This is a genomic window from [Clostridium] scindens ATCC 35704, from assembly GCF_004295125.1.
Taxonomy (GTDB): domain Bacteria; phylum Bacillota; class Clostridia; order Lachnospirales; family Lachnospiraceae; genus Clostridium_AP; species Clostridium_AP scindens.
In genome coordinates, this window is record NZ_CP036170.1 from 1,067,348 (window position 1) to 1,124,101 (window position 56,754).

Annotated in this window: 57 protein-coding genes and 6 pseudogenes (1 of these 63 running past the window's edge); 22 read left to right on the plus strand and 41 right to left on the minus strand. The window is 47.6% G+C overall.

Going from position 1 to position 56,754, the window contains the following annotated elements:
• Positions 1–55: the beginning of an MptD family putative ECF transporter S component gene (locus HDCHBGLK_RS05470; RefSeq protein ID WP_039909819.1), read on the minus strand. It extends 557 nt beyond the left edge of the window; the window shows 55 of its 612 coding nt (coding positions 1–55); it begins with the start codon at positions 53–55; the stop codon falls past the left edge of the window.
• A 187-nt stretch (positions 56–242) separates the two neighbouring features.
• Between HDCHBGLK_RS05470 and HDCHBGLK_RS05475 the strand changes: the two genes are divergently transcribed.
• A complete protein-coding gene (locus HDCHBGLK_RS05475) occupies positions 243–1,208 on the plus strand; it encodes a helix-turn-helix transcriptional regulator (RefSeq protein WP_004607561.1) in 966 nt (321 codons plus the stop codon).
• A gap of 108 nt (positions 1,209–1,316) precedes the next feature.
• Here the strand turns inward: HDCHBGLK_RS05475 and HDCHBGLK_RS05480 are convergent, their stop codons facing one another.
• From HDCHBGLK_RS05480 to HDCHBGLK_RS05500, 5 genes and pseudogenes are all read right to left on the minus strand, one after another.
• Complete coding sequence (locus tag HDCHBGLK_RS05480) at positions 1,317–1,745, minus strand: ECF-type sigma factor (RefSeq protein ID WP_039909818.1); 429 nt, start codon at positions 1,743–1,745, stop codon at positions 1,317–1,319.
• Between the two features lie 420 nt (positions 1,746–2,165).
• Positions 2,166–2,459 (minus strand): annotated as a pseudogene (locus HDCHBGLK_RS05485) (metal-dependent transcriptional regulator); the annotation flags it as partial.
• An 11-nt stretch (positions 2,460–2,470) separates the two neighbouring features.
• Positions 2,471–3,799, minus strand: a complete 1,329-nt coding sequence (locus HDCHBGLK_RS05490; protein WP_004607557.1) for an MATE family efflux transporter — start codon at positions 3,797–3,799, stop codon at positions 2,471–2,473.
• A gap of 149 nt (positions 3,800–3,948) precedes the next feature.
• A complete protein-coding gene (locus HDCHBGLK_RS05495; RefSeq protein WP_004607556.1) occupies positions 3,949–4,509 on the minus strand; it encodes a TetR/AcrR family transcriptional regulator in 561 nt (186 codons plus the stop codon).
• Between the two features lie 63 nt (positions 4,510–4,572).
• Positions 4,573–5,181, minus strand: a complete 609-nt coding sequence (locus HDCHBGLK_RS05500; RefSeq protein ID WP_004607554.1) for a class I SAM-dependent methyltransferase — start codon at positions 5,179–5,181, stop codon at positions 4,573–4,575.
• A gap of 202 nt (positions 5,182–5,383) precedes the next feature.
• Between HDCHBGLK_RS05500 and HDCHBGLK_RS05505 the strand changes: the two genes are divergently transcribed.
• The gene (locus HDCHBGLK_RS05505; protein ID WP_004607553.1) at positions 5,384–5,743 is read left to right on the plus strand and encodes a helix-turn-helix transcriptional regulator; all 360 of its coding nucleotides are present in this window, start codon (positions 5,384–5,386) and stop codon (positions 5,741–5,743) included.
• Positions 5,744–5,770: 27 nt separating this feature from the next.
• Here the strand turns inward: HDCHBGLK_RS05505 and HDCHBGLK_RS05510 are convergent, their stop codons facing one another.
• The 26 genes and pseudogenes from HDCHBGLK_RS05510 to HDCHBGLK_RS05640 all read right to left on the minus strand — a co-directional run.
• Positions 5,771–7,534 carry a lysozyme family protein gene (locus tag HDCHBGLK_RS05510; RefSeq protein WP_004607552.1) on the minus strand — a complete coding sequence of 588 codons (1,764 nt, stop codon included), beginning with the start codon at positions 7,532–7,534 and terminating at the stop codon, positions 5,771–5,773.
• 33 nt (positions 7,535–7,567) lie between these two features.
• On the minus strand, positions 7,568–8,341 hold the full coding sequence (gene srtB, locus HDCHBGLK_RS05515; RefSeq protein ID WP_004607551.1) for a class B sortase: 774 nt from the start codon (positions 8,339–8,341) through the stop codon (positions 7,568–7,570).
• A gap of 14 nt (positions 8,342–8,355) precedes the next feature.
• Positions 8,356–8,760, minus strand: coding sequence for a DUF6075 family protein (locus tag HDCHBGLK_RS05520; protein ID WP_004607550.1), 405 nt, complete (start codon positions 8,758–8,760; stop codon positions 8,356–8,358).
• On the minus strand, positions 8,753–9,553 hold the full coding sequence (locus HDCHBGLK_RS05525; protein WP_130574562.1) for a DNA-methyltransferase: 801 nt from the start codon (positions 9,551–9,553) through the stop codon (positions 8,753–8,755). Before HDCHBGLK_RS05525 ends, HDCHBGLK_RS05520 begins: the two co-directional genes overlap by 8 nt.
• A 5-nt stretch (positions 9,554–9,558) precedes the next feature.
• Positions 9,559–11,892, minus strand: a complete 2,334-nt coding sequence (locus HDCHBGLK_RS05530) for a VirB4-like conjugal transfer ATPase, CD1110 family (RefSeq protein ID WP_004607548.1) — start codon at positions 11,890–11,892, stop codon at positions 9,559–9,561.
• Positions 11,889–12,329, minus strand: a complete 441-nt coding sequence (locus HDCHBGLK_RS05535) for a PrgI family protein (RefSeq protein ID WP_004607547.1) — start codon at positions 12,327–12,329, stop codon at positions 11,889–11,891. Before HDCHBGLK_RS05535 ends, HDCHBGLK_RS05530 begins: the two co-directional genes overlap by 4 nt.
• A 13-nt stretch (positions 12,330–12,342) precedes the next feature.
• A complete protein-coding gene (locus tag HDCHBGLK_RS05540; protein ID WP_004607546.1) occupies positions 12,343–13,179 on the minus strand; it encodes a hypothetical protein in 837 nt (278 codons plus the stop codon).
• Between the two features lie 83 nt (positions 13,180–13,262).
• Positions 13,263–13,616, minus strand: a complete 354-nt coding sequence (locus HDCHBGLK_RS05545; RefSeq protein WP_004607545.1) for a glutamyl-tRNA amidotransferase subunit A — start codon at positions 13,614–13,616, stop codon at positions 13,263–13,265.
• Between the two features lie 14 nt (positions 13,617–13,630).
• A pseudogene (locus tag HDCHBGLK_RS05550) lies at positions 13,631–14,071 on the minus strand (type IV secretory system conjugative DNA transfer family protein); the annotation flags it as partial.
• A 107-nt stretch (positions 14,072–14,178) separates the two neighbouring features.
• Entirely contained in the window at positions 14,179–15,996 is a 1,818-nt protein-coding gene (locus HDCHBGLK_RS05555; protein ID WP_039909816.1) for a reverse transcriptase/maturase family protein, read from the minus strand.
• A gap of 591 nt (positions 15,997–16,587) precedes the next feature.
• Positions 16,588–17,940: pseudogene (locus tag HDCHBGLK_RS05560) on the minus strand (VirD4-like conjugal transfer protein, CD1115 family); the annotation flags it as partial.
• Complete coding sequence (locus tag HDCHBGLK_RS05565; RefSeq protein ID WP_004607541.1) at positions 17,927–18,124, minus strand: hypothetical protein; 198 nt, start codon at positions 18,122–18,124, stop codon at positions 17,927–17,929. The gene HDCHBGLK_RS05565 and the pseudogene HDCHBGLK_RS05560, both read right to left, overlap by 14 nt.
• A 15-nt stretch (positions 18,125–18,139) precedes the next feature.
• A complete protein-coding gene (locus HDCHBGLK_RS05570; protein WP_039909838.1) occupies positions 18,140–19,003 on the minus strand; it encodes a hypothetical protein in 864 nt (287 codons plus the stop codon).
• Positions 19,004–19,009: 6 nt separating this feature from the next.
• Positions 19,010–19,825, minus strand: a complete 816-nt coding sequence (locus HDCHBGLK_RS05575; RefSeq protein WP_039909814.1) for a PcfB family protein — start codon at positions 19,823–19,825, stop codon at positions 19,010–19,012.
• Positions 19,767–21,176: a relaxase/mobilization nuclease domain-containing protein gene (locus tag HDCHBGLK_RS05580; protein ID WP_004607538.1), complete on the minus strand. Its 1,410-nt coding sequence runs from the start codon at positions 21,174–21,176 to the stop codon at positions 19,767–19,769. The genes HDCHBGLK_RS05575 and HDCHBGLK_RS05580 overlap by 59 nt, the downstream gene beginning before the upstream one ends.
• Positions 21,176–21,508 carry a plasmid mobilization protein gene (locus HDCHBGLK_RS05585; protein WP_039909812.1) on the minus strand — a complete coding sequence of 111 codons (333 nt, stop codon included), beginning with the start codon at positions 21,506–21,508 and terminating at the stop codon, positions 21,176–21,178. Before HDCHBGLK_RS05585 ends, HDCHBGLK_RS05580 begins: the two co-directional genes overlap by 1 nt.
• Positions 21,468–21,608 (minus strand): DUF3789 domain-containing protein, encoded by a 141-nt coding sequence (locus tag HDCHBGLK_RS05590; protein WP_082210552.1) that lies wholly within the window; start codon positions 21,606–21,608, stop codon positions 21,468–21,470. The genes HDCHBGLK_RS05585 and HDCHBGLK_RS05590 overlap by 41 nt, the downstream gene beginning before the upstream one ends.
• A gap of 104 nt (positions 21,609–21,712) precedes the next feature.
• Positions 21,713–22,006 (minus strand): hypothetical protein, encoded by a 294-nt coding sequence (locus HDCHBGLK_RS05595; protein ID WP_002607879.1) that lies wholly within the window; start codon positions 22,004–22,006, stop codon positions 21,713–21,715.
• Between the two features lie 73 nt (positions 22,007–22,079).
• Entirely contained in the window at positions 22,080–23,063 is a 984-nt protein-coding gene (locus tag HDCHBGLK_RS05600) for a DUF3991 and TOPRIM domain-containing protein (protein ID WP_004607535.1), read from the minus strand.
• 178 nt (positions 23,064–23,241) lie between these two features.
• Positions 23,242–23,814, minus strand: coding sequence for an Imm26 family immunity protein (locus tag HDCHBGLK_RS05605; RefSeq protein ID WP_039909810.1), 573 nt, complete (start codon positions 23,812–23,814; stop codon positions 23,242–23,244).
• A gap of 361 nt (positions 23,815–24,175) precedes the next feature.
• On the minus strand, positions 24,176–24,562 hold the full coding sequence (locus HDCHBGLK_RS05610) for a hypothetical protein (RefSeq protein ID WP_004607533.1): 387 nt from the start codon (positions 24,560–24,562) through the stop codon (positions 24,176–24,178).
• Between the two features lie 120 nt (positions 24,563–24,682).
• Complete coding sequence (locus tag HDCHBGLK_RS05615) at positions 24,683–25,012, minus strand: DUF6664 family protein (protein ID WP_039909807.1); 330 nt, start codon at positions 25,010–25,012, stop codon at positions 24,683–24,685.
• 310 nt (positions 25,013–25,322) lie between these two features.
• The gene (locus HDCHBGLK_RS05625; protein WP_082210551.1) at positions 25,323–25,712 is read right to left on the minus strand and encodes a DUF2185 domain-containing protein; all 390 of its coding nucleotides are present in this window, start codon (positions 25,710–25,712) and stop codon (positions 25,323–25,325) included.
• 164 nt (positions 25,713–25,876) lie between these two features.
• Complete coding sequence (locus HDCHBGLK_RS05630) at positions 25,877–26,260, minus strand: DUF6664 family protein (RefSeq protein WP_152034763.1); 384 nt, start codon at positions 26,258–26,260, stop codon at positions 25,877–25,879.
• Entirely contained in the window at positions 26,217–27,086 is an 870-nt protein-coding gene (locus HDCHBGLK_RS05635; RefSeq protein ID WP_004607529.1) for a hypothetical protein, read from the minus strand. The genes HDCHBGLK_RS05630 and HDCHBGLK_RS05635 overlap by 44 nt, the downstream gene beginning before the upstream one ends.
• Positions 27,083–28,839 (minus strand): annotated as a pseudogene (locus HDCHBGLK_RS05640) (recombinase family protein); the annotation flags it as partial. The gene HDCHBGLK_RS05635 and the pseudogene HDCHBGLK_RS05640, both read right to left, overlap by 4 nt.
• A 284-nt stretch (positions 28,840–29,123) precedes the next feature.
• Between HDCHBGLK_RS05640 and HDCHBGLK_RS05645 the strand changes: the two are divergent.
• From HDCHBGLK_RS05645 to HDCHBGLK_RS18920, 5 genes are read left to right on the plus strand one after another with little or no spacing between them, the layout of a single operon-like run.
• Entirely contained in the window at positions 29,124–30,107 is a 984-nt protein-coding gene (locus tag HDCHBGLK_RS05645) for a DUF6017 domain-containing protein (protein ID WP_130574565.1), read from the plus strand.
• Between the two features lie 23 nt (positions 30,108–30,130).
• Positions 30,131–30,352 (plus strand): DUF5348 domain-containing protein, encoded by a 222-nt coding sequence (locus HDCHBGLK_RS05650; RefSeq protein ID WP_002569164.1) that lies wholly within the window; start codon positions 30,131–30,133, stop codon positions 30,350–30,352.
• Positions 30,353–30,393: 41 nt separating this feature from the next.
• Positions 30,394–30,870, plus strand: coding sequence for a PcfB family protein (locus HDCHBGLK_RS05655; RefSeq protein ID WP_004607524.1), 477 nt, complete (start codon positions 30,394–30,396; stop codon positions 30,868–30,870).
• The gene (locus tag HDCHBGLK_RS05660; protein WP_004607523.1) at positions 30,867–32,675 is read left to right on the plus strand and encodes a VirD4-like conjugal transfer protein, CD1115 family; all 1,809 of its coding nucleotides are present in this window, start codon (positions 30,867–30,869) and stop codon (positions 32,673–32,675) included. The genes HDCHBGLK_RS05655 and HDCHBGLK_RS05660 overlap by 4 nt, the downstream gene beginning before the upstream one ends.
• Positions 32,662–32,832 (plus strand): hypothetical protein, encoded by a 171-nt coding sequence (locus HDCHBGLK_RS18920; protein ID WP_002569167.1) that lies wholly within the window; start codon positions 32,662–32,664, stop codon positions 32,830–32,832. Before HDCHBGLK_RS05660 ends, HDCHBGLK_RS18920 begins: the two co-directional genes overlap by 14 nt.
• Positions 32,833–33,143: 311 nt before the next feature.
• Here the strand turns inward: HDCHBGLK_RS18920 and HDCHBGLK_RS05665 are convergent, their stop codons facing one another.
• A complete protein-coding gene (locus HDCHBGLK_RS05665) occupies positions 33,144–34,322 on the minus strand; it encodes an IS110 family RNA-guided transposase (RefSeq protein ID WP_039909206.1) in 1,179 nt (392 codons plus the stop codon).
• 280 nt (positions 34,323–34,602) lie between these two features.
• Positions 34,603–34,752 carry a hypothetical protein gene (locus HDCHBGLK_RS18925; RefSeq protein ID WP_004607952.1) on the minus strand — a complete coding sequence of 50 codons (150 nt, stop codon included), beginning with the start codon at positions 34,750–34,752 and terminating at the stop codon, positions 34,603–34,605.
• A 61-nt stretch (positions 34,753–34,813) separates the two neighbouring features.
• Between HDCHBGLK_RS18925 and HDCHBGLK_RS05670 the strand changes: the two genes are divergently transcribed.
• The 9 genes from HDCHBGLK_RS05670 (at position 34,814) to HDCHBGLK_RS05710 (ending at position 43,151) form a co-directional block, all read left to right on the plus strand.
• On the plus strand, positions 34,814–35,029 hold the full coding sequence (locus HDCHBGLK_RS05670; protein ID WP_004607953.1) for a Maff2 family mobile element protein: 216 nt from the start codon (positions 34,814–34,816) through the stop codon (positions 35,027–35,029).
• Positions 35,030–35,048: 19 nt separating this feature from the next.
• Complete coding sequence (locus HDCHBGLK_RS05675) at positions 35,049–35,918, plus strand: VirB6/TrbL-like conjugal transfer protein, CD1112 family (RefSeq protein ID WP_002595174.1); 870 nt, start codon at positions 35,049–35,051, stop codon at positions 35,916–35,918.
• 176 nt (positions 35,919–36,094) lie between these two features.
• Positions 36,095–36,496: a PrgI family protein gene (locus tag HDCHBGLK_RS05680; protein ID WP_004607954.1), complete on the plus strand. Its 402-nt coding sequence runs from the start codon at positions 36,095–36,097 to the stop codon at positions 36,494–36,496.
• On the plus strand, positions 36,447–38,885 hold the full coding sequence (locus HDCHBGLK_RS05685; protein WP_004607955.1) for a VirB4-like conjugal transfer ATPase, CD1110 family: 2,439 nt from the start codon (positions 36,447–36,449) through the stop codon (positions 38,883–38,885). The genes HDCHBGLK_RS05680 and HDCHBGLK_RS05685 overlap by 50 nt, the downstream gene beginning before the upstream one ends.
• Positions 38,882–39,841, plus strand: coding sequence for a DNA-methyltransferase (locus HDCHBGLK_RS05690; RefSeq protein WP_002569173.1), 960 nt, complete (start codon positions 38,882–38,884; stop codon positions 39,839–39,841). Before HDCHBGLK_RS05685 ends, HDCHBGLK_RS05690 begins: the two co-directional genes overlap by 4 nt.
• Positions 39,842–39,876: 35 nt before the next feature.
• Complete coding sequence (locus HDCHBGLK_RS05695) at positions 39,877–41,946, plus strand: C40 family peptidase (protein ID WP_004607956.1); 2,070 nt, start codon at positions 39,877–39,879, stop codon at positions 41,944–41,946.
• A gap of 38 nt (positions 41,947–41,984) precedes the next feature.
• Positions 41,985–42,263 (plus strand): DUF4315 family protein, encoded by a 279-nt coding sequence (locus tag HDCHBGLK_RS05700; protein WP_004607957.1) that lies wholly within the window; start codon positions 41,985–41,987, stop codon positions 42,261–42,263.
• On the plus strand, positions 42,256–42,966 hold the full coding sequence (locus HDCHBGLK_RS05705) for a DUF4366 domain-containing protein (RefSeq protein ID WP_004607958.1): 711 nt from the start codon (positions 42,256–42,258) through the stop codon (positions 42,964–42,966). Before HDCHBGLK_RS05700 ends, HDCHBGLK_RS05705 begins: the two co-directional genes overlap by 8 nt.
• Positions 42,963–43,151 (plus strand): hypothetical protein, encoded by a 189-nt coding sequence (locus HDCHBGLK_RS05710; protein ID WP_004607959.1) that lies wholly within the window; start codon positions 42,963–42,965, stop codon positions 43,149–43,151. The genes HDCHBGLK_RS05705 and HDCHBGLK_RS05710 overlap by 4 nt, the downstream gene beginning before the upstream one ends.
• A 10-nt stretch (positions 43,152–43,161) precedes the next feature.
• Here HDCHBGLK_RS05710 and HDCHBGLK_RS05715 read toward each other — a convergent pair whose 3' ends face one another.
• On the minus strand, positions 43,162–43,914 hold the full coding sequence (locus tag HDCHBGLK_RS05715) for a Shedu anti-phage system protein SduA domain-containing protein (protein ID WP_004607960.1): 753 nt from the start codon (positions 43,912–43,914) through the stop codon (positions 43,162–43,164).
• Positions 43,915–43,992: 78 nt separating this feature from the next.
• Here HDCHBGLK_RS05715 and HDCHBGLK_RS05720 point away from each other — a divergent pair, with 78 nt between their 5' ends.
• From HDCHBGLK_RS05720 to HDCHBGLK_RS05740, 6 genes are all read left to right on the plus strand, one after another.
• A complete protein-coding gene (locus HDCHBGLK_RS05720) occupies positions 43,993–46,077 on the plus strand; it encodes a DNA topoisomerase 3 (protein ID WP_004607961.1) in 2,085 nt (694 codons plus the stop codon).
• Between the two features lie 239 nt (positions 46,078–46,316).
• A complete protein-coding gene (locus tag HDCHBGLK_RS20175) occupies positions 46,317–46,757 on the plus strand; it encodes a hypothetical protein (RefSeq protein ID WP_408646149.1) in 441 nt (146 codons plus the stop codon).
• Positions 46,758–46,813: 56 nt separating this feature from the next.
• Positions 46,814–49,642, plus strand: coding sequence for an antirestriction protein ArdA (locus HDCHBGLK_RS05725; RefSeq protein ID WP_408646150.1), 2,829 nt, complete (start codon positions 46,814–46,816; stop codon positions 49,640–49,642).
• 3 nt (positions 49,643–49,645) lie between these two features.
• Entirely contained in the window at positions 49,646–50,599 is a 954-nt protein-coding gene (locus tag HDCHBGLK_RS05730; RefSeq protein ID WP_004607964.1) for a hypothetical protein, read from the plus strand.
• Complete coding sequence (locus tag HDCHBGLK_RS05735) at positions 50,596–50,808, plus strand: transposon-transfer assisting family protein (protein WP_004607965.1); 213 nt, start codon at positions 50,596–50,598, stop codon at positions 50,806–50,808. Before HDCHBGLK_RS05730 ends, HDCHBGLK_RS05735 begins: the two co-directional genes overlap by 4 nt.
• Positions 50,805–51,170: a cysteine-rich VLP domain-containing protein gene (locus tag HDCHBGLK_RS05740; RefSeq protein WP_002585089.1), complete on the plus strand. Its 366-nt coding sequence runs from the start codon at positions 50,805–50,807 to the stop codon at positions 51,168–51,170. The genes HDCHBGLK_RS05735 and HDCHBGLK_RS05740 overlap by 4 nt, the downstream gene beginning before the upstream one ends.
• 177 nt (positions 51,171–51,347) lie before the next feature.
• Here HDCHBGLK_RS05740 and HDCHBGLK_RS05745 read toward each other — a convergent pair whose 3' ends face one another.
• From HDCHBGLK_RS05745 to HDCHBGLK_RS05770, 6 genes and pseudogenes are all read right to left on the minus strand, one after another.
• A complete protein-coding gene (locus HDCHBGLK_RS05745) occupies positions 51,348–51,599 on the minus strand; it encodes a helix-turn-helix domain-containing protein (protein ID WP_002585088.1) in 252 nt (83 codons plus the stop codon).
• Between the two features lie 63 nt (positions 51,600–51,662).
• A pseudogene (locus HDCHBGLK_RS05750) lies at positions 51,663–52,685 on the minus strand (relaxase/mobilization nuclease domain-containing protein); the annotation flags it as partial.
• A gap of 116 nt (positions 52,686–52,801) precedes the next feature.
• A complete protein-coding gene (locus HDCHBGLK_RS05755; protein ID WP_002594337.1) occupies positions 52,802–54,604 on the minus strand; it encodes a reverse transcriptase domain-containing protein in 1,803 nt (600 codons plus the stop codon).
• Between the two features lie 577 nt (positions 54,605–55,181).
• Positions 55,182–55,508 (minus strand): annotated as a pseudogene (locus HDCHBGLK_RS05760) (relaxase/mobilization nuclease domain-containing protein); the annotation flags it as partial.
• Positions 55,469–55,798, minus strand: coding sequence for a plasmid mobilization protein (locus HDCHBGLK_RS05765; protein ID WP_002585086.1), 330 nt, complete (start codon positions 55,796–55,798; stop codon positions 55,469–55,471). The gene HDCHBGLK_RS05765 and the pseudogene HDCHBGLK_RS05760, both read right to left, overlap by 40 nt.
• Positions 55,799–56,059: 261 nt before the next feature.
• A complete protein-coding gene (locus HDCHBGLK_RS05770) occupies positions 56,060–56,413 on the minus strand; it encodes a helix-turn-helix transcriptional regulator (protein ID WP_004607969.1) in 354 nt (117 codons plus the stop codon).
• Between the last annotated feature and the right edge of the window lie 341 nt (positions 56,414–56,754).

The window sequence follows — 56,754 nt, forward strand, 5'->3', positions numbered from 1 at the left end:
TTACCAGGTCTTTCACGGTCAGACCCTTGTTCATAGAATTTGTTTGATTACTCATTTTGATCCTCCTACCTTTCGTTGTCTTGACTCGACAAGCAGTTTGTGATATTCTTTGGTTAGTTATAACTAACCATCATCTAATACAGTACTCTTGTGCCGAATAACATTCAATAGGGTCCGGCGATATTCGTCTGTTCCTTTCAAAAGTTCGTCCAATCGTTGCAAAAAGGAGGCAGTCTGTTTTTATGTCTGAAATTATAGACCAATTTTATACACCTCTGCTGATTGAACACGGTTTTATCCGTGACCCAAACAACCAACAATACGGGGCATTAGGTGTGTGCTGGAAACTTTCTCCCGAAATCGGAGAAGGCACATACTGGACTTATGGACAAAAAAACCTATTTGATATTAAAATCCATAATTTTTTCTTCCACGAAGATTTCATGTTGGAATGTTCTTTGCCGGAATGTTTGAGTATCACTCGGTATGACTCTATCTCTGGGGAGGAATTATCTCCATACCGCAGACTGTCTGCCGGGTGTATTAAAACATTTATCGGAGACTACGCCCCATACAAGGCTTTAATACATAAAAACATTCCAATTCGTTCCATTGGAATTGAAATCGCACCGGCGTATTATGAGGATTATTTGAAAAAGCTGTACCCGGAGGCACAGATCAATCCAGTTGACGCTTTTCGCAAAATCGATCAAACCTCGGATTTTCCAGAAATGTCACAGTTACTCACGGAGATTAAGGACTATCGCGGGGAAGGGCTTGCTGCAAAACTTTTTTATGAGGGCAAAGTCGCAGAAGCTGTTTCAATGGTAGTTGAATATCAGAAAAGACATCCTGATAAACCTACCAATAAGCTCTCCCGGCAGGATATAGAAAGTATCCAGACGGTTGCCGCATATCTTAGCGACCACTATGCTTCTGATATTCCTCTGGAGCGGCTAACGCAGATTGCCTGCATGGGGACAACGAAGTTGAAAAGTTGTTTTAGGAAATACTACGATTGCACCATCACAGAGTATGTTCAGCAGCGGCGTATGAGTCAGGCAGAATATCTGTTAGCATACACAGAATTGACAATAGGGCAGGTTGCTCAAACCGTCGGGTATTCCACTTCAAGCCGATTTGCAGAATTATTCCGTAAAAGTACAGGGCTGTTACCGGGGGAATATCGTAAAATGGCACAGAAATAATGGCTTAAAAAGTACCTACATTCTTCCTAATACTACGTTTGAAAATTTCTAATAAATGATAAGCAGGGCGGAGTTTGTTCTCACACCCTGCTTTGTGATTATCATGAATTATTCAAAGATCTTCTCCACTTTTTCTTTCAGCCTGTCCATACGCCTGTAAACTGCCTTTTCGGTAATCTTCAGATACCTGGCAATTTCATGGGTGCTGTACCCCTGGATCTTCATCAGAACGATCTGAAGGGTAAGCCTGTCCACTGTAATCAGTACATGATACAATTCCTGATTCTCAATATGATCCAAGAAATCCTGTACTGTTTTCGGTTCCGGCTGATCTGTGGATGCTGCAACAGTATCAAGGTATGTACCTGTTTCCTGAACACGCTCATAATATCGTCTGTCTGAATTAAATGCTTGACGGTCATAGAGACGGATTTCTTCAATCATATCTTCAGAAGCACCGCTGTCTCTTAAAATCTTTTCTTCTTTCTCTTTCCAGAGCTTCCATTTGCGCTCTGCTTTTCCATGGTTATATGCCATTTTCCTTACCTCCAATCTGATTTGTTTGAACATTCAGATTGGAAAGGGCGGAGAACGGCAGCCGATACCGGAAGATGGCTTATCCCTTTTCCCGACAAATATCGACAAACAAAAAACCGCAAAGGCTGTTAAACCTTTGCGGCAATAGGAAAAATAAGAGCTATATTGCAGAAACAAGGCTTCTACATTTGAGGTGTGAGAATACCAATGACAGCAGAAGCTTTTTTTAATAAATTATCCTCATTTATAATCGAAGCTGTGTAGATAGTCGCTGCTTCGGATAAGCAGCGGGGCGGTAGAAGCAGACCAGCACAAGAAAATCCCTCCAAACCCAAAACGGGTTCAGAGGGAAGATGTGTAATAAGGCATGATGAAGTCGCCCACCGAAACACCGTTTTTTTTATTCGGTGGACTTATTCTTTATCGCTTTTGACAGGGCAGAAATCTCATTTTCCTGATTTCTAAAAGCGGCTTTTTCAACCGTTCAAAGCTTTCATTACTGATTACATGTTCTATCCGGCAGGCATCGACCTCTGCAGTTTCAGGATCAACGCCAGCTGCGATAAGCTGTTCCATAAAGAAGCAATGGCGCTCATAAATCTTTTCAGCAACCTCGCAGCCTACATCGGTCAAATGGAGAAAGTGATCTTCATCCATTGTGAGAAATCTACCATCTCGTAGAATAGCCACTGTATGGCGCATGATGGGCTTTGCAAAAAAAGTCGTTACGCTTTAATGTTTCCTTTCTTCCTTACAAAAACTGTCCCTGTTATAGCAGCTGCAAGACTGGCTACTATATGACTAACCAGTACCGCAACCCAAATCCCGTTTAGACCAAATCCCAAATAAGATAGCAAATAGGCCAAAGGTATCCGAACTACAATATAATAGAAAATCATCAAGAACATGCTTTTTGACGGCTTTCCCATGCCGTTAAGCGCACCCAAATAGCAGTTTGTGACTGTGTTAAGAACATAGCCGATGCTGACAATCAGAAAATATGTACCGACAATAACCGCAACATCGCTGCTTCTGACGAACAGGCCGGAAAGCTGTTTTGAAAATCCAACTACCAGAACAGAGAGGATCACAAGCAGTCCACACCCATATCCCAAAGCGCATTTCAAATAGTCTTTTGCTCGATCATATCGCGCTCCACCAGCACATTGGCCGATGATGGTGGTTAAAACCATGTTCAGAGCCATAGCCGGATAGAACAGGATGGTTTCCAGTTTTCCCGTTACCCCATAAGCTGCGATTGCCGTTACACTATATGTACTGACGAGTGCTGTAAGGGAAGTTGTGCTGATTGCTGGAATGCTTTGCTGAATTACAGAGGGAATTGCTTTTTGAATCAGCAGCAGAACATCATTACAATTAAAAGCAGAGATTTTGAATGTAAATAACTTTTTCTTTTTCAGATAGATTAGCATAAACAGCAGGCAAATCATCTGTGAAAGCAATGTTGCAATCGCGGCACCATGAAACCCGATGAAATGAATAAAAATGGGATCGAGAATTGCGTTCAAAATGGTTGATACCAGCATCGCAACAGCCTGAAACATAGAATTACCAAAGCTACGCAAAACCGCAGTGAAATACAGGTAGAGGTAAACTGCCAGATAGCCAAGGATATAAATTGCCAAATAGCTATATGCCATATCATAAGTTTCAGCAGGAGTGTTCAAGGCTTTCAAAATTCCCGGAAGAAAGATTTCAAGCAAAATGGTGACAAGCAGGGAAAATGCCACTGCTACGCAGAACGATGTAGCTATCAAACTTTCGGTCTTTTTCTTATCCTTTGCACCAATGGCTTGTGAGATCAAAATAGACACACCGTTTGTTGCTCCCATGGCAACAGAAGTCAAAATTAAAATGATGGGAGTAGAATTTGTTAAAGCGGCATAAGCCGTTTTACCGAGCAGATTTCCAATCCACAGACTGTCTACAAGGTTATACATCATATTAAGGAACATGGCGGCAATCATCGGGAGCGCCATTGCCATAAGGCAACGCTTTGTGTTACCACCTATAAAATCAATTTTCGTTGGCATAAATCGTTCATCCTTTCCATGTATAATGAATGAATAACATTCATATAGAAATCAAAAATAAATCCCGCTTCTCACGGTATATTATATTGAATGAATGTTATTCATTTTTTGCTTTTTGAAAATCCCCCGTCCCAAAACGGGGGATCATCTCAAAGGTGAAGTGCAAATATGAGAAATTCACGAATCCGTTTGGATTTATCTTCTTGTGTAAGGTCGTCTGTCAGTAGAATACCAAGTTGCCCATATACGCAAAATGTCGCGGCGGCCTGTAAATCATCAAACTGAATTTCGCCTTTTTGTTTGGCACGTTGCAGCAGTTTTTCTACAAGCGGTACCAACTTCTCGCATACCTTAAGGGCAAGCTGATCGTGAAATTTTCTGTTCTCCGTTCCGTGAAAAACAGAATAATATTTTGTATCCTGTTTTTCCATAGTGGCAGGCATTTCTTCAATAATCTGACGTAAGGTTTTGTGATCGTCTTTTTCGGCATCTGTGAATTGCTCTACCAACACATCGGCATATTGTTCAATCGCACTGTCAAATAAAACCTCTTTGGACGGGAAATAGCGATAGCACAAACCTTGTGCCACACCGATTGCTTTTGCTATATCTGTAATCGAGGTTTTTTCATAGCCGTTTTCCCCAAACAATTTGAGGGCAGTATCTAAAATTTCCTGCTTGCGTACTTCCGGCTCTTTTGTAACTCGCATAATTTTAAGCCTCCTTTTTTATCATATCACCCCCATACGAAAAAAACAATGAGTGAATATCAATCATTTTTTGCCCATAGCAATACACGCAGTATTTCCAATCTGCTCCCACGATACATTACGAAAATATTCTGAAAGCATAGAAACAATTTCTGCTTCAGAGTAAATCTTAACATCCCCCTCTTTGCTGTGACGCATATAGAAATTCATAATAATGCGCCCTACAAGCGGCTGCCAACAATCTCCCATCAGGAATGTGCCGCCGGGTTTCAATACCCGGTGTACTTCTCTTAGGACATTCATCGGCTCTGGATAATGGTGAAACGAATCATTGCAATACACGACATCAAAAGTATTGTCCGGGAAAGGGAGTGCCTCACTGTCACCCAACAACAATTTCACTTGCTCCGGTAGCTTTGACTTTGCAACATGAAGCATTTGTTCTGACAAGTCAATTCCGTATAATTCTTTGCCAATATCTTCTTGCAAAATAAGTTTTAACATCTCGCCAGTTCCGCACCCTAAATCAAGGGCAGATTGGAATGGAATGTGCGACAGCTTTTCCAATAGGACAGGATAAAGGGAGCGGGCGTGTCGGCCCTTAATATCGTTGTCATAGGTAGCAGCTTGCTGGTTAAAGGCTGCCTTTGAGTTTTCTTTTATAGTATTCATGGCATTGACCTCCTTTCCATCTATCAGTATAACACCATTTTTTGAAATGTCAATGAATAATATTCATTCAATTATGCGAATTTATATTTCTTCTAATAAGATGTATAATCTCTTATAAGGAGAAATTTCACATCGTTTCATAAGAACTCTGACCTCTGTAAAATAGAAAAGTAACATTATATTGCTACAAGGTGGTGAGCTTATGGACGAAAGAAACAACGATTTTGACTTTGATTTTATGCCCATTGGACAGGCGATCAAAAAAGCCCGTGAAGCCAGAGGAATGACCAGGGAGCAGCTTGCCGGGATCATTGGGTATGCTCCACGACACATTCAGTCCATTGAGAACGAGGGACAGCATCCCAGTATTGAGCTGTTTATTCAGCTAATTACCATGTTCGATGTGTCTGTTGATGAATACATATTTCCTGAAAAAGAAGTTAAGAAAAGTTCTGTCCGCAGACGCTTAGACGCACAGCTCGACAAACTCAATGATAGAGAACTGTCCGTCATAGAAGCAACTGTGAACGGGTTATGTATGGCAAAAGAGCCAGAGGAATAAAATCCTCTGGTTTTCTTTTGCTGATTTTTAGTAGGCTGGAACACCATATCCATAAATAGAGCTGCTTCCAATCGTATATTGTCTCTGTTTTACCGCATCACCGGAATTTCCTTCTACGGTGTAGACAACTCCGTTTTCGCATTTCTCTACAATACCTACATGGTCGGTTAAACCATCGCCTTCCCAATCGAAGAAAATAATGTCCCCCGCAGTAGGCTCATAGTTTCTGTCCTGCCATTGGTTCCGTTCTTTAAACCAGTTTGCACCGCTGACGCATCCTGCAAACTTCGGGATAAAGCCACCTTCGATATAACCGCACTGCTCCGCACACCATGAAACAAAGCAGGCACACCATTCTTCCCGGCTGCTGAAACCATACCATGACCAGTAGGGCTGTCCGCCCTCATTGCCAAGCTGCGTCAGGGCAACTTCTACGATTGCCTGATTACCGCCACTGGTAAATGCCCGCCCGAAAGGATAATAGCGCAGTACATGAGAAACATACTGGGTATCACCATAGCTGTCCCATCCCAATCGCTCTGCCTGAATTGTGGAAAACTCAACCGCATTGGCATAAGTGTAGCCGCCGTAATTGGTCTGCGCCCAGGAAATATAGCCATTTCCAAAGTTATATCCCTGCAGGGCCAGTTTGATCCGATCCATGTCAATGGGGTTTTCCACTTGTGCGGCATTCAGGCAGGCAGCTAAATTCTGGATACCGACATTGATGGAATATTCCGGGTCTGTAATGCCATTGGGGGTATTCGGGTACTGTGTGTTATATCCACATTCCGACGCCTGCATGGGATCGTTTCCCTGTCCTCCAGACTCCTGCATCATGACCGCCTTGATAAGTTCCACATATTCAGGAATCCCATGCTGCTTTGCATATTTTTGGATCAGCGGTTCATAGGCTTCTACCTCGGCACTGACCGGAGTATAGGAAGTGCTTTCACTGCCGCCGCCAAACAGGGAGATCGCACAACCAAGCAATACCACGATCAAAATAATCACTATTGCGATCCAGCCGCCTGCAACAATCGCTGCTATCAATGCTTTTGTTCCTGCAATGATCGCTTTGACAGCCGCTATGGTGGCTTTGACGGTTGTTTTAGCCGCCGCTGCAGATGCCTTTGCGGATGCTCTTGCCGCCTGCGCTGCTTTCTGTGCGGTTTTGGCAGAAGCCTTTGCCGCTGCCTGTGCGGTTTTGGTAGCCTGCTGTGTGGTCTTAATGGCCGCTTTGGAAGTCACCTGTGCTGTTTTTACGCTTCTTTCGGTTGTTTTTACAGAGCCTTTTGCCGCTGCCTTGACGGTTTTTCCTGCGCTTCTGGCAGACTGCTTAATCGTTCTTTTGGTATCTGTTGATGTTTTTATGGTCTGGACAGAAGCATCCGAAACAGGAGAACGGCCTGCAGTTCCACGATGGATCTGCAAGCCGTTCTGTCCAGACACATTCCTTGCTGACCTATGCTCAGCAGCTTTGGCAGCCCGCTTCTGCTTAAAATCAGCCATTTTGTCCTTTGCCTTAACGACAGTTTCTTTGGTAGTCTTAACGCCTTTTTGCCCTTGCTTATTGAACTGGTGGATACCCTCATCTTTTACCCGGTCAGAAGCATGGGAGATCTTATCCGCAGCATATTCCGTAGCAGAGCCTTCGTTGGCATAATACCCTTCTTCCGCTTTCTCCTTTGTCTTTGCATAGGCAGCTTTCATACGCTCTGAAGCAACGGCGGCTTTATCTATGGTCTTAATCGTGCCTTTGACTGCATCCCTGGTTTTAATATCAGCCATAGAAGCCCTCCTTTCTTAGAAGCTGTACTTTCCTCATGCAGTCTTTTTTGCTACCACGACAAGCCTTCCATTTGTGGCCGAATATTCACAGGTAGAAAGGGTAATCAGCCTGTCGCCATAGTCTGCGGTAACATCCGTATCATACAGGGCAAGCTCTTTACACGTTTGGATATAGGCATTAAATTCTTCCTCATTCTTGGCATCTACAAAATCATAATAGCGGTAGCCGCTGGAGCTGTAAGCGACTGTCTTAAATACAGCAACGATCTCATACTCTGCCTGTTCTGTCAGGGTATCAAACTGAATGGTTTTGTGTTCCTCATAAAAGCTTTTGGATTTATAATCCTCCAAAGCTCCAAACATGCGGTTGCCGCTGATGTGGTGTCCGTAAATGATTAGATTATCACTGGTAAGCAGGTCACAGTTTTCCTGAATATACGGAGTACCTAAATCACTGTACTGCTTCTCAAAATTGTGTTTAAGATAATAATTCGGTTCATCCTTTGTCTGCATAACAGGGTAGTTAATGGATGTGCCGGAAATGGAAATCCAGCCCACCATATCTTCATTCTGCAAATACAGCTCCTTATATTTGGACAGGACATCTTCACCCTCGCTGACGGGAACATCATCAGGAACCGGTTCTTCATCGGGAGCCTGTGCCACCACTTCTGCAATCTCATCAAATACTTCGGTCTGCTCGTCCAGCTGTGCGTAATGATCATAGATGTGATAAACAGAAAATGCCGCCATACCTAAAAGGCACACGGCGGCAGCAAGGCAGATCATAGATTGATATTTTTTCATGGGTTTCTCCTTTCTTAGCGTGACAATTCGTTTTGTTTTCTGGGTGCGGGAAGATCCCTGCAATATTCGGGATACCTGACCTTGATGCCCTCCATGAAGTAGGGGGCAAATTCACAACAGAACAGATCTTCCGGTGTAAAAGACTGGGGACTGTCCATGTCGGTGTAACCATTCCAGAGGTTAAAGGCAAGGCGACAAACCCTAACAGTTCCGCTGGTCTGCCATCCGCCGTGCATCCCGTCCGGCTCGATACAGTCATTCTTAAAGTCAAACATCTGGTCGATATTTGCCCTTGTTTCCGAAGCAATCCCCATGACATAGAAAAATGCCCGGTGATAGCAGTCGTTGACTCTGCACTTACTCATGTTTTCCAGAAAGAAATCTCTATGCTCTGCGGAGCGAAATTGAATATTAGACATTTGAAAATACCTCCTTTATCCGTTTTTGCGTAATCTTAAAATATGCCTCATTGATCTCTGCGCCTAAATAATCCCTGCCGTTTGCCAAGGCAGCCAAAGCAGTGCTTCCAGTCCCCATAAAACCGTCAAAGACCAGTTCCTTTCTGGTACTGGAAATCTGGATCAGCCACGACAAAAACTCCACATTTTTTACGGTTGGATGGTAAATGCCATGTTTCTTCTGCCATGTGGCATTGTAGGTTGCCTTGGGATATTCCTCGCCAAACCAGCAGGCAGGGAACCTCGTCTTGTATTTCTTACTTGGTTCTCTGCCTTTATGGAACTGTGTGCCTTCTTTTTTACGGTTCTCCAGTAATTGTGTCTGCTGAAACAATCGCCGTCCTTTCTGACAAAAAATGATCCACTCCGAATTATTGGCATAGCTGCCTTTCAGATCACCGATGCCGCCCAGTGTTCCTTTCTCCACCACCAGACAGTTTTTTACCGTAAATCCTGCTTTTCGCAGACAGTCGTAATGAAAAGAATAGCAGTCAAACCGGGTAAAAAAATAAGCGTGGGAATTGTCCCGCAAAATACGGTAACTTTCCCACGCAAAGCGTTCGTAATCAATCCCTTGATCCCCATCCAATATTTCATGGGGCTGTCTGGCAAAATGGTTCTGGTATGCAATGCCATAGGGCGGATCGGTCAGAATCAGTGACACAAAGTTATCTGGGATATGCGCCATCAGCTCCATACAATCCATACAGTAAATTTGATTGCGCAGATCTAAACACTCTGTCTCCTCTCTCACTTTCCTTATACCTCTCCAAACTTGGTCGTCATCAGTTTATACAGTTCGGTGTTATGTGGGAATTTGTTGACAAACGGTACAAGGGAACTGCCTACCTTTAAAAGTCCCTGGCCTGCGCCTACATTGGTGATATAGCCCATCTGAAGGTCAGAGATGTTCAAAAGTTTGGCAAGCTCGATTCTGTCCGTAGATGCCTGATTGAGCATGATGATAAATTCAGAGTTGGCAAGCATTGTCCTTGCGGTATGGCTCTGGAGCAGATCATCCACATTCTGTGTGATACCGGTACAGTACGCACCATATTTACGCACACGCTTCCAGAGGGTAAAGAGGAAATTTGCTGAGTATTCATGCTGGAACAGCAGATAGATTTCATCAATGAAAATGAACGTGTTCCTGCCTTTGGCTCTGTTCTGCGTAATGCGGTTTAGAATACTGTCCAGGACAACCAGCATACCGATCGGCTGTAACTGTTTGCCCAGATCCAGAATGTCATAGCAGATCAGACGGCTGTGGGTATCCACATTGGTGTTCTTGGCAAAGGTGTTCAGGCTGCCATCGGTAAACAGCTCAATGGCAAGGGCGATTTCCTGCGCCTCCGGCTCATTCTGTTTGAGCAGTTCTTCACGGAAGTCCTGTAAAGTAGGCGGGACACCCTGATAATTGCCCTGCTGATAGTGTCGGTAAACACTGGCCGTACAGCGGTCAATAATGGATTTCTGTTTTGCCCCCAGACTTGCACCGCCAATGAGCTGTTCACAGAGAGACAAAATAAACTCCGATTTCAGAATGACCGGGTTTGCGCCGTCACCGTAATCGGAGTTCATATCCATTGCATTGATGTGGTTTTCACTGGTCGCAGAAATATGGATGACTTCGCCCTGCATGGCCTTGACCAGCGGGGAATATTCCCGTTCAGGATCGATAATAATGACATCCGCATTGGGGTCTGTGAGGATGATATTTGTCATTTCTTCTTTTGCCGTAAAGGATTTACCTGCACCAGACACACCGAGAATAAAGGAGTTGCCGTTGAGCAGGTGGCGGCGGTTGGCAATAATCATGTTCTTGCTGATCACATTCTGCCCATAATATACACCGTCTTTGTGGTAGATCTCCTGCACCCGGAACGGTATAAATACGGCAAGGCTCTCCGTTGTCAGTGTGCGCAGGGCATCGATCTTACGCACACCAAACGGCAGCGCCGTGTTCAGTCCGTCCATCTGCTGATATTTCAGCACCGCAAACTGACACAAATGCTTTCTGGCAGTGGTCAGCAGGGCTTCCGTGTCGCTGTCCAGCTGCTCTTTGGTTTCAGCAGTATGCACCAGTGTCAGCACCGCAAACATCATTCTCTGGTCACGGGTTGTCAGGTCGTCCAGAAATTCCTTGCTTTCCTTGCGCTGCTGCTCAAGGTCATAAGGGACAACTGCGGAGAAGTTATTATTCTGATTCTGTTTTCTCTGCCAGTTCGTGATATTGGTTTCGACACCGAGCAGTCTGTTTTCCACTTCCCGCACCGCTTCATCCGTGGGAACCGGGACAACATCAATGGACAGCATCATGTTACGGTTCAACTCACAAAGCTCCGCTACCATGCTGTCTTTGATATAGGCAGCGTATTCTCTAAGGAAGATCACACGCCCGTATCGGTCGCCCATACGGAAACAGTCCTTTTCAAACTCAAAGGTGTCCGGGCAGATGAAGTCCTTAAAATCGTGACCTTTGCGCATACTCTGTACCATATCGAAGGTAAAGGCGGTTTCTTCGCCGGTACGGTAGAAGTCATGGAAGATACGGAGTTTTTCTTCCGCTTCCAGTTCCACGCATCGTGCGCCCAGGCGGGAAAAATGAGTGACAAGGTCGGCACCCACACGGGCAAAATAGTTCCGTGCTTCTTCGATATTCTTTTTGCATACAGAAATGGTCACATATTTGTCCTGCACAATAGAGTTTGCTCCTGTTGCCTTATCCAGCAGCATCTTGTTGTATTCCTTACGGTACTTATCCAGACCGTCCTCCGCCATGGGGATCAGGATGGTCTGCTCAAAATCCACCCGGTTCAGACGTCGGTTATTGATGGTGAGCTTTGTGGTAGCGCCGCTGTCAAATGCATTGAGCAGTTCAGAGTATTCCAAAAACATGGCTTCCTTGTCCTCACGGCTGGCCACGGCATAATTGATGTCCTCAAATTTAAAGGTCTTTGCGTATTTATTCCTGCCCACAAGAAAAATGCCATCTTCCCAGATGGTATAAATGGGAATGACATTCTGTACCGACTTTGGCACCACAAATTTTTCCTTATCCTGCTTGAACAGGGTTCTCAGTGTTTTAATCATGCTGCGCCTCCTTTATTCTTTTTCGTTTTCTTCTTATCCTGTTTTTTCTCCTTTCGCTCTTTTCGTCTCTGTTTCCTGGGAACGACAGGAAGTCCTTTTTCTCTGGCTTCGATGCTGGACTTCATGGCTTCGTAATAAAGATTGTCTGGCCGGAACATCAGTTTCTTGGGCATCAGAAATTCGGATTTAAACCATGCCCAGACAAACTGTTCTGCGGTCATGCCGTTATATTTGATAAAGCCCATTGCCGCAAAGGGGAAGGCTCCTAAAATACATACCCAGCTAAGGGTTTCCATGCCAAAGTATGGGCGGAGAAGAAAATACAAGCCTACCGCAACACCGCAGGCAAGGACAGAAAAAATGAACTGCCTTAATGACAGTCCAAAAAACATGCTTTCCGTATAGTTACGGATTTCTTTATTGATCTTTACTTCCAAATGGATACCTCCTTTATAAGCCCATCATTTCCCGTACAACACGGTCAGCCATTTTGATCGCACCGACTAAGACGAGCATATTAAATACCAGTTCCCCGATGTAGCTCCATACCATAGATACCGCTGCCGCATCCGGGTTGACTGCCGGTGGAGCCGCTGCAAACAGGGAAAAGATGATACAGGCAAGCACAATGATCGCACCTTCCAGGCAGACAGCAGCATAGCTTTTGATAAAGCTCTTGCCAACACTCTGACTTGGTTCCCCTGCAAAAGTGGAAAGAGGGATGGGAGCAATCGCCGTATAGAGATACAGTTTAAAAAATCTGCCATAGACAGACATAATCATAATGAACGACAGTATCGTAATGAACAGACCGCCGATCAATGTGACTGCCCAGAGGGGGATACTCTCAAAAAAGCCACAGTCCTCAACGGCTGTGACGATTTCCTGCGGCAGTACCGTTTGTGTGGCAGAGCCAAATCCAGCGGCATTCATGATCGTGGAAACCACACCCTGAACGATATTAAAGAGAGCCATCATCAGCTCTAAGCCATATGTGACGACTCCTTTTGCAAGGGCAAAACGAATAAACAGCTTCAAAGCGTGTTCCGGCTTTTTGACTTCTGCAAAATTGCCGCAGGTGCGCATGACACCAACGACAAAAAACAGCACCAGCAGGGCAAGTCCGATTGCCTGCAGTGCGCCGTGAATATCCAGGATAACAGACCATATCGTACCGCCTTTGAACTGCTCCGGTGACTGGGTAATGAGCTGCCATATCTCGGCTAACTTTTCATTCCAGGTGTTCAGGGCATTTTCAAGATTCTGTACGACCCAGTTATCAGACATTTGACCACCTCCTTATAAAATGGACAATGAGAGCATTTCTGCCGCAGCAGATCTGCTCCCATTGTCTTGCTTCGTCCGTTATCTTAGCCTGTGATCAGGGTAAGGATCTCTTTTGCAAAGGTAATGACTACGCCGCCCGCAAGAGTCAGGAATCCATTCGCTCTCTGGGACGGATCATGAGATTTCAGAGAAAGGCCGATCTGTACGATACCAAAGCCGAGCATGATCATACCCACAGCCCTGACCAGTCCGAAAATAAAGTCGGAGAGGTTATTGACTACGGTAATGGGATCGTTAGCGGCAAATGCCGTCGTGGTAAAACAGGTCATACAAAGCACAGCACCTGCATACGCCACCAAGGCTCTTTTGGTCTTTCTGCTCATCGGCAGCTTCACGGTTTCTTTCTTCTGGGTATCCTTCTTGCTAAAAAATTTCATAGATAAATCCTCCTTTAGATGTTAAACATTTCTTCCAAATCCTCATCGGACAGAAGTTCATAAGTTGTGTTGACAGATGCAATGCTTACGGCATTCTCTGGAATTTCACTGTCAAACACGAGCGTAGCGACCGCCTGTGTCGGCTCTCCGTGGATATACGGCGGCTGGCCGCCATCCACCGTCAGCTTCACATTCGGGTGCTTCAGAATGTCGTACTTCAGATCCATAACCGGACGCTCCCCTCGGATAAACAGCAGTGCATAACGGTTATCCAGCATACGCACCTCATCCGGAGTCATCAGTTCACGTCCTGAAATCTGATAGTTGGTCGAATAGTTTCCGCTGCGCCCGGAGCTTTTTCCATATGTGTTCGTATCAATAGTTTCCTTCCCTAAAAGCTCGGACACATATTTGTGGGTACTCTGTTCGTTGCCGCCCAGATACAAAAATTCATCATGAGGTAAGGTTCAGCTCATCCTTTGCAGGACTTGCGTCCCCTCCCTCCCAAACCGCACGTACACCTCTCGATGTATACGGCTTTCCGCTTATTATATTTACGGTATTAAGAATGAATCAGTTTATGACATTCAGGGCATACCACAAGAGTTTTCCGTCTCCTTTTGCGCATAAGGAGTACCCACTCCGCATTGCCCTTTAAGTCTTTTAGTTTCTTTACTTGATGGATTTCCAGATTTCTGCAATCCTTTCCACAAAGTTCACAGGTATGGCGTTCCACTCTCTGTTTCAGAGTGTTGGTTTTAGCGTATTTTGAGAATTGCGGAAGTTCACTCACATTGTCAAACTTTGTAGCTGATTCTTTTCGCTTAAACCCATCTCTGTAAAAGGTCGTGGTTTTCCTGCCTGCTCTGGTATCGTATGCGATTGTAAACAGACCCCCAACACAATATCTGCGCTTGATTTCGTGAACATTTGTTTTGTACTTACAGGCAAATGTCTTGTACATACTGTACTTCATAAGATTGGCAAATCTGCCTATCTTAAAGGAATCATTTGCTATGGCATAGTAGTTGTAAAGTCCACGAACTTCCGCATTATATCTTGCCAGAATTTCTATATCGCTTTGATTTACCAGTTTTCCCCTGTGCAGGGCTACAAATCTTTCTTTTCCGTTTTCGTTAATCTTGATTTTGATTGCATGATATTCCAGTAACTTCCCTACCCATTTTTCTCTGGGTACAAGCAGTTTCACCACACCTGCATTGCTTCTGATTTTGTATCCTCCTGCGGATTTCTTTAAATCCTGACTTCTGGATACCGTAATGTCATAGCCTAAAAATCTGGCTCTGTCTCCTGTATGCGTAACCTTCGTTTTGGTTTCGGACATTTCCAAATCCAGTTCTTCCCTAAGAAATCTGCCGACGTCAGCTTTCATCTGTTCTGCGTCCGCTTTGCTCCCGATTACTCCGATAATGAAATCATCAGCATAACGGGTGTACTGAATCCGTTTATATGTCTCATCCAAAGGTTTGGTAGGAGTTAATTGTCTTGCTTGCTTTTCAAGCATTTTCAAATGCTTATTGCGTTCCTGACGTTCTTCTGGAGATAAATCCGTCCACTTCTTTTTGCCCATACATCTATAATAGGATGCCTTTTTGACAACTTTATTGTAGTCGGAGTTCATTTGTTTCTTCTTTCCCCGGTTATATTTCTGTGCATATTCCTCCATAAATTTATCTAATTCGTGAAGGTACACGTTTGCAAGCACTGGACTGACACCTGAACCCTGCGGTACTCCGCTGTATGTCCGATTGTACGTCCATTGCTCCATATAGCCTGCTTTTAGAAATTTCCAGATGAGTTGTAGAAACATTTCATCATCAATACGTTTTCTCAGCAATCTGATGATTGTGTGGTGATTAAAACTGTCAAAGCAGGCGTGTATATCGCCCTCAACAAACCAGTTCGTTCCCGTAAAGGTTTTCTGAATCTGGTATAATGCGGTCTGACAGCTTTTGTTTGGTCTGAACCCATGAGATGTTTTCTTAAACACAGGCTCATAAATGCTTTCTAAAATCATTTTCACTACTTCCTGCACCAGTTTGTCATTGCCCGACTGGATTCCCAACGGACGCTTTTTATTACTGTTTTTCTTAGCAATATATTCCCTACGTGCAGGTTTTGGCAGGTAACTTTTATCTCGCATGGATTCAATAATCCTTTGGATTCTTTCGTTACTCATGCCATCAATGGTAGTTCCATCTGCACCGGCAGTCATACTGCCTGTGTTTGCATATATGTTTTTATATGCAAGCCAATAGAACTCTGGGTTGTACAGATTCCGATATAATCTCTGAAACCTGTAAGATTCATTCTTTGACTTTTCCGTCAAACTACTTAATACTTGGATTGGATTTCTCAATGCCTCTCGCACCGTCCTTTCATATCGTATTAGTAAATAAGCTGCTCCCCTTTGCCATGTGAACGTCATTAACGTCTCAGACTACTATGGGAGCTGTGTGACCATGCCCGTTACCGGGTTTAGGTCATCCCCAGTTAGTATTTATGGAATTAGCGTTTCGTGTTGTCGGCACCGACTTTCGCCATTTACCCGCTGTCTTGCGGTTGTCCTTCCATGAGTATCGCTTGCTTTCATAACTGCGAAATGAAACCAACATGGAATAGCATACGTTTCAATCCTTTTCGTATGCGGAGTGCGGATTCCCCCACTCTGGCTATCGTTCAGGCAGTTTAGTTTTGTACCTCATACACGAATTTTTATTCTTGAATTTTCAGATACACAGGATTAGTACCTTATCATTCAGGCTTTTATCCATTGACAAAAGCGACAACATGCTACACTCCCCTTCGGGTTTCCCCTCTCGGATAAGTTGTAGAATAATAGGCTGTGATTTTTCATCACTTGATACTTTTACCTACTGCTTGCTAAAGGCAGTATTCCATAAATACCACGCCGCCGAATTTATAATGCGCTGGCGACTTCTGGGCGCACACAGTTGCCCACAATGCTTTCCCACTGCTTTTCAAAAAGCGCTTTCAGCTGCGCCAGATTCTGAAGAATGATGCTGACGGATACACCACGGGAGCGCATCACGGACAAAATTTTATCGAAGTCATCGGGCAATGAAACATTGGCAAACTCGTCCATGATGAAATGGCAGTGGACAGGCAGGCTGCCGCCATACTTATGGTCGGCAAGATAAAAGAGCTGCTGGAAAAGCTGCGTATAAAGGATACTGACAAGAAAGTTAAAACTCGTATCGTTGTCTGGTATCAGAGCGAACAAAGCGACTTTCTTTTCCCCTAAACTGGGCAGATCAAGCTCATCCGTAGCTGTCAAACCGGCAAGGCTCTCCAGATTGAATTTTTCAAGCCTTGCGGCAAGGGTGATCTGGATGCTCTTTAAGGTCTTGGCAGAACCAGAGTGATAATCCCTGTAATACTTCAGGGCGATATGCTCCGGGTTATCCAATTCCAACCGGTCAAACAGTTCGTCCAGAGGACTGACATAGCTATCGTCATCCTCCCGGACTTCACCAGCCCGTAAAAGCTCCATGACCATTGGGAAGTTCTGTTCATCAGGCGGCGCTTCGTATTTCAGATAAAACACCAGTGCCAGAAGCAGCATACTGGCCGCTGTATCCCAGAAGGGGTCTTGCGACTGTGCGCCTTTGGGCGTGGTTGCCTTAAAAAGATTGGTCACCAGCCTTTGCACATCGTTGTCATTCCTAAGATAAACAAAGGGATTGTAACAATGGCTTCGGTTCATATTGATCAGATCAAGGACTCGCACTTCATAGCCTTTCTTTTCCAACAGACCGCCAATGTCACGGACAATTTCTCCTTTCGGATCGAGGATCACGAAAGAGGTATTGCACTGCATGGCATTAGGCTTACAGAAAAACCTTGTTTTTCCTGCGCCGGAACCGCCGCATACTAAAATGTTCAGATTCCTGCGGTGTTTTCTGCCATCCAGACCAATACGGACATTCTGCGTCAGCAGCTTATTTGCGGACGGATCTTTATCCCGGTACTTTTTATTCAAAGTCCCGGTGTTGCCCCATTTTGCCGAGCCATGCTCCTCCCGCCTGCGGTAGTTCCTGCGGGTAGAGAAATAAATGCCGATTCCCATTGCATAAGCGAGCAAAAAAAGAAGGACAGTTTTTAAGCTGTCCTCACACATCCTGATTGCAAAAGGGTGGCGCATCGCCACGGGTAATCCGTTGACGATCTCTACCATGCCTCCACTGACATAGGGCGCTGTCAGCAGGGCAAACCATACGACAGGAACAATCCCGCAGACAGAAAGGATGATGCTCGTTTTCTGGCTGTTATCGTTCCTCATGACACTTACAGGGAAGCACCCTGACTTTCTTTGTCGGTGCATTGGCTACCTTGTCAATCAGCTCATCCACAGGCTCGGTGGGGCGTTCCTCCTGTATCTGCCGTGTCCGCAAGGTATTTAAGGCATTGATCACGATATTTCTGTCGTACTTATCCAGTGCGATATGGTATCGTTCTTCTTTCATAGGCTCTACCTCCGATTAGCGTTCCTGCTCCTTGTTCTTAGGCGGTCTGTTCTTTTCCAGACTCTTAAACATGTCGCTCTGGATTTCTCCCAGAACATCGCGCATGGAGTTAAGCTCGCCTTTGAACACCTGCGTATCCATTTCCGAAAATTCACCTGGAAGCCGGTCGAAACTGAACCCTCTGGTATCTACGCCATAACGTTCACTGACCATATAGGCGACACAGAAAGATTTGAAATCGGAAGCATCACGGCTTTCATTGTGTTTGAAGTCAAAGACCGCCGCAGAAACTTCCTTTGCCATGCTCACAAAAAGCTGTTCTTCGGAAAGGCCGGTCTTAATAAAAATCGTCTGCTGCTTACTGTCGTAGTAGGCAGGCATTTCCAGATCGTCAACCGGGACAAAGGGAACCGGGCTTGCATCGATCAGGGCAGAAACAAGCTCCCGCATGGTTTTCGTCTCGGGTGCCTGCACTTTTCCTGCCGCAGAGGTTTCAGAAATGTCATAGACAATCTTCGCATTATAGCCGACTGCCTTTGAACCGTCCTCACGGATATATTCCTTCCCCGGTTCAAGAATGACGATCTTGTGTGCATCCTTGTTGACATAGATCCGATTCTGCTTCCATGCGCTGTAATCTTTCAGCTGCACTGCATCGGGTTTCTGGGCAGATACCAAAATGGCATTGGCAACTGAATAACGGTCAAAACGGCTCTGCACATCCAGATACTGCTGGAAACAATTTCCGCTGGTCATCATTTTGGTACAGGTACTGTCGATCAACTCATAAGCTTCCTTTCGCTGTTCCTGCTTCTGGGCAGCCCACTCCGCTTTATCAAACGGTTTACTGCCGCCGCTAAATACATCATAAATACTCATTATCATTTACCTCGTTTCTTTGGATTTGGGTTTCTTTTTCCGCCTTGGCGGTTGTTTATGCTCTGTTTTTCCTGCTGGCGGTTTCTTGGCTTTGTCGGAAGCAGTGCTTCTGTCCAGGGAAGGGGAAGCCTCCGCTTCCTGCTCCTTACGGCTCTCTTTGATTTTCCGCAGTTCCTCTCTGACAGAAGGTTTTTCCTTAGTCATAGTAGCCCCCTCTGCGGACTTCTTTGGCTGCTCTAAGATAGGCTCGGACTGAGGGGATTTTTCGGTCTTTGCCACAGAGGGGTTTTCCGGGGCATGTTCCTCCTTCTGAACCGGCGCACCCATCAGTGCGTCAAGAAGTTTATCTTTCTCTGCCTTTTCCTGTACTCCGATGTCTGGCTCCGGCTGGCCGTCCTTCGTATCTTTGGACTTTTCTGTTTCCGTCACAATAGACGCCGTGCTTTCGGATGCCAGTTTGAAGCGCTCCGCAATACGGCTGATCTTAGATGCATCCTCCGCACGGGCGATCACATCCACCTCGGCATTGGGATCTTTGTTTTTTCGGTCAGCAAGCACACAGTAGAGAACACCGTATTTCTTGGCTTCCTGTGTGAATTTCTTCAAATCACCATTTTTGACGGTAAAGACTTTCAGTTCCTTTCCAGAGCGCAGCATGTTGGTGAGCCTTGCCTTGCCTTTGGTTTTCTTTTCTTCTTTGAGAATCGAATACAAGAGGATCGCAATGTTTTTCGCACCAGCACCGGTAATCCTGGCGGCGACTTCAAATCCCTCCAAGCTCATTCGGACGATCTGTTCTGCCGCTTCGCCGCTTGTGTTCATTTGTCATCAGCTCCTTTCTTTGCTGTTCTTCATCTGCCCGTATGGTTTTCAGCTTTTCCTTGAGGGTATCGTTACGGGCCTCAATTCCCTCGCACAGTTTCACCTCCTTTCGGATCACTCGCAATCGTTTGGAAAGATCGGAAAGCTGTGACCGTATCGCTTCCTTTTCTTCACTGCCCATCTTACGGGATTGGGAATAAAGCCCCTTGCGCTTTTGAAGCAGGTCAGCCATTTCCGTTTCCAAAGATTCCTTATAAGAACAAAGCTGCTCTACCGTATCAATGCGATTCCGGCAAAGCAGCCTTGTTTCCTGCGATATAACTTCCATCTTCATCAGGTCATCCTTCAAAAGATAATGAAGCCTTGCATAATTCTGTTTTCTGTTTTTCGGAAGAATACCGAGCCTGTAGCAGTAATGCAGATACAGCCCCCGCAGCCCGCCGATTTTCTTTGCTCCATTCAGAGTGCCTTTCAGGCGGTACACCGGGATTGGCTTTTGCGGCCCGGCAAACCGGGAAAACTTCACTGCATAGGAATTCTCCCGGATGCGCTCCATGATCCTCTCGTTAGTATAATTTTCTCCCAGCTTGTAAAGCCGCTTGGGGCGCTTCCATCCTTTACCCATGATCGTCCAGTATTTTCGGTTCGGGTCAAATCGGACTTGGTATCCCATTTCCGCCATCTGACGGTCAAAGTCTTTCAGAGTAAAAGACTTGCTGATCGCTTCATCCACTGCCTGCCTTGCCACGTTGTCCCGTGTAGGCATCCCATTCTTTTCCGCCTGATAAAGTGCATAGGGTTTCTTTCTGCCGCTTGGATGTTCTATGACCGAAAGGGCATATTCCCGGCACAGTTCATCGGAACGCTGGCGAAGCAATCGAAGATTGGCTTTGTTGTCGTGGTAATGTTTCCCGTCCATAAAAGAAACCGAGTTCACAACAAAGTGATTGTGCAGGCAGTCCGTATTCAGATGGGTAGCAACGATTACCTGAAACCTGTCGCCCCACATCCGCTGTGCAAGTCTGACACCGATTTCATGTGCCTGTTTGGGCGTGACCTCTCCCGATTTAAAACTCTGGAACCCGTGATAGCAGATGATCTCACTTTCATCATTCCACTGTACTTTGGCGATCATCATTTCCTCTCTGGCAGAGGCAGGATCACAGTTGACACCCGTGACAAAAAACCGCTGCTCCGTCTTATCCTGATTGGTCGCATATTCCATCACATCAACCAAAGCCTGAAGGTCTGTTTCCGAATAATTGGGATTGGCAGTCTTTTCCGGGTTTTCGGCATAGTCAATCGGGTGGTCAAGCCTGCCCCGTACATCCCAGATCTCACAGACTGCCATTATCCCGATGGCCTTTGGGGAAGCAGATATTTTTTTCGGACATCCACCTGAAACTCATGCCACTTCTTTGCTTCCTGTGAAAGCATGGGGGCGTCTACAAATCCCAGGGCATTGGCTTTTGCGGCAAGCTGGTTGATACGGTTGCCGATGGCAGACAGTTCCCGCATGATCTTATAAAATTCAGGATCGGGCTTTTCACAAAGACGGTAGCCCTTGACCATTTCCCGCAGGAATGCTTCTTTGGAGCGGCCGGATCTTTTTACAAGCTCATAGAGATGCTGTGCTTCTTCCTCATTCAGACGAAACAGGATCTGTACGCTTCGGTTTCTCATTTCCCACATCCTTTCTGGCGTAGAGCCGATTGATCTGCAGGCAGCACATCAGTACAACGCCGAAAATCCCGCCCAGGGTAAACGCAATAAATTCACTCATTCTTAAACTCCTTTCTTCTGCCGGGGTATTAGGGGCTACCCCCTAACAAGCGAATTTGGCATCCAGAAGATTCTGGATAACCAAATTCAGTGCTTGGTAAGACATCACTCCTCGCACTCGTCCTCATACACACATTCTCCGCAAACGGAACAGAAGTACGGGCAGCCCGAACAGCAGTCGTCCTCATCCGTTTCTTCCTCGACCGATTCTTCAAGACCGTCCTCCCGGTCTACGGTGACGACAGCTTCACCGCCAATGAAATCCTCATCCGAAAAGTCGATCAGGTCAGTGTCAAACAGGATGGTTTCTGTCTTTTCTTTTACCTGTTCCGGGGTTTCCGCATATACGGAAATGGTCTTTTGATAGTGTCCAGTCAGAGTAACCTTAAATTTTTTCAATAAAATTTCCTCGCTTTCTTTGTTCATTTTGATTTGGATACCGTGGTGTTTCTTGACAAAAATCAATGGGCAATCAACGGGCATCCCTCCTTTCATGGCTCCGATTTGGTCTTGCAATTCCTAAATAGGACAATAAAAAATCGTTGAAATCCTTACCGACAGGCGGTGGATCATCAACGATCTGGTAGTCTTTCTGCAACAACTCTTTTAAGGCGGCAGTACAGATCCTGCCTGTTTTGTCATTGTCCAAATGCAGAAAGATGGTCTTTACTTGTGGATTTGCCTTCAAAAAAGTGGTGAGGGCAACAGGGATCTTGCTGTCCTTTATCTCTTTCTTTGGCTGATACACACCCGAAAGAGAAAGCAGATTTTCTTTTTTATAGTCCTTACCTTCACATTTAAGCAGAGTAGCGTAAGATAATAAATCAATGGCTGCTTCAAACAGATGCACCGACTGGCAAGACTCTCTTGCCAGAAGGCGGAAGGAATACCGCTTGTCACTTCCCGATGCATCGCCCTTAAAGGAGCTGGCCATCGTACCACGATAGGCAGCATACTTAGGGGTTCCGCTTTCATCTTTGCCGATAAAAACAACATTGTGATACCTGGCACTTTCATAAATCGTACCGTCTGCAATGCACTCCTGAATGATTTGAAAATCAATGCCACGTCCGAAAAGATACTGGGTCACCCGGTCACAGTCTTTATTTCTGGGCGGCAGAAGAAGCTCTTTGGGTTCATCCTTTGGCACAGAAACAGGTGGTGGACTCCAGCCTGCGGTAATACCTGCCAAAGCTTCCACGGCTTCTACAAAGCTGTATTCCTTGACTTTGATCAGATAGTCCAGGGCAGAAACACCGCCAAAACCTCTTGACCACCAGTACCATTTGCCATTGGAAATCTTCAGACTGTCGTGTTCTCTGGTGCAGTAAACATTTCTCGCCACATGCTTCAGATTGTCTGGTTCATACCTCTGCAAGTAGGAAAGCAAGTCCATCTGCCGTGCCTGCTCAATCACAGCAGGGTCAAGCTGCACATAGGGTCTGTTACTTCTCATTCAATACAATCACCTCCTGAAATAGAAAAAGCCGAGGGATTTTCATAATGAAAACCTCTCGGCTATGTAAAATCATAGGATTTGTCATTATTAATAAGGGTTTCTTTTTTCAGTACCCTAGGAATCCTTGCTGAAAAATCAAGCTGGATAACAGGTAGTGAAAACTCTTTTTCTAATGCTATATAATTCTTCTTATGATTAATTCCTGTGTAATCTGCAAAGCAATTCCGTTGATTGTTGATACCCCAAAAGTTCCTAATAATTCTGGCTCATAGTTAAGATCATTTCCATATTCATCTACGAACTTTCTGTATCCAATCCTATAAAAGCCATAATTACTAATATCCATCATTTCCTCCAACCGATCAATATTAAAAAAATAACCTCTTGTCCAATATTCTTTACCTACAATTTGAGGGGGAATAAACAAATCTTTCTCTTTTATTCCTTTTTTTACACAGTCTTTTATGTCAGTTTTATTATGAAAAATCAGAATTACTAATAAATCATCACCGTTAAGATTGTTAACATGTGTATTTACAACTAGACCGTTAAAAAAAATATTTTCTCTCGGATTCACTTGGAATATATCTCCAACTGACGGATACTTTCGTTTTCTTTTTATAATTTGCAACTGATAATCTGATTTTTCAAAAGTATCTAATTTCTCTTTTACGTCAATTGGAAGATTCTTACACCGTGCTTTCCAGCGATTAGCAATAATATTATTGGTTAGGTCATCTATTATCATATCAAGACCTCCTATATTATTTTTATTATACAATATCCCGACATTTAATTCTATCTGATAATTTCTATATCTCTTTATAACAAGAAATAAGATTTCCTGCTCTATGTGGATTAGCGATATCAACCTAACGCCATAATATACAAGTAAGTAAAAAAGCCCAGCTCCCGTGCCTGCTCGATCACGGCAGGATCAAGCTGCACATAGGGTCTGTTACTTTTCATTCAATACAATCACCTCCTGAAATAGAAAAAGCCGAGGGATTTTCGTAATGAAAACCTCTCGGCTATGTAAAATCATATTTAATTATTGGAGATTTGTCGCTCTGATCAACTTCTCAATAAATAAATTAGAAATTGGCAATTTAAGTTTCGTCCAAATATATTTCTACTTTGATGTATTCTTTATTTTTTGCATAGGCAAAAACTTCTGATTTTCTAATGTAGTCAAATATATTTTCACTTAAATCTTCGTCCCATGTTGCTTCACTAAATATTTTATTTTCACTGGTAGGCTTATATAAAATGTTTACATGGATTTGGTAAAATTCTTCATCATCATTTGGAAATTGTCTAACTAACGAAATTTCAAACACTTGTTCGGGTCCAAAAGTAGTAAATGTTCCAGTTTCAAATAAAATCATATCTTCTTTGAGTGGTATACTGCACATCTGCTCAAATACATTTACAATTTCTTCCAGTGGCATTTTATCAGTAATTTTATCTTTCAAGAATTTAATTAAACTGTCCATTGATTTTCCTCCTCCAAATTCCGATTTATAATTTTATATTTTATCACACTTTTATAATTTTTTCTATCCCACACCTATGTAAAAGCGGCATCAGCTATACACCAATGCCGCCTTTGTCGGTTATAAAATTCCTGCTTTTTTCAGATACCCAACGCCATCATAACAGCCACGGAAGTAAACCGTCTGCATTTCAATATCTGTAAGATTGTTTCTAAGCTCCATAACCTTGATCAGAGCCGCACATTCCTGCTGGGATAATTCCGCTGCGGTTTCGGTATCAACAGCCTCCAGCACTTTGGGATATTGTTGAAATATCGCTTTCATCTGTTCCTGAATGGCACGGTAGTCCTCATTGCTTTCCGGCAGTCTTGCAATCACGGAGCTTAGATATTCACGAAAGATATTGCTGTGGGCATCTACAAAGGTTTCAAATCTGAACTCGTCAGACACCGCTCTCACCTCCGATAGTTTCAATTCTACACTTATTATACTGCCCATATTTATGCAATACAAATGTGCAAAAAGGGAATTTATCTCTCCCGGCTTGCGCATTTTCTTTCGGGCGGTTCCTCACTTTGCTCCGGCTCTGCATCAAGTGCAGCGGGATCTTTCTGGTCTAAATTAAGCTGCACATAGGATCGGTTACTTCTCATTCAATAAAATAGAAAAAGCCGAGGGATTTTCCATTAAGAAAACCTCTCGGCTATGTAAAAGCATACTCAATTATATATTTGCAAGTCAGCGATAAACTGGGATTTGATTATCTCTTTCGTTTTTCAACACATATTGATTTTGTGCCGTCATCTAACTCAAAGTTATTACTATCAACTCGTATATAACAACTTCCAGTCTTAGAATGAAGAAAAGGAATTATATCTTTGTCGTAATTACAAATGGTATTGATTGCAAAGATATGATGATTATTAGAATTAGCCATATATTCATCATCTTCGTTACCTGCCAAAAATCTCCAACCACTATCAGGGTTCTGTTCATCCGGTTGCTCCCTATACATATACCCAACCTTAAATCCCTCTTTTGTTATTCTATCAGATACCACACAACCATTTCCGTTAGGCTCATTCCATTCAATTAAATCTTCAATCTTTATTTTAATAAAATCGCTTTTTTTCTTATTGAACAAACCCATATTTACATCTCCAATTTTTTTGACAACTTCCAATTTATATCTCTGATTATATCACATCCACATCGGTTATTCCATATGGCAGTTACAAAACATCTATGAGTAGGATATAAAACTTCCTACTCTATGTAAAAGCGGCATCAGCTTCACACCAACGCCGCAATGGGTTATAGAATACTTAGCTTTTTAAGGTAGCTGACGCAATCAATACAGCCTTTGAAATAAACCTCTTTCAGCTCTAAGTTTGCTATTTCGTTTTTGCATTTCAGCACTTCATTCAAAGCGTTACATTCTTCCGCAGACAGCTCGCAGGGGCTATCTACATCAAGGACTTTCCGCACATTAGGATATTGTTTATAGAGCGTTTTTATCTTTTCCGACAGCTCTTTATACCTCGTTTCGGAATGACAACCTGTGTTTGTTTTACTGAGATAATCGAAAAAGTCAGTATCGTATTCATCAAAAATATACCTCTCAAAAAAGAGCTTCACAAATGTGGAAATCTGATTATCTCTCCCGGCTTGCGCATTTTCTTTCGGGCGGTTCCTCACTTTGCTCCGGCTCTGCATCAAGCACAGCGGGATCTTTCTGATCTAAATTCAGCTCGATGTTGAGGGCATTGAGCCGTTCTGATTTCTCTTTCAGTTCATCTTCAAAGCCAAACGGCTTTTCCACCTCAATCTTAGCGGTTTCAAGCTGTTCCATCGTTTCTGCTTTTTTGATTTTTGCGGCTTCCAGTTTTGCAGGAATTTTCGCAAGCTCATTTTCAATTCGGGTCAGGTTACCCAGTGGATCAGTACCTAAATCTACTTTGTGCTTTGCCTTTCCGCAAAGATATAAACAGTAATGGGCATTGAAGGTATCATAGAAAACTTCCAGTTTGAACCCACGATAGCTTCCGATTTCCGCAGGCTCAGCCATCGGATATTCTTTACAGACCGCAAGAAGCATCTCGCCTGCGGCTGCTTTTTCCGTATAAGTGATTCCTTTTAAGGTCATCGGACAGAACTTTTCTTCGCCCTGCGGCTGATGCTGCCGGGCAAGGGAAGCATCGGCTTCATAGCAGACAATCCGCTGTTCACACTCCTTAATGGTCTGCGGGAAATATTTCAGTATCCTGTCCTCAAGGTCGTAATGCTCGGATAGATAGCTTTGTTTCAGCACTTTGAGCTTGGAAACCTGAATGTCTAAGTCCATTTTTTCCTTGAAACGCTCGTCCCCTGTGGCAAGCATTTTGACTTCCGCAAAGGAAAGGGCCACCTCATCCACATCTTCCGCAGAACGGACAGGACTTTTGCTGGTCATGATCTGGGAGATAAATTTCTGCTTCGATTCCACCAGCTGATAGAGATAGGCATCAAAGGTCTGCTCCGTCACATAACGGTAAACCTGAACTTCCGAGAACCTGTTTCCCTGGCGCTCAATACGTCCCTGGCGCTGTTCCAGATCAGTCGGTCATTTTTTGCGGACAGTTCATACATGCTATCCTTTTCTGTTCTCTGCTCCTGCGTTTGCTCTCGTTTGATTTCTCCCTCCGTATCTTCTTGGCACAAGCAGGACAATACCTTGATGCACCAGAGCCCGGGACATATTCAACGCCGCACACCGTACAATTTTTAGCGGGCATTGCTGCCCACCGTTTTGTAGGTATGATATGTAATTCATCGACAAAGCCGATGAATTTATAGTAAATCTTGATTTCCTGCTTCACTGTTCCGTCTGCCATCTTCTCACGCTCCGAAACAAGTATCTTGTCTATGAGTGCGTTTATAACTGTTGCATCCAGTTCTTTTAAGCCTTGATAATTTCGGATAAGGGCGAGGAAGTCACGGATTCCCCGTGATTTCTCGTAGCTTTCATTAAGAGTTTCCGTCACCTCTTTCAGCCTTGCTTCAATTTCAAGCTGCTCTTTCTGGTATTTCCCCGACATCATCTCAAAATTCCGCTCGGTAATACGCTCCATGACCTTATCCTCGTAGAGAGAGGAAAACAGCCTGTCCAGTTCCGCAAGGCGTTTGTTCAGCTTCTTACGTTCTTTCTCTAATGCTTTCGCCCTGCTCTGGTCTGTTTCCGTGAGCCGCTTTTCTATGGCCCTGACCGCCTTTTCATCATTCACTGCCATATCCGCAAAACAGTTGATGTCGGCAAGAACGGCATTGAATAAATCCCTTGCTTCTATATTGTGGGCACTACACTCGCTTCTTCCGTTTCTTGCATAATTATTACATGAATACTGTACACAGTCGATAATCTCTGGGCGTTTCCTCCTGTGTACGTTCATTGCCCGCAGAGCACATCCGCAGTCCACACACTTGATAACGCCTGCAAAAATATTTACAAATCCTCCCTTGTTCTGTGGAAGCCTACGACTTGTAATAAGCTGTTGGACAATATCAAATTCCTCCTGCGTGACTATTCCCTCATGGGTATTGGGTATCACTTCCCATTCTTCGGGCAGCTTAGAGGGGCGTTTCTTGCTTTTCATATTGGCGGCAATCCGTTTGTAGCCTACAAGATTTCCCGCATATATCGGGCTTCTTAAAATGCTCCTCACGCTGTTCCCACTCCAAATATAGCGTTTGTCCTCGTTCCCCTCAAAATGACGTTCAAAGCCTGTTTCGCCACGCTCCGCCGCATAAGCGGCAGGGCGTAGGATATGCTGTTTATTAAGATGTCTGCAAATTTTGGCAACTCCATTCCCTTTTAATGCAAGGTCGAATATCTCTTTTACAACATGTGCCACTTTATCATCTATCAGCAGATGGTTGTGGTCGGCAGGGTCTTTGATATAGCCATAAGGGGCGGTAGTTCCCATGAATTTCCCCTGTTGAAACCTCGCCCGATATGCCGATTTTATCTTAACAGATATGTCAGCGGCATACATTTCGTTTAAAATGTTGCGGAAAGGCGTGATGTCCATAGCAGATTTATTCAAGGTATCTACGCCGTCATTGACCGCTATATACCTCACGTTATGCTCTGGGAAGAAAACTTCCAGATATAACCCACAATCAAGATAGTTTCTCCCCAGACGGGATAAATCTTTCGTAATCACGCAGTTTATCAGACCGCTTTCAATGTCTTTTATCATATTCTGGAAACTTGGTCTTTGGAAAGCTGACGTTAGATAACGATACTTTTGAAAACACTGGAAAATCAAGGTTTTTCGAGCGACGGACAAGCAGGGTATTGTACTAAAAACTGAATACGACGCAGAAGCGGCGTTTCTTACTCTCTATACGGGAGAACAGGAACGCCGCTTTTTTCATGCCCTTGTTACGCAGTAGGGGCAGAAAAAGCCTTGCTACAAGCGGTTTTGCGGGTGTGTATCTGGCGCGGCAAGGGATTTATACCTTATCCCCCGAAACTGCGCTTCTACTGCGTAACAAATCCAAAGCAAAGGAGCTATGAACTATGGCAGTTTTCAGAGTGGAACGGAACAAGGGCTACACCGTAATGAGCAACCACCACCTACGCAACAAGGAGCTTTCCCTAAAGGCAAAGGGGCTGTTGTCGCAAATGCTGTCACTCCCCGAAGATTGGGACTACACCTTGAAAGGCTTATCCCTTATCAACCGGGAGAAGATAGACGCTATCCGCGAAGCCATTAAGGAGCTTGAACGCGCCGGGTATATCGTCCGTTCAAGGGAGCGCGACGAGAAAGGACGCTTGCGTGGCGCAGACTATGTGATATTCGAGCAGCCGCAGCCGCCTACGCCGGATTTACCTACATTGGAAAATCCAACATTGGATAATCCAACGCAGGAAAAACCAACATTGGAAAAACCTACGTTGGAAAATCCAACGCAATTAAATAAAGATATACAAAGAACTGACTTACCAAAAAAAGAAAAAATAATTACTGATGAACAAAGTACCCATTCCATTCCTATCCTTTCCCCTAACCCCTCTCCTTGCAGAGAAGCGGCTACGCCGCCGGAACGGAAAGGAACGGAAGCGACAGCACAGAGCGCAGTTGATATATACCGGGAAATCATCAAGGACAATATCGACTACCACATTCTCAAACAGGACATGAAGTTTGACAGTGACAGGCTTGACGAGATTGTAGACCTCATGCTTGAAACGGTATGCACCGCCAGAAAGCGGGTACGGATTGCGGGGGACGACTACCCGGCAGAGCTTGTGAAATCTAAGTTTATGAAACTGGACGGCGAGCATATCCGCTTTGTGCTTGACTGTATGCGGGAGAACACAACGAAAATCCGCAACATCAAGCAATATCTGAAAGCAGCCCTTTTCAACGCCCCGTCCACTATCGGCAATTATTACACTTCCCTTGTCGCCCATGACATGGCAAGCGGCGCACTGTCACCGAAGAAGCCGCAGTACGGCGACCCGGACTATTATTCATTCAAACCGGGCGAAAGCCTGTAAAACAACAAAAGGAGGATTTTATTATGGCACAGAAAATGACAGGAGCATTGGTATTTGACGAGCGCACCGACCGTTACGACATCCGCTTTGACTTAAACAGCTACTACGGGGGCTTGCATTGCGGCGAGTGCTTTGACGTATTCGTGCGGGGCAAGTGGAAGCCGACCCGGATTGAGTACGGCGACAACTGGTATCTTGTGGGTATCAGAGCCGAGGACTTGAACGGGCTGCGGGTGCGTATCTGACCGCCGCCCCATAAAGAAACGCGAAAGGAGGACGCGACAAATTGCAGGACGAAGTAAACGAAAAGACCATAGCCCTTTACATCAAGACCGGGAAGCTGACCGCGCAGACGCTCCAAAAGGCAATGAAAGCCATACTGTCAAAGGGAAAAAAGCAGCTTTCCAAACCGCCACAGGGCAAGCAGAGCTTAAAGCAGCTTATGAAGCAGAACGCGGGCGTTTCCAACATTGAGATTACCGAGGGCAATATCAAAGCCTTTGAGAGTACGGCGAAAAAGTACGGTATCGACTTTGCGCTGAAAAAGGACGCGACGGAAAGCCCGCCCCGCTATCTGGTTTTCTTCAAGGGGCGGGACGCGGACGTGCTGACCGCAGCCTTTAAGGAATTTTCCGCAAAAAAGCTGACACAGGAGAAAAAGCCCTCAATCCGAAAGCTGCTCTCTACCCTCAAAGAAGCTGCACAGGGCAAGAACGCGGAACGGGCAAAGGTCAAGAACAAAGACAGGGAGGTATCGCTATGAAGCCGGAAATCAAGAAGCTGCTTATCTTAAATCTCCCGTATCTGCTCTTTGTCTGGCTCTTTGATAAAGTGGGCGCGGCTGTCCGGCTCTCCCCCGGCGCGGACGCGAGCGCAAAGCTGCTACATCTTGGGGACGGTTTTACCGCCGCCTTTTCCAGTATCGCGCCGAGCTTCCACCCGATAGATTTACTTATCGGCATTGCGGGGGCGGTCATTGTCCGGCTGATTATCTACACCAAAGGCAAGAACGCGAAGAAATACCGCCGCGGGACAGAATACGGTTCGGCGCGTTGGGGCGGGACTGACGACATAAAGCCGTACACCGACCCGGTATTTGAGAACAATATCCCGCTTACGCAGACGGAACGGCTCACCATGAACAGCCGCCCGAAGCAGCCGAAATACGCAAGAAACAAAAATATCCTTGTAATCGGCGGTTCCGGCAGCGGCAAGACCCGGTTCTTTGTGAAACCGTCGCTCATGCAATGTACGTCAAAGGATTTTCCAACGTCGTATATCGTCACTGACCCGAAAGGAACACTGATTTTGGAAACCGGGAAAATGTTACAGCGGTACAAATACCGTATCAAAGTGCTAAATACGATTAACTTCAAAAAATCCATGAAATACAATCCCTTTGCCTATCTGCGGAGCGAAAAGGACATTTTGAAGTTAGTCAATACCATTATCGCCAACACCAAAGGCGACGGGGAAAAATCCGGCGAGGATTTCTGGGTGAAAGCGGAAAAGCTCTACTACACCGCGCTAATCGGCTACATCTGGTATGAAGCCCCGGAGGACGAGAAGAACTTCACGACGCTGCTTGAGATGATAAATGCGTCGGAAGCCCGCGAGGACGACGAGGATTTCCAGAACCCGGTTGACCTCATGTTTGAACGTCTGGAAGAAAAAGACCCGGAGCATTTCGCTGTCAAGCAGTACCGCAAATATAAACTTGCGGCGGGCAAGACCGCAAAAAGCATACTTATCTCATGCGGCGCGAGGTTAGCCCCATTCGACATTAAGGAGCTGCGGGAGCTTATGGAAACCGACGAAATGGAGCTTGACACCATAGGCGACAGAAAGACCGCCCTTTTCGTCATCATCAGCGACACCGACGACACTTTTAACTTTGTCGTTTCAATCCTTTACACACAGCTATTCAACTTGCTTTGTGACAAGGCAGATGATGAATACGGCGGGCGGCTTCCCGTCCATGTTAGGTGCTTACTTGATGAATTTGCGAATATCGGGCAGATACCAAAGTTTGAAAAGCTCATTGCAACGATACGGAGCCGGGAAATATCCGCGTCAATCATCTTGCAGAGCCAGTCACAGCTAAAGGCAATCTACAAGGACAACGCCGATACCATAGTCGGCAACTGCGACACCACGCTTTTCTTGGGCGGCAAGGAGAAAACCACCCTTAAAGAAATATCGGAAATTTTAGGAAAAGAAACGATAGACAGCTTTAACACTTCCGAAACAAGGGGGCGGGAGCTTTCGCATGGGCTGAACTATCAGAAATTGGGAAAGCAGCTTATGACGGAAGATGAAATTGCAGTCATGGACGGAGGGAAATGTATCTTGCAGCTACGAGGGGTGCGCCCGTTCTTTTCGGACAAATTCGACATAACGAAGCACCCGAAATACAAGTACCTGTCCGACGCAGACCCGAAGAACGCCTTTGACATGGAAAAGCACCTTAAACGCCGCCCCGCCATTGTCAAGCCCGACGAGGTTTTTGACTATTACGAGATTGACGCGGCAGACTTACAGGAGGACGCAGACCATGAGGAAACGTAGCGCAGAGGAAAAACAAAAGCAGCTTGAACGGTTTTTAATGAATGTTGCGGAAGCCGCCGACGCTGCATTATGGGAGTATTGGCGGGAAAAGGAAGCGGAACACCGCCGTTTTGCAACGGAGTATGTCACGCGCCGGGGGCTTATCCCGCAACAGTGACAGCATGGCAGACCGCCGGGGGACAGGGGAAGCTACACTTCCCCTACGCTGCCTTGCGGCAGCTACCCCTTTGTGAACTTGCGGGAAGCGAACACCTTGCTACGCAAGCTATTCACTTCCCGCAAGTCTGAAAAAAACGTCCGGCAGCACAGCGGGACACAGAAAGACTAACTATTAAAAGTCAAGTCTAAAATGAAAGTTTTATGAATGAATTGCAGAAATGCATTTCAGATATTTTTGAACCTTGAAAACTGCATGACAACAAGAGCATCTTTACAGGTGCTCTAAAAGGAGATATTTACAGAAAAGAATTAAGTTGTTGGAAGGTATGCTTGTCCTGATTTTTCCAGTGCAAAAATCAATCGCACAAGTTTCTTGGAGGTATGAGATAATGCAACATTATAATGCTTGCCTTCTGAACGTTTCTTTTCTAGATATACACGAAAGGATTCATCCCACTGGCAGACATATTTTGTGGCATTGTAAAGGGCATACCGAAGGTATCTGGAACCTCGTTTCTCCATATGGGAATAACAGTTATCTAACTGTCCCGATTGATAAGTGGAGGGAGACATTCCTGCATATGCGAGTATCTTATCTGCGGAATCAAAACGAGAGAAATCCCCAATCTCAGCAATGATCATTGCGCCCATCCGGTAACTGATACCAGGAATGGTAAGGATGGGAGAATGGATCTCTTCATCCATGATTCGTTTGATGGCTGCTTCGATTTCATTAATCTCAATCGTTAATTCCTGAATGAGCTTGATGGTGTGTTTTAGTTCCAAAGACTTTGCAGGCATATGAGAACCGATAGAACCTCTTGCAGCGTCACGAAACATGACAGCAGTATCTTTCCCATATCTGCCTTTAGAACTTTCAGAGAGCAGGTTGGAAAGCCTTGTGAGGTGTGCGTTTGCAACAGCATCTGCACTTGGAAATTCAGAAAGTAAAGCATAAATGGATGCCATATGAAGCGTAGGAACGAGTTTTTCCAGTTCTGGGAAAAGAATACACACAAGTCTTGAAACAGAACTTTTCAGCTTTGCCCGTTCTTTGACTTTATCAAAACGATAACGAGTGAGTGACTTTAGCTCCTCATTGTGGTAAGATGTGTTTGAGTAGGACTTTAAGTTCATGTCAGACATCATCATAGTAGCAATGGTACGGGAATCAACTTTATCCGTTTTCGTCTTTCTAAGGCTGAGACTTTTTCTGTAAAGATTCGTATGTAACGGATTGATAACATAGGTCGGCAAACCTTTATCAAGAAGAAATCCCAGAAGATTGTAACTGTAGTGTCCGGTGGCTTCCAGTCCTACTTTTACTTTGTTTAAATCATCTGATACGGATGAGATTCTTTCAAATAAGGTTTCAAAACCTTCGCGATTATTAGAGATGGTAAAGGGCTTAAATAATACTTCGCCATCTGAGTTCGTAATAAAGCAGTCGTGCTTATCTTTGGCAACGTCAATTCCAACGTAAATCATAAGAAATCTCCTTTGAATAAATTTGATACTGTTTAGAGCCACAGGTACTCCTTGCGATTGTAACCTCGTTCTAAATAAACCGTCATGCGGTATCTAACTGATTAACAACTATACAAAGAGACTGTGGTTGTAGCCTTTCTGAAACCATCAAGTGGTAGGAGTGATTAAACAATCCACAGTATCTCCAACAGTATAGCATACAGTCCTTGGAGAGGGACTATAAACACTACTACTTTATAATACGAGGAGCGATTGAAGCAATCACATCTATCCATACCGGCTACATGATACGCGCCCCCACTTTCCGGCGCAGTACACAGCGGCAGGAGCCGCACCCCTTACAACTGAATACCGCCGCGCCGCAGAACTTACGCAGCGCGGGGACAGCCGCCTTTACCAGAGGGCGGTTTTTTTGTGCGGCGGCGACCATACGCTGACCGCCTTTTGTCCGCTTGCCGGACAGCCGCAGACGCGGCAGAAAGGATATATTTATGGCATTTTTCAATAGCGCAGTAGACGTTTTGCAGACCCTTGTTGTAGCACTTGGAGCCGGGCTTGGTATCTGGGGCGTAATCAATCTGATGGAGGGCTACGGCAATGACAATCCGGGCGCGAAGAGCCAGGGCATGAAGCAGCTTATGGCGGGCGGCGGCGTTGCCCTTATCGGCATGACCCTTGTACCGCTGCTTTCCAGCTTGTTCGGTTAAGAAGCGCGGGTAAAGGCTTATGCAGAGCATACTTGACGCGATTAACGAATGGATAAAGGAAATCCTCATAGGAGCCATAAACGGTAATCTGTCAACTATGTTCGGGGACGTAAACGAGAAAGTCGGCACTATCGCCGCAGAGGTAGGGCAGACCCCGCAAGGGTGGAACGCAAATATATTCTCCATGATACAGACCCTTAGTGAGAATGTAATCGTACCCATTGCGGGGCTTGTCATTACCTACGTCCTATGCTATGAGCTTATCAGCATGGTAACGGAAAAGAACAATATGCACGACGTTGACACTTCCATGTTCTTCAAGTGGGTGTTCAAGGCGTTTGTGGCAGTCTACCTTGTGACGCACACCTTTGACATCACTATGGCGGTGTTCGATATGGCGCAGCACGTTGTTTCCGGCGCGGCGGGGGTAATCGGCGGCAGCACAGAGATTGATGTTGCCGCCGCCCTTGCTTCCATGCAGGACGGGCTTGACGCTATGGAAATCCCCGAACTGCTCTTACTTGTCATGGAAACAAGCCTTGTGAGCTTGTGCATGAAAATCATGTCCGTACTGATAACCGTTATCCTCTACGGGCGCATGATAGAGATTTACCTTTACTGTTCGGTATCGCCTATCCCGTTTGCAACAATGACGAACCGGGAATGGGGGCAGATAGGAAACAACTACCTCAAATCCCTGTTCGCTATCGGTTTTCAAGGCTTCCTCATTATGATATGCGTCGGCATTTACGCGGTTCTGGTAAACAACATGATAATAGCGGACAATCTGCACAGTGCGATATTCTCCCTTGCAGCCTATACCGTTATCCTCTGTTTCTCCCTGTTCAAATCCGGCGCACTGGCGAAGTCGATATTCTCCGCGCATTAGCGGCGTGTCAAGGGCAGGGTGGAGATTTTCAGAGCGAAGCGGCGAAAATACTACCCGACCTTGACGCGGATAACCCCATATAATACGGGCGGGCAAAGGGCATAGATTGACCTTTGCCTTGATTACCCTTATGGGAAGTTACAGCAACACCAAACCCAGAGAAAGGAGGTTTTCACTTGGCGTATGTACCCGTACCCAAAGACTTATCCAAAGTCAAGACAAAAGTAGCGTTCAACCTTACCAAACGGCAGATTGTATGTTTTGCGGCGGCTCTCCTGTTCGGCTTGCCGCTTTTCTTTCTGCTCAAAGACAGCACAGGCACAAGCCTTGCGTCTATGGCTATGATTGCCGTCATGCTGCCCTGTTTCCTCTTTGCCATGTATGAGAAGCATGGACAGCCCCTTGAAGTGGTGGTGAAGAACATCATTCAGACGAAATTCATAGCCCCCAAAGAACGACCATACAGGACAGACAACTTTTATTCCGTCTTAGAACGGCAGAGAAAACTTGAAAAGGAGGTATCAGCGATTGCAAAAGGAAACACGAAGAAACAGCGCGGCGGGAAGCACAAAGCCTAACCCGCCCCGCAAGCTCACCCGCGCCGAGAAAAAGCAGATTGCGGAAATCATCAGACAGGCAAAGGGCGACGGGAAAGCGCACACCGCGCAGCAGACAATCCCCTATATCCAGATGTACCCGGACGGTATCTGCAAGGTTACGGGACGGAAATACTCAAAGACCGTCGCCTTTGAAGATATTAACTATCAGCTTGCACAGGCAGACGACAAGACCGCCATTTTTGAGAACTGGTGCGACTTCCTCAACTACTTTGACGCTTCCGTTTCGGTGCAGCTCTCTTTCATCAATCAGGGGACGCAGCGGGGCGAAGCGGAGAAAGCGGTCAATATCCCGGCACAGGAGGACGCTTTCAATTCTATCCGCACAGAATACCGGGATATGCTGAAAAACCAGCTTGCAAAGGGCAACAACGGGCTTGTCAAGGCAAAATACATCACCTTTGCCATTGAAGCCGACAGTCTGGGCGCGGCGAAATCCCGCCTTGCCCGTATCGAAACGGACGTACTCAACAACTTTAAGCTCTTGGGCGTGTCTGCCCGCCCCATGACAGGCTATGAACGCCTTAAAATGCTGCATGGCATTTTCCACCCGGAGGGCGGGCAGTTTGCCTTTGATTTTTCATGGCTTGCCCCGTCCGGGCTTTCCACAAAGGACTTTATCGCCCCGTCCTCTTTCCGTTTTGGCGAGGGGCGGTATTTCCGCATGGGGCGCAAAATCGGCGCGGTTTCATTCCTTGAAATCCTTGCGCCGGAATTAAACGACCGTATCTTATCCGACATTCTGGACTTGGAAACGGGCGTTATCGTCAATCTGCATATCCACAGTATCGACCAGACCGAAGCCATAAAGACAATCAAGCGGAAAATCACCGACCTTGACAAAATGAAAATCGAGGAACAGAAAAAGGCGGTACGCAGCGGCTATGACATGGATATAATCCCGTCCGACCTTGCCACGTTCGGCAGCGAAGCGAAAAATCTCTTACAGGACTTGCAGAGCCGCAACGAGCGTATGTTTCTGCTCACGTTCCTTGTGGTGAACATGGCAGACACAAAAAGGAAACTGGAAAATGACGTGTTCGCGGCGGCGGGCATTGCACAGAAGAACAACTGCGCCTTGACCCGCCTTGACTACCAACAGGAAGCGGGGCTTATGTCCTCTGTACCGCTTGGGGAGAACCTTATCGCCATACAGCGGGGGCTTACCACGTCAAGCACCGCTATCTTTATCCCCTTTATCACACAGGAGCTTTTCCAGACGGGCGCGGCTTTATACTATGGCTTGAACGCCCTTTCTAACAACATGATACTCTGCGACCGCAAGCAGCTTAAAAACCCCAACGGCTTAATCTTAGGAACGCCGGGAAGCGGGAAATCCTTTGCCGCCAAACGGGAAATGACAAACGCTTTCCTCATTACAGACGACGATATTATCATCTGCGACCCGGAAGCCGAGTATTTTTCCCTTGTGCAGCGGCTTGACGGGCAAGTGATACGCTTGTCGCCTACGGGCAAGGGCATTGACGGGAAGCTCCAGTATGTGAACCCTATGGATATTAACCTCAATTACAGCGAGGACGACAGCCCCCTTGCGCTGAAATCCGACTTTATCCTCTCCCTCTGCGAGCTTGTCATAGGCGGCAAGGAGGGCTTGCAGCCCGTCGATAAGACCGTCATTGACCGCGCCGTTAGGAACGTGTACCGCCCTTTCCTTGCAGACCCCGACCCGGAGAAAATGCCGATTTTGGGCGACCTCTACGACGAGCTTTTGAAGCAGCCGGAGCCGGAAGCGGCGCGTATCGCGGCGGCGTTGGAGCTTTATGTTTCCGGGAGCCTTAACGTCTTTAACCACAGGACGAATGTAGAGCTTTCAAACCGCCTTGTCTGCTTTGACATCAAGCAGCTTGGGAAGCAGCTCAAAAAATTAGGTATGCTCATTGTGCAGGACCAGGTATGGAACCGCGTCACCGTCAACCGGGCAGAAAGGAAATCCACCCGGTATTTTATGGACGAATTTCATCTTCTCTTGAAAGAGGAACAGACCGCCGCCTATTCCGTTGAAATCTGGAAGCGTTTCAGAAAATGGGGCGGCATACCCACAGCCATTACGCAGAACGTCAAGGATTTGCTTGCTTCCCGCGAAGTGGAGAATATCTTTGAAAACTCTGATTTTGTCCTCATGCTCAATCAGGCGGCGGGCGACCGGGCTATCCTTGCAAAGCAGCTCAACATCTCCCCGCAGCAGATGAAGTATGTCACCCACACCGAAGCGGGCGAGGGGCTTATCTTCTACGGAAACGTGGTGCTGCCCTTTGTAGACCGCTTCCCGAAAGACACCGAGCTTTACCGGGTAATGACGACGAAGCCGGAGGAAGTGGGCGAAGCATGAACGGGCTGAAAACTGACACCATCATCAACCGGGACGCGCTCTATGCCTTGCGGGAGCTTCCAGAGGAAAGCGTACACTGTTGCGTCACAAGCCCGCCCTACTATGCACTTAGGGATTACGGGCTTGATATGCAGATTGGGCGGGAGGACACGCCGGAGCAGTACATTGACAGGCTGACCGAGGTTTTCCGCGAGCTGCGCCGGGTACTGCGTTCTGACGGTACGCTCTGGCTGAATATCGCGGACACCTACTGCGGCACAGGGAACAAGGGCTACCATGCAGACCCGAAGAACCCGAAAGGCAGAAACGGACAGCAGATTGCAAGAAACAACCGCGTTTCCGGCTGCAAACAAAAGGACTTAATCGGTATCCCTTGGCTTTTAGCCTTTGCCCTACGCGCTGACGGGTGGTATTTACGGAGCGACATTATCTGGCAGAAAGAAAACCCCATGCCGGAGAGCGTGAAAGACCGCCCTACCCGCTGCTATGAACATATCTTTCTGCTTACGAAGTCAAAGAAGTATTTTTATGACGCAGCCGCCATAGCCGAGCCGTTAGCCCCCACAACGGCGGCGCGGTACCGCACCGGGCGCAGCGCGGGACAGAAATATGCGGACGAAGTACCCGGACAGGGGAACGTACAGGGGCTTAACCGGGCGCGAAGCGGCAGCTACTACGACGAAGCCCTCATGCCGACCATGCGGAACAGGCGGGACGTGTGGCTTATCAATACCGTTCCCTACAAGGGCGGGCATTTCGCCGCGTTCCCGCCAAAACTTGCCGAAACCTGTATCAAGGCGGGCTGTCCGAAAGGCGGCGTTGTGCTTGACCCCTTTTTCGGCAGCGGCACGACGGGGGCAGCCGCAAAGCAGCTTGACAGGCATTATATAGGCATTGAGATAAACGCCGAGTATTGCGCCCTTGCAAGGGCGCGGATTGGAGGGACAGACACATAAAACAATATAAGGCGCGTGAAAAAGTCACGCAGAAAATGACCCGCGAGGGGGCTGTCGAGGTAAACGCCGCTACCGGGAAAAAGAAACGTATCAGCAAGCGGATAAGGGACGCGGACTTTGCAAAGACCGAAGCCCCACCGCAGCCGGAACAGGCAGCGCAGCCCCTACCGGGCGGCGCAACTTCCCCGCCCTTAACCGACACGCCGCCGCTTCCCCATGCGCCGGGGGCAGAACGGGAACAGGACACCGCCGCAGCCGAGCGCGTCTTGGAGCGTATCGACGGGGCGCGTACCAGAAAGGCGAGCAAAAAGGCGGCGAGGAAAGCACAGGCAGAAGCCAAAGCAAAAGAAAAATCTTCCCGCTTGCAGTTTACCGACGAGGAACGGGCAACGCCGGAGCTTGAAAGGTATATCCGAAAATCGGACAAAGCAGCCGACCGTCTGGACGCGGCAAAGGCGGCTATCCCCAAAGAAAAGAAACTTGTACGGGAGCGCACCTTTGATGAAGCCACCGGGAAAGGCAAGACCCGCCTACATTTTGAGGAACAGGAAAAGCCCATAGGAAGGAATAAGCCCCACAATAACCCGCTATCCCGCCCCGCACAGGAAGCGGGTATTTTCGTCCACAACAAGATACATTCCGTTGAAAAGGACAATTCCGGCGTTGAGGGGGCGCACAAATCCGAAGAACTGGCAGAGCGCGGCGCAAAGTACGGGACGCGGAAAGTCAAGGAGGGCTACCGCAGCCACAAGCTCAAACCCTACCGGGCGGCGGCAAAGGCAGAGAAAGCGGCGTTCAAGGCGAATGTGGATTTCCAGTACCATAAATCCCTACATGACAATCCGCAGATTGCGGGCAATCCCCTTTCCCGCTTCATGCAGAAGCAGCAAATCAAGCGGCAGTATGCAAAGTCGGCAAGGAAAGGCGGCGCAAAAACGGCGCAGAAAGCCGCAGAGAACACCCGCAAGGCGGCAAAAAAGACCGCCGAGGAAACAAAAAAGGCAATCGCTTTTGTAGGGCGGCACCCGGCGGGCGTATGTATCGCCGTTGCCGCGCTGCTCTTATTCATCATGGTATCGGCGGGGCTTTCCTCTTGCGGCTCCATGTTCTCCGGCTTGATGAACGGCATACTTGGGACTTCCTACACGTCGGAGGACAGCGACCTTGTGGCGACGGAAAATAATTACGCCGCAAAGGAAAACGAGCTTCAGCAGCAGATTGACAATATCGAAAGCACCCACCCCGGCTATGACGAATACCGCTATGACCTTGACAGTATCGGGCATAACCCCCATGAGTTAGCGTCCTACCTCACCGCCCTTTTACAGACCTACACCCCGCAGAGCGCACAGGCAGAACTAAACCGCGTCTTTGCCATGCAGTACACTTTGACGCTGACGGAAGAAACGGAAATCCGCTACCGCACAGAAACAAGCACAGACCCGGAAACAGGGGAAACGACCAGCGAGGAAGTACCCTACGAGTACCATATCCTCAACGTGAAGCTGACGAACAAGCCCATTTCCGAGATTGCGGAGGAACTTCTAACGCCACAGCAGCTTGAAATGTACCGCGTCTATCTGGAAACAAGCGGAAACAAGCCGCTGATTTTCGGCGGCGGCTCCCCCGATATGGGCGCGTCCGAGGATTTAAGCGGCGTACAGCTTGTAAACGGCACACGCCCCGGCAACACCGCCGTTGTAGACCTTGCGAAGCGGCAAGTCGGCAACGTAGGCGGGCGACCCTTTTGGAGCTGGTACGGATTTAACAGCCGCGTGGAATGGTGCGCCTGTTTTGTTTCATGGTGCTACAATCAAGCCGGGAAAAGCGAGCCGCGCTTTGCCGGGTGCCAGTCACAGGGCGTACCCTGGTTCCAGTCACGCGGGCAATGGGGCGCGAGGGGCTATGAGAATATCGCCCCCGGCGACGCTATCTTTTTCGACTGGGACGGGGACGGGAGCGCAGACCATGTAGGGCTTGTTATCGGGACGGACGGGGAGCGCGTCTATACCGTCGAGGGCAATTCCGGCGACGCCTGCAAGATAAAGAGCTACCCCGTCAATTACTCCTGTATCAAGGGCTACGGCTTAATGAATTGGAACTGACAACAAAAAAATGAAAATCTGAAAGGAGAAATTTATTGATGGCTATGAACAAAATTGAACGTATCGACAAGGAGATTGCAAAGACCCGCGAGAAAATCACCGAGTACCAGAATAAATTAAGGGGGCTTGAAGCGCAGAAAACCGAAGCGGAAAACCTGCAAATCGTACAGCTTGTGCGCTCCATGCGCCTTTCCCCGCATGAGCTTTCCGCTATGCTTTCCGGGGGCGGTATTCCGGGCATGGAAGCCGCGCCGGGCTACCCCGCAGAACCCGCAGACCACGACACCGAAGAAATGGAGGACACCGAGAATGAATAAGAAAATCCTTAGAACACTGACCGCACTTTGCGCCGCCCTTATGCTTTCGGGCGGCTTTTCCGTCACCGCTTTTGCACAGACCCCGGAGGGAGAGGACGACACCAACGACAGCGGCGTTGTCTACGAGGAACCCCAAAAGGAAGAACCCCTTACCCCGGACGGGAACGCGACCCTTGTAGACGATTTCGGCGGCAACAAGCAGCTTATCACCGTAACGACCAAAAACGGCAATTACTTTTATATCCTCATTGACCGGGACGACGAGGGCGAGAACACCGTACATTTCCTTAATCAAGTGGACGAAGCCGACCTCTTAGCACTTATGGAGGACGGAAGCACCGAAGCAGCCCCGCCCGCCGTTTGCAGTTGCACCGAAAAATGCGAAGCCGGAAAGGTAAATGTGAGCTGCCCCGTCTGCAAGGACAACATGACCGCTTGCAGCGGCAAGGAAGCAGAGCCGGAAACCGAGGAACCGCCGGAGCTGCCCAAAGAGAAAGGCAATGCGGGCGGGCTTGTGCTTTTCCTTGTCGTGGCACTTCTTGGCGGCGGGGGCGCGTTCTATTATTTTAAGTTTATGAAGCCGAAGCAAAACGTCAAGGGCGGCACCGACCTTGAAGATTTCGATTTTGACGACTACGACGAGGACGAGCCGGACGAGGGGGACGGGCTTTCTGATGAAGAACAGGAGGACGAGGAAGCATGACCCTGTTTACCGACAATCCCTTTGAAAAGATGATGATACAAAGACCGGGCGGGCGGCGTGACAATGCGCCGCCCGTTCCCCATTCCCCGGCTTGCGCTTCCTGTCCGTACAAAGGGCAGCTCCCTTGTGTGGGCTACTGTCTGAAACAGGTACAGGAGAAAAAGGCAAGTGAGCCGGAACGCTGAAAATGGACTTTTAATTTTCGTTTGCAACATCTATGAGATTTTCGTAATGCAAAAGTGTTATGTTATTTTCATTTTGCAGTTGGAGCTTTCTATCACGAATATTCTCAAAATCTTTACGGAGTCCGGCTATCACAGCATAGTAGATTTGATAAGGGCAATATTTGTATAATTGTCTGGGTAACTTTGTATTGGAGAATGAGTGCTTTTCCAATTCTGCTACAATTACATTCCAATTTGCAGCAATATACATTTGCCAATCCCTAACCTGTTCAATCCCTTTATTGATTACTTCCCCGAAACGAGTACCTTTTTCTTTTGTTATCCGCCCGTTGGGAGCTTCTAATTCCACAAAGACAAATTGATAACCGTCTGAACTATTACCTATGAGCAGATAATCAGCCACATAAGCCGACCCGATTTTGAACTCTGGAAAGATATAATTATCGTCATGGTGTCCTGTTCTGTAATAATGCCGTAATAAGCCAAACAAATAATTCCATGCACGATTAGAAGCTATCCAATTTAGTATAGCTCTTTCTGTTGTATCGGAAGAAGTAATCAGTTGATAAAACTCTTTTGTCGTATCATATATAGGTGTGAACCTTGAATAATGGTTGTTGGGAAATAGCGAAGTAGCACACTCAATAAAGTAATCCATTTCTTTGTTTTTACCGCGCCTGTAATGCCCGCCACGTTTTTTATTCATTGCTTCTTCCTGTTCATCAGTAGGAGCAAAAACATCGAAAGTATGTATTGATTTCATATTGTCACCTGTTTCTTATAGTAATGCTTAAAGTATAAACCAATTTCAAACCTAAAACAACCGAAAGGAGAACAGAAAATGAAACTGATTATTGCAGAAAAGCCGAGCGTGGCGCAGACTATCGCCGCCGCGCTTGGCGTTAAGGAAAAGAAAGACGGATATATCGAGGGCGGCGGCTACCTCATTTCATGGTGCGTCGGGCATTTGGTACAGCTTGCGGAAGCTGCCGCCTACGGGGAGCAATATAAAAAATGGAGTTTTGAGAGCTTACCCATTCTGCCGGAGGAATGGCAGTACGCCGTTGACCCGGACAAGGGGAAGCAATTCAAAACCCTAAAAGAGCTTATGCACCGCGCCGACGTTTCCGAAGTGGTAAATGCGTGTGACGCGGGGCGCGAGGGAGAATTGATTTTCCGCTTTGTCTACGAAGCGGCGGGCTGCAAGAAGCCCATGCGCCGCTTGTGGATTTCCTCAATGGAGGACGGGGCAATCAAGGCGGGCTTTGCTTCCCTCAAAGACGGGCAGGAATACGACGCGCTCTTTGCGTCTGCCCTCTGCCGCGCAAAGGCTGACTGGCTTATCGGCATTAACGCCACCCGGCTTTTCTCCTGCCTGTATGGAAAGACCTTGAACGTGGGGCGCGTCCAGACCCCGACCTTAAAAATGCTCACCGACCGGGACGCGGCTATCTCCCATTTCCAGAAAGAAAAATATTATCATGTGCGCCTTGATTTATCCGGCGCGGAAGCGGCAAGCGGGAGGATTTCCGACAAGGCAGAAGCCGACGCGCTGAAAGGGGCTTGCGAAGCGGAAACGGCGGTATGCGTTTCCCTCACCAGAGAGAAGAAAACCGCAGCCCCGCCGAAGCTCTTTGACCTTACCTCTTTGCAGCGGGAAGCGAACCGCATTTTCGGCTACACCGCGAAGCAGACCCTTGACCTTGCACAATCCCTTTATGAAAAGCGGCTCCTTACTTATCCGAGGACGGACAGCAGCTTTCTTACTGACGACATGGGCGGCACCGCAGCGGGCATTATCGCGCTGCTTTGCGAAAAACTCCCCTTTATGGCGGGCGCGGACTTCACGCCGGAGGTTGTAAAGGTATTAGACAGTAAAAAAGTATCAGACCACCACGCAATCATTCCCACTATGGAGCTTGCAAAGGCTGACCCGGACGCGCTGCCGGAAAGCGAGAAGAATATCCTTACCCTTGCGGGGGCGCGTCTGCTTTTTGCCACCGCCGAGCCGCATATTTATGAAGCGGTTACGGCGGTTTTCTCATGCGCCGGGACAGACTTCACCGCAAGGGGAAAGACCGTACTTGCGGAGGGTTGGAAAGAGCTTCAACGCAGATACCGGGCGACGCTGAAAGATAAGCCCGAAGCGGAGGACGGGGAAAATGCAGACGTGACGCTGCCGGAGCTTTCCGAGGGACAGGGCTTTCCTAACCCCGCCGCAAAAGTAACGGAGCATACCACAACGCCGCCGAAGCCCCACAGCGAAGCAAGCCTTTTGTCGGCTATGGAACGCGCCGGGAACGGGGACACCGACCCGGACGCGGAACGCCGGGGGCTTGGCACTCCCGCCACCCGCGCCGCCGTCATTGAAAAACTGGTAAAGGGCGGCTTTGCGGAGCGCAAGGGGAAGCAGCTTATCCCTACCAAAAACGGGAACAGCCTTATCTGTATTCTGCCGGATATACTCACTTCCCCACAGCTTACCGCAGAATGGGAAAACAATCTGACGCAGATAGCAAAGGGAGCCGCAGACCCCGGCGAATTTCTGTCCGGCATTGAAGCTATGGCGCGGGAGCTTGTGCAGACACACGCCGCAGCACTGGACGGGAAAAAGGATTTGTTCCGGGAGGAAAAGCCCTCTGTCGGCAAATGCCCCCGTTGCGGTTCCCCCGTCCATGAGGGGAAGAAAAACTATTATTGCAGCAACAAAGAATGTGCCTTTGTCATGTGGAAGAATGACCGCTTTTTCGAGGAACGCAAGACCGCTTTTTCCGCGAAGATTGCCGCCGCGCTCCTTAAATCCGGCAAGGCGAATGTGAAGAAGCTCTACTCCCCGAAAACAGGCAAGACCTACGACGGAACTATCGTTCTGGCTGACACTGGCGGGAAATACGTCAACTACCGTATCGAAGTGCAGAAGAACTAAAAACTTGAATAGCAAGCATAGGAAGCGGGTACCCACTTCCGTAAATCCCCGTTGCGACGCTGACGCGCCGGACGGGGATTTTGCTTGTTGGGAAGTTTCCCAAACCCTCTTTTGCGGAGGGCTTCACCCTCTAAAAATTTTCAAAAATATTTGGCAGAAATGCGGGCGTACCCGTAGTAGACCATGCAGCCAAAAAATGCAGCTTATGACGCTGCCGCAGAGAAAGGAGGTTTTTCACTATGGCAAGTTTACGGGACACCGTAAAGGACTATCAAGACGAGCTTAGGGACGGTATCGCATGGGTGGCGTTCTGGAAACAGGGGCGTTCATGGAACGCGGAATATTTTCATCTTGATATGGACGATACGCTCTACCCGGAGGACAGGAGCCGGTTAGAGGAAATAAAAAGCATTGACCCCGCCGCCGTTATCTTAAACGGCTACTATTGCGGGTATTTAGGCGAGGACATGAGCCTTGACGAGCTGACCGCCGGAGTGCGTTACCACTACGAAAACAGCATGAACGACATTGACGGTTTTATCGGAGCGCATGACGACAGGCTTCCCCGGAGGTTATCGAGGAAGCGAGGGCAGCCGCCCATGAAGCGGGGCTTCCCTTTTCCGAAAAGCCCTACCGGGACGGGGAGGATTTTAACCCCTATGTATTTGACGGGAGCATGAGCATTGAGGATTTTGAGCTTATGCACCGCATGATTGAAAAAGAAAGGAGCGAACAAATGGCAGAACCGATTTTAAGCGGCTATCTTTCCAATCTTGGGAAGTACACCGAGGGCAGACCCGCGGGCGAATGGGTGACATTCCCCACGACTGCCGAACATCTGAAAGAAGTCTTTGACCGTATCGGGATTGACTTCAAGCACTATGAGGAATGGCATTTCACAGAATTTCAATCCACTATCCCCGGCTTGACGGAGCATTTAAGCGAGTATTCCCACCCCGACGAGCTGAACTATTTAGGGAAGCTCTTGGAAATGCAGTTTGACGACGACCGGGAGAAATTCATTGCAGCCATTGAATACGGCGACCATGCCGACAGCTTACAGGACATTATCAACCTTGCACAGAACCTTGACTGCTACTGGATTTATCCGTCCGTCCACAATGAAGAAGAATACGGGCGTTATCTGGTTGATGAACTGGAAGAACCGGAACTTCCCGAAGAAGCGAAAAAGTATTTCATGTATGAGGAATACGGGCGGGACGCTTCCATTAACGACGACGGTATGTTTACCGAAAAGGGCTATATCTACAACAACCGCAACACCTTTACAGAATGGTACGACGGGCGCGACGTGCCGGAGGAATACCGGGTAACGCCGCAGCCCCCGCAGCCGGAAAGACCCGACCCGTCAAAGGTAGAAATGGACGCAGCCGCGCCGGGGCAGAGAACGGCGCAGACCGCAGAGCAGCCACAGGAGCCGCGCCCGGTTATCCCTATCGTGCTGACGAGCGAGAAGCCCGCCGAAAAGCTCAAAGAGATTACCGACCGTCTGGAACAGGGTATTGCGGAACTCTTTGACAGCGAGCGTTACCGGGAATATCTGAAAGTCATGTCAAAATTCCATAATTACAGCTTCCGAAACACCGTCCTTATCGCCATGCAGAAGCCGGACGCTTCCCTTGTGGCGGGCTTTTCCGCTTGGAAGAACAACTTTGAACGAAACGTGATGAAAGGGCAAAAGGGAATTAAAATCATTGCTCCGTCACCCTATAAAATCAAACAGGAAATGCAGAAAATCGACCCGCACACGCAGAAGCCCGTTATCGGCAAGGACGGGAAGCCCGTCACCGAGGAAAAGGAAGTCACCATACCCGCCTACAAGGTGGTATCCGTCTTTGACGTTTCCCAGACCGAGGGAAAGGAGCTGCCGGACATTGCGGTTGACGAGCTGACAGGCGACGTTGACCGCTACAAGGATTTTTTCGCAGCCCTTGAAAAGACTTCCCCCGTTCCTATCGCCTTTGAGAATATCGAGGGCGGCTCTCATGGCTACTACCACTTGGAGGACAAGCGCATTGCTATCAACGAGGGCATGAGCGAATTACAGACCTTAAAGACCGCTATTCACGAAATCGCCCATGCGAAGCTGCACGACATTGACCTCAACGCGCCAAAGGACGAGCAGCAGCCCCACGTTGACCGCCGCACCCGCGAAGTCGAAGCGGAAAGCGTCGCCTATACTGTCTGCCAACATTACGGGCTTGACACGTCGGACTACTCTTTCGGCTATGTCGCCGGGTGGAGCAGCGGGCGGGAGCTGTCCGAGCTGAAAAGCTCCCTTGAAACGATACGCAGCGCAGCCGCCGAGATTATCAATTCCATAGACGAGAACTTAGCGGAGCTGCAAAAGGCACAGGACAAGGAGCAGACCGCCGGACAGGAGCAGCCCACCAGAGAGGGACAGGAAGCCGCGCCGGAGAAGCCGGAGCCGGAAGCAGCCGCACCGGGAAAATCCGGCGCACAGGAAAAAGCGGGCGCAGCCCCGAAAGAAGCCTTTACCCCGGAAACGATTTACAGAGTGCGCCGGAACCCTTACAGCGACAGCCGGGAAAACAGCTACCTCTTGCAAGCCTATGTGACACAGGAGAACGGGCGGGCGAAAATGGGCGACGTGCTTTATACGGGAACGCCGGAGAAATGCCGCGAGCTTATGGGGCAGCTCAAAAGCGGCGAGCTGACCGAGGGCGACGTGAAGCAGCTTTACGCAAAGGCACAGGAAACGGCGCAGACCGCCGGACAGGACAAAGACACCTTTTCCATTTACCAGATAAAGGGCGGGGACGAAACAAGGGATTTCCGCTTTGAGCCTTACGACCGCCTGCAGGCGGCGGGGAATGTGGTTGACAGGGCGAACTATGAGCTTGTCTATTCCGCGCCCCTTGCGCCGGAAACTTCCCTTGAAGATATTTACACCTGTTTCAATATCGACCACCCCAAAGATTTTAAGGGACACAGCCTTTCCGTTTCCGACGTGGTAGTGCTTCATCAGGACGGACAGGACGCGGCGCATTTCGTTGACAGTGTAGGTTTTCGGGAAGTGCCGGAGTTTTTACAGGAGCAAAAGCAGCTTACCCCGGACGACTTGGAAACGGGCGAAACTGTCAAGACACCGAGGGGGACTTTCCATGTGACCGCCATGAGCCGGGAGCAGATAGAAGCCGCCGGATATGGCTTTCACCACCAGTCGGACGACGGAAAGTATCTGATTATGGGGAATGGGACGCGGGCGTTTGCCGTTGCCGCAGAACAGGCGCAGCGGGACAATCCCTTGAAAACCGCCGAGCAGACCACAGAGCAGAACGGGAACATGATTGACGGTATCATCAACAACACCCCCACCGTTGACGAACTGGAAGCAAAGGTAAAGGCGGGCGAGCAGATTTCCCTTGTTGACCTGGCTAACGCTGTCAAAGCCGACAAGGAGCGCGGCAAGGGAGCGAAGCCGGAAAAGAAACCCTCTATCCGGGCGCAGCTTAGAGCCGACAAGGAAAAGGCACAGAAGAAAAACGCAAAGCAGAAGTCACAGGACTTGGAAAGGAGCTGACCCATGCCGGAACAGAGCAAATTTGAAAACATGGATTTGTTTGCTTCCCTTGAAGCGATTATGAAGCAGAACACAGGCTTTTACCAGAGCGACTTAGACATTGACAAAGAGATTATCGCAAAGGCGGCGGCAAGCCCCCACAGGGAGGACAAAACACTTTTGTGGTTCTGCCGCCCGTCCGGGACGCACTGTTTCCGGGAGCGCGACGTTTTCCTCAAAGACACCGCGCCCCACAACACATGGCGTTTCTACATGGAGCAGACAAGCGACCGCGTTCTTGCCTATGCAATCGAGCTGACGGGAAAGGAGCGCGGGAAAATCAAGGGCAATCTGTACGAACTGGACTACTCTAAACATTATGAGCGCGTCAAGGAAAAGGAGCTGCCCGCCGATACGGTGAAGCTGATTTATGAGCATGGGGAAAGGGTACAGGAAGCCGGGAGATATTTTGACGGAACCCCAGACCCGCAGCTTGGGAAATTTGAACGCTTTGAAGCCGTACCCAACGACCCGGACGCGCTGCAATCGCTCTTACAGGAAGAACGGCGCAGCCGGGAGCAGCTTTCGCCGGGGGATTTCAAAATGCATATCGCAGCTTTGCGGGACGGGCTGATTGAAACGGAAGCGCGGCGCATTGTGCGGGAAATGAAGCGGCATTACGAGCCGAACAGCCCGAACAAGACCCATTTCATGGCAGAGCTTTCCCCGGCGTTCATGCGGCTTGCAGCCACAAAGGACACTGACCGCCTTTTCTCCATGCTGCCCTACAAGACCCTTTCCTTTTCCAAAATCGAGGGCAGACATGGGACGTATGCGCTGATTGACAAGGGGGAGAACCGGGACAGGGAGATAAGGAAGCCCCGCCCCTCTATCCGGGCGCAGCTTAAAGCAGACAAGGCAAAGACCGCCCCGAAAAAGGCGGCGGCAAAAACAAAAAATCACGATATGGAGGTATGAGCATGATTAGACTGACTGTTGAAGAAACAAACCTTTTGAGCATTTACAACGAGGGCGGCAAGCGGGCTTTGATTGAGAATGTCAACGCCGCGCTGCCCTACATGGACGCGGATATGCGGGAGCTTGCAAAGCGCACCCTTTCCAAAGTGGACGCTTTGACCGAAGCGGAATTTGCAGAGCTTCCCATTTACGCCGCTGATGAAGTATGAACGGGGTTAAGCGGCTGACGCCGCCCCAGAGCCGGAAAGTCAACGCCCTTGTGCGCCGGACGTGCTGCAATTATGATAACGGGAACTGTATCTTACTGGACGACGGGGACGAGTGCGTATGTCCGCAGCTCATTTCCTATTCGCTTCTCTGCAAGTGGTTCCGGGTTGCGGTGCTTCCCGCCGACAGGCTGCTTTATGCGGAGCTTTACCAGACAGGGGATAAGAAGAAATGTACCGAGTGCGGCGCGTTCTTTGCGTCAACCTCTAACAGTGTCAAATACTGCCCCGTCTGCCGGAAACGTATCACCCGCAGACAAGCCGCCGAGCGCATGAGGAAAAGACGCGCCCCTGTTACGCAGTAGGCGCGGAAAATCCCTTGATTTACAGGGCTTTCCGGGCGTGAAAATCGGATAGGCGATACTTTATACCTTTACCCCCAAAAATGGCGTTCTACTGCGTAACATTCACGAAAACAGCACCCATAAAAAGACAGGGCGCGGAAGTCATATACTGGCTTCCGCGCCCTGTTCTTTTTTTGCCTATCTGACATTTCCCTTTTCCATTTCTTCAAGCGGGAACTGCGGGAGGGCTTCTATCAGCTTCTTTGTGATGGACTGGCGCATATCTTCGTTGATTTCCTGTTTCGTGCTTCCGTCCGGCTGTCTGACCGCTACCGTCGATAGCCTGTCGATTTCGTCCTTGTAGCACTCCACGACTTTCTCCACCGCCCATTTTTCCCCGGCAACGGCGGCGCGTATGGTTTCATATTCCGGCATTTTCTGGTTTTCCATGCTCAACGCTCCTCTGCTTTTTGATAGCCCTATCATAGCACAGCGGCGGGGATTTTGCTATCCTTATCCGCGCTCTGTTCCCTTTTCCCGTTCCGGCTGCCTGTCTGCCTGTAAAATGCTGTCAATGTTCTGCTTGATAATATCGTATTCCCGGACTTTCTTTTTCAGCTTCCCATAGTCGGCATAAAGGGCTTCTTTCTGCGCTTGGAGGGCTTCATATTCCGATTGCAGCGCGGCAAGGTTCGGGAGCTTTGCAATGCCCGCCGCTTTCAGCGACCTTGCGGCGGCTTCATGTAGGATAATCGCCTGTTCCTGTCCGGCGCGGTACTTCTCCCTGTTCCTTGCCTTGCGGTATGCGTCATAGACGGGCTTTGTCTTTTGGTAGGTGGAAACATTCTTGATAAGCACCGCCATGTCCGCAAGCCGCTTTTCCGCGTCCTTCAATGCGTCTGCCGCCTGTCCGCTTTCCGCTGCCATTTCTTCAATCCGGCTGACTAAATCCGCGTACTGTTCAATCTTATGTTCCGTCAAGAAATTCATGGTCTTTGCTGCCTGTTTCAGATTGTGGATTTTCGCCCACTGTTCATAGCCCTTACTCTGCGCCGCCTTGATACTGTTCTCAATGTCGATAAGCAGCGAAACGCCGCGCTGCTCTCTGGGGGCTTTCGCCGCCTTTGCCCGTCTGCCCGCTATCCGTTCCCTTATGGCTTCCTCTGTATAATCCGCGCCGAGGGTTTTAAGACGGGTGAAGCGTTCCTGTCCGGGGGCGCGGCATGACACATATTTCCCCGGCTTTATCTCATAGCCCGCCGCCTGTAACCGCTGCAACAATTCCTCAAAACTGGAAACTTGGGGGATAAGCGCGTCAACGGCAATCTTTAGCTTGCCTTTCCAACTTGTACCCGTCTTTTCTGCCTGGTACTCCGCATAGCTCTTTCCCTTGCTGCCCTTGCCGGGAACGACGACGGACAAGCCATTTTCCCGACACAGCTTGTCGCTCATGTTCCGTATGCCGTAATAGCTCCTTTTGTTGGAATTATATTTGCGGTGGTCTACGAAATTTACGGCGCAGAAAATAATGTGGTGGAGTAGGGAAGCACCGCCTTGTCACATTGCTGTGATAGGTTTGCGCCACCCTCTCCGGGAACCGTACGTACCCCTCTCGGAGTATACGGCTCTGTTACTGCTCGTTCAGACAAAACTCACTTTTTGTGGATAATACTGCGGTGGCAATCCCTGCACACCACAAGCGTTTTTCTGTGTTTGGCAATCATTGCGATTTCCCACCGTTCCTTGCCTTTGAGATTTTTGAGTTTGTTAATGTGGTGAACCTCGTAATGGTCGCTCTCTGTCGTTCCGCATAACTCACAGACCTTTGCTTTCAGCCGGTTTTCAAGGGTATTGACTGCGTATCCGTAGACAACGGCAGCATTGCTGATGTAATCCGTAGCAGGGCCCTTGCCTTTGCAGTCGGCGTAATTTGCGAAGTAACGCCTTTTGTTTCCCTGCTTCGTTTCATAGGGTATACCCCATTTTCCTGTGCCATCATTAAACTTGTCAATGGTTTTGGATAGGCTGGTTTTATGCTTTGAAGCAAGGGTTTTTAAGCAACTGTATTCCATAAGGTAGGCAAGATAGTGCAGCTTGCAAAAGTTGCTTGCCATACCATAATAGTTGCATATTCCTCTTAACTCCGCATTGTATACTGAAACGATTTCTAAGTCTGTGAGCCCAACCAGATATTTCCGATGAACTGGAAACATGGAACCATCTTTCTTCTGTATCGCCACACCTTTAGTGAAAACGAATTGACGGATTTTATCGTTAAGTGGCACCAACAGTTCTACACCCCCATTGAGGGTACGCATTTTTACATGACCGGGGCCACCCCGCTTTATTTTTCCGCTTCTGCGCACACGCACATCATAGCCTAAGAACCTTGCACATTTACTGCTATGGGTTATGAGCGTTTTATCTTCACTGAGTTCCATTTTCAGTGTATCTCCGATAAACTCGGCCAGTTTGCTCTTAATCCATTGACAGTCCTCACGGTTTCCCTTGACTGCTATTAGAAAATCATCCGCATACCGAACATATTTCAGTTTTTTGTCGGTCTGCGCAGTGCAGGGAATGGTCATCAGTTTCTGACGTTTGGGCTTATACTCTGCCAGCACCATTTCCCTTTCCTCACCTGTTACTTTCGTCAAGCGGTGGGATAGCCGTTTGATTTCATTGTGCAGCTCTCGGTATTCAGGTGTGATTTGTCCCACTCCGGGCGTGTCAAATTCGGATTTCAACTTCATTACAAACTTGTCCAATTCATGCAGGTAGATGTTGGCGAGTAGCGGAGAAATGATACCGCCTTGCGGTGTACCGCTGTACGTCTTATGGTACTGCCAATTCTCTAAATATCCTGCTTTTAGGAATTTGTAAATCAGCTTGGTTATCCGAGCGTCCTTGATTTTATTGTTCAGCAAGCCTACAAGAACAGCGTGGTTGATGTTGTCAAAGCAACCTTTGATGTCGCCTTCAACAAACCAACGCGTACCGTTGAACTCCCGTCTCAACTGTTTTAAGGCCGTATGACAACTTCTTTTTGGCCTAAAACCGTGGGAGACATCCAGAAAGATAGGTTCATATACCGCTTCCAGTATCATCCGCAACACTTCCTGCACCAATTTGTCAGTAAAGGTTGGTATACCTAAGGGACGCAGCTTTTTGCGGTTATTCTTCTTCTGGATATAGGTTCGCCTCACCGGCATGGGCTGATAGGTTTCGTCCGCCAATGCTTTGATAATACTATCTATTTTGGCTTCACTGAAACCGTCCGCCGTATCCTCGTTTACTCCTTTTGTTGCCGCACCGTTGTTGGCATACAGGTTTTTGTATGCCACAAAGTAAATGTCAGGACGCAACAGATAGCGATACAGTTTTGTAAATACTTCTTCTTTATTTGCAAGTGAGTTTTGACTGATTCTTGCTAAAATTTCCGTTGTTGGCTTCATGTGAGGTTTTCCTCCCTAATCAACTTCTAATTTTAGTGCGCAATAACTGTGCCCCTTCGCCATGTAAGGGTCATTACCCCTCTCGGACTACTACGAGCACTCCGTACCCATGCAGGATTTTCAGGCTCCAAAGCCATAGCCGCTTTTTCATTCCCCCTTTCGTGCGGCACTCCTGGTTAGGGCATCCCCGGTTAGCAATGAGACTTGGTAAATTCGGATTCTCGGTATCGCTTTCGCTTCGTTACCATAGGTTCCCCTACAGGTTGTACGGAATGATTGATAACCGACAAGCCCACAACCATAACTTGCCTTTTCCGTACCAGAGGTTTCAGGCAATTTTCCTCTATCGGCACATAACAGAAACTGGAAGCTCACGTTCAGTAAATCCAACTTATACCTTATATCCGATTAACATTGCGGTTCAGTCGCACCCGATTGCCTTTAGGTGACTTACCGCTTTCCAGCCGTACTGTGTTCCCGTGTCAGCTTTCGCCTTTCGGTTAGGCTGGTTGTTTCCCGCGTTATCTTACGGGGCAGTACCTCATACTGCTTTTCTCATTGCCCTATCCGGGCGTACATTGTGGACGTGTCCTTTGTCAATGTGCGTCGTGAGTACATATTCATGCTGCCCCTTTGTTACCGCGTCGGCAAGCTGCTTTCCGATTTCATGGGCTTTCTGATAATCGACTTCCCCCGGCTCAAAGGACTGTATCAGATGAAAGGCTAAATTGTTCCCCTTTTGGAGTGCTTGGGACAAGGTATATTCAAATTCAATATCTGCCGTTTCATAGGAGCAGCCGAAAGAGGACACAAGCATTTTTCCGTCCGTCTTGTCCGGGTTTTCGATATAGTCAAGGGCTTTGCTTAGAGTGCTTTTAATAGGCTTAATCTTTGTAACCGCCATATCTCCGCAAGCACCCCCTTTATTTCCTCTATGTCCTCTTGGTATGCGTTCCCCGTCGCGTTTACGCGGCGTGCTATCTGGTTGACGTTGACACCGATTTTCTGTATCTCTGCGGTCATTGCCTTTATATCGGCATGGTCTATCTGAATGATATACCCGTCAATGGCAATCTTCCGCAGATATGCCGCCATGTTCCGGGTGGGTACGAGCTTCATTTTTTCCAGTATTAAATCCCGTTCCGCTTCCGTCACTCTGAATTTGATTTGCACCGTTCTTTTGCGTCCGTTCATGTATTCGCTCCTTTCCTTTCCGTTCCGAGGGTTTGGGACACTTCCCAACAAGCAATTTTCAACCGACGCGCCGCAGCGCGGGAGGGGAAAATACGGAAGTGGGTACCCGCTTCCTATGCTTGCTACGAATGTTTTTATCCCTTATGCCTTACTACGGAGCTATGCCCGGTTTTGCCAAACTTCCGCAAAAGAAAAACGCTGCAATCCTCAAAAAAAGATTACAACGCTCTCTAAACCTTATTCAATTCTGACGGACACTTCTTATCTGCCCTCTGTTTCGACTTCCGCTATCTCCTTTGCCGTTGCGCTCACAATCCGTATGCCTGTATCGCTCATACCGTCAAGAAGCGCGTCAAGCTGCCGCCGCTGCGTGTTCTTCTCTGGCGGCGTTTCCAAAAGAAACTGGTCTACGGATATATTGTAGCGGAGCATAAGCTCAAAGAAAATCTGTAAACTTGGGTGCTGCCCCTTGTTCTCAATGTTCGCAAGGTAGCGCGGCGAGATAAACATTTCGTCGCTCACTTTCTTGCGGCTCTCCTTGCGCCCTGTCCGCGCCGCCTTTATCGCTGCCCCAAAAGCCTTGAAATCGTATTTCGGTACTGGTCTTTTTGCCATAGTTATTCACCCTGTTACATTTTACTGTTCCCCTTTCTTCTTGGATATGTCTACACAATTCAATCAGTTAGCCAAAATAATTCATATGTATATGTTGACAATTAGCCGCTTTTTTTGTATAGTATTATTAAAAGGGGGAAATGTTTATGTTACATAGCATGCGTATTCGATAAGCATTGAAATCAAAAAAGATTTTTCCCATTTTCAATATGGGCTTTTTTGTCATGCTTATTTTGCGTATGCTATACAACAAAACTAACGATGTATAGACATAGTATAAAAACTATGCCTTAATTTTGTTGTAGTGTTATATGTATAAATGCAGGTCAATGCTCATGTTG

Bases quoted from the DNA above. Each gene is read 5' to 3' on its own strand.
- HDCHBGLK_RS05475 (WP_004607561.1), top strand. From the start codon at position 243: ATGTCTGAAATTATAGACCAATTTTATACACCTCTGCTGATTGAACAC.
- HDCHBGLK_RS05480 (WP_039909818.1), bottom strand. From the start codon at position 1,745: ATGGCATATAACCATGGAAAAGCAGAGCGCAAATGGAAGCTCTGGAAA.
- HDCHBGLK_RS05490 (WP_004607557.1), bottom strand. From the start codon at position 3,799: ATGCCAACGAAAATTGATTTTATAGGTGGTAACACAAAGCGTTGCCTT.
- HDCHBGLK_RS05495 (WP_004607556.1), bottom strand. From the start codon at position 4,509: ATGCGAGTTACAAAAGAGCCGGAAGTACGCAAGCAGGAAATTTTAGAT.
- HDCHBGLK_RS05500 (WP_004607554.1), bottom strand. From the start codon at position 5,181: ATGAATACTATAAAAGAAAACTCAAAGGCAGCCTTTAACCAGCAAGCT.
- HDCHBGLK_RS05505 (WP_004607553.1), top strand. From the start codon at position 5,384: ATGGACGAAAGAAACAACGATTTTGACTTTGATTTTATGCCCATTGGA.
- HDCHBGLK_RS05510 (WP_004607552.1), bottom strand. From the start codon at position 7,534: ATGGCTGATATTAAAACCAGGGATGCAGTCAAAGGCACGATTAAGACC.
- srtB (WP_004607551.1), bottom strand. From the start codon at position 8,341: ATGAAAAAATATCAATCTATGATCTGCCTTGCTGCCGCCGTGTGCCTT.
- HDCHBGLK_RS05520 (WP_004607550.1), bottom strand. From the start codon at position 8,760: ATGTCTAATATTCAATTTCGCTCCGCAGAGCATAGAGATTTCTTTCTG.
- HDCHBGLK_RS05530 (WP_004607548.1), bottom strand. From the start codon at position 11,892: ATGATTAAAACACTGAGAACCCTGTTCAAGCAGGATAAGGAAAAATTT.
- HDCHBGLK_RS05540 (WP_004607546.1), bottom strand. From the start codon at position 13,179: ATGTCTGATAACTGGGTCGTACAGAATCTTGAAAATGCCCTGAACACC.
- HDCHBGLK_RS05545 (WP_004607545.1), bottom strand. From the start codon at position 13,616: ATGAAATTTTTTAGCAAGAAGGATACCCAGAAGAAAGAAACCGTGAAG.
- HDCHBGLK_RS05565 (WP_004607541.1), bottom strand. From the start codon at position 18,124: ATGAAAGAAGAACGATACCATATCGCACTGGATAAGTACGACAGAAAT.
- HDCHBGLK_RS05570 (WP_039909838.1), bottom strand. From the start codon at position 19,003: ATGAGTATTTATGATGTATTTAGCGGCGGCAGTAAACCGTTTGATAAA.
- HDCHBGLK_RS05575 (WP_039909814.1), bottom strand. From the start codon at position 19,825: ATGAACACAAGCGGCGAAGCGGCAGAACAGATCGTCCGAATGAGCTTG.
- HDCHBGLK_RS05580 (WP_004607538.1), bottom strand. From the start codon at position 21,176: ATGGCAGTCTGTGAGATCTGGGATGTACGGGGCAGGCTTGACCACCCG.
- HDCHBGLK_RS05585 (WP_039909812.1), bottom strand. From the start codon at position 21,508: ATGAGAAACCGAAGCGTACAGATCCTGTTTCGTCTGAATGAGGAAGAA.
- HDCHBGLK_RS05590 (WP_082210552.1), bottom strand. From the start codon at position 21,608: ATGAGTGAATTTATTGCGTTTACCCTGGGCGGGATTTTCGGCGTTGTA.
- HDCHBGLK_RS05600 (WP_004607535.1), bottom strand. From the start codon at position 23,063: ATGAGAAGTAACAGACCCTATGTGCAGCTTGACCCTGCTGTGATTGAG.
- HDCHBGLK_RS05605 (WP_039909810.1), bottom strand. From the start codon at position 23,814: ATGATAATAGATGACCTAACCAATAATATTATTGCTAATCGCTGGAAA.
- HDCHBGLK_RS05610 (WP_004607533.1), bottom strand. From the start codon at position 24,562: ATGGACAGTTTAATTAAATTCTTGAAAGATAAAATTACTGATAAAATG.
- HDCHBGLK_RS05625 (WP_082210551.1), bottom strand. From the start codon at position 25,712: ATGGGTTTGTTCAATAAGAAAAAAAGCGATTTTATTAAAATAAAGATT.
- HDCHBGLK_RS05645 (WP_130574565.1), top strand. From the start codon at position 29,124: ATGGCAGTTTTCAGAGTGGAACGGAACAAGGGCTACACCGTAATGAGC.
- HDCHBGLK_RS05650 (WP_002569164.1), top strand. From the start codon at position 30,131: ATGGCACAGAAAATGACAGGAGCATTGGTATTTGACGAGCGCACCGAC.
- HDCHBGLK_RS05660 (WP_004607523.1), top strand. From the start codon at position 30,867: ATGAAGCCGGAAATCAAGAAGCTGCTTATCTTAAATCTCCCGTATCTG.
- HDCHBGLK_RS18920 (WP_002569167.1), top strand. From the start codon at position 32,662: ATGAGGAAACGTAGCGCAGAGGAAAAACAAAAGCAGCTTGAACGGTTT.
- HDCHBGLK_RS05665 (WP_039909206.1), bottom strand. From the start codon at position 34,322: ATGATTTACGTTGGAATTGACGTTGCCAAAGATAAGCACGACTGCTTT.
- HDCHBGLK_RS18925 (WP_004607952.1), bottom strand. From the start codon at position 34,752: ATGGTCGCCGCCGCACAAAAAAACCGCCCTCTGGTAAAGGCGGCTGTC.
- HDCHBGLK_RS05670 (WP_004607953.1), top strand. From the start codon at position 34,814: ATGGCATTTTTCAATAGCGCAGTAGACGTTTTGCAGACCCTTGTTGTA.
- HDCHBGLK_RS05675 (WP_002595174.1), top strand. From the start codon at position 35,049: ATGCAGAGCATACTTGACGCGATTAACGAATGGATAAAGGAAATCCTC.
- HDCHBGLK_RS05690 (WP_002569173.1), top strand. From the start codon at position 38,882: ATGAACGGGCTGAAAACTGACACCATCATCAACCGGGACGCGCTCTAT.
- HDCHBGLK_RS05695 (WP_004607956.1), top strand. From the start codon at position 39,877: ATGACCCGCGAGGGGGCTGTCGAGGTAAACGCCGCTACCGGGAAAAAG.
- HDCHBGLK_RS05700 (WP_004607957.1), top strand. From the start codon at position 41,985: ATGGCTATGAACAAAATTGAACGTATCGACAAGGAGATTGCAAAGACC.
- HDCHBGLK_RS05705 (WP_004607958.1), top strand. From the start codon at position 42,256: ATGAATAAGAAAATCCTTAGAACACTGACCGCACTTTGCGCCGCCCTT.
- HDCHBGLK_RS05710 (WP_004607959.1), top strand. From the start codon at position 42,963: ATGACCCTGTTTACCGACAATCCCTTTGAAAAGATGATGATACAAAGA.
- HDCHBGLK_RS05715 (WP_004607960.1), bottom strand. From the start codon at position 43,914: ATGAAATCAATACATACTTTCGATGTTTTTGCTCCTACTGATGAACAG.
- HDCHBGLK_RS05720 (WP_004607961.1), top strand. From the start codon at position 43,993: ATGAAACTGATTATTGCAGAAAAGCCGAGCGTGGCGCAGACTATCGCC.
- HDCHBGLK_RS20175 (WP_408646149.1), top strand. From the start codon at position 46,317: ATGGCAAGTTTACGGGACACCGTAAAGGACTATCAAGACGAGCTTAGG.
- HDCHBGLK_RS05725 (WP_408646150.1), top strand. From the start codon at position 46,814: ATGGCAGAACCGATTTTAAGCGGCTATCTTTCCAATCTTGGGAAGTAC.
- HDCHBGLK_RS05730 (WP_004607964.1), top strand. From the start codon at position 49,646: ATGCCGGAACAGAGCAAATTTGAAAACATGGATTTGTTTGCTTCCCTT.
- HDCHBGLK_RS05735 (WP_004607965.1), top strand. From the start codon at position 50,596: ATGAGCATGATTAGACTGACTGTTGAAGAAACAAACCTTTTGAGCATT.
- HDCHBGLK_RS05740 (WP_002585089.1), top strand. From the start codon at position 50,805: ATGAACGGGGTTAAGCGGCTGACGCCGCCCCAGAGCCGGAAAGTCAAC.
- HDCHBGLK_RS05745 (WP_002585088.1), bottom strand. From the start codon at position 51,599: ATGGAAAACCAGAAAATGCCGGAATATGAAACCATACGCGCCGCCGTT.
- HDCHBGLK_RS05755 (WP_002594337.1), bottom strand. From the start codon at position 54,604: ATGAAGCCAACAACGGAAATTTTAGCAAGAATCAGTCAAAACTCACTT.
- HDCHBGLK_RS05765 (WP_002585086.1), bottom strand. From the start codon at position 55,798: ATGAACGGACGCAAAAGAACGGTGCAAATCAAATTCAGAGTGACGGAA.
- HDCHBGLK_RS05770 (WP_004607969.1), bottom strand. From the start codon at position 56,413: ATGGCAAAAAGACCAGTACCGAAATACGATTTCAAGGCTTTTGGGGCA.